The 57,671-nt window shown below is 49.3% G+C and carries 50 protein-coding genes and 1 other RNA gene (1 of these 51 only partly in view); 27 read left to right on the top strand and 24 right to left on the bottom strand.

Annotation, left to right across the window (positions count from 1 at the left end; all coding sequences use genetic code 11):
- The 4 genes from G535_RS12500 to G535_RS0100535 form a co-directional block, all read left to right on the top strand.
- A protein-coding gene (locus G535_RS12500; RefSeq protein ID WP_051206858.1) for an efflux RND transporter periplasmic adaptor subunit crosses the window boundary here: on the top strand, positions 1 to 724 show its 3' portion. 293 nt of this gene lie to the left of the window's left edge; the window shows 724 of its 1,017 coding nt (coding positions 294–1,017); its start codon lies off the left edge, out of view; its stop codon occupies positions 722 to 724.
- Positions 724 to 3,792, top strand: coding sequence for an efflux RND transporter permease subunit (locus tag G535_RS0100525; protein WP_026860283.1), 3,069 nt, complete (start codon positions 724 to 726; stop codon positions 3,790 to 3,792). The genes G535_RS12500 and G535_RS0100525 overlap by 1 nt, the downstream gene beginning before the upstream one ends.
- Positions 3,782 to 4,084 (top strand): DUF3240 family protein, encoded by a 303-nt coding sequence (locus tag G535_RS0100530; protein ID WP_026860284.1) that lies wholly within the window; start codon positions 3,782 to 3,784, stop codon positions 4,082 to 4,084. The genes G535_RS0100525 and G535_RS0100530 overlap by 11 nt, the downstream gene beginning before the upstream one ends.
- A 113-nt stretch (positions 4,085 to 4,197) precedes the next feature.
- Positions 4,198 to 4,539 (top strand): metalloregulator ArsR/SmtB family transcription factor, encoded by a 342-nt coding sequence (locus G535_RS0100535; RefSeq protein ID WP_026860285.1) that lies wholly within the window; start codon positions 4,198 to 4,200, stop codon positions 4,537 to 4,539.
- A 1-nt stretch (position 4,540) separates the two neighbouring features.
- Here the strand turns inward: G535_RS0100535 and G535_RS0100540 are convergent, their stop codons facing one another.
- The 4 genes from G535_RS0100540 to soxR all read right to left on the bottom strand — a co-directional run bounded on the left by G535_RS0100540 (position 4,541) and on the right by soxR (position 9,726).
- Complete coding sequence (locus tag G535_RS0100540; RefSeq protein ID WP_026860286.1) at positions 4,541 to 5,563, bottom strand: toxin-antitoxin system YwqK family antitoxin; 1,023 nt, start codon at positions 5,561 to 5,563, stop codon at positions 4,541 to 4,543.
- A 1-nt stretch (position 5,564) separates the two neighbouring features.
- The gene (locus G535_RS12505) at positions 5,565 to 6,857 is read right to left on the bottom strand and encodes a toxin-antitoxin system YwqK family antitoxin (RefSeq protein WP_051206859.1); all 1,293 of its coding nucleotides are present in this window, start codon (positions 6,855 to 6,857) and stop codon (positions 5,565 to 5,567) included.
- Positions 6,854 to 9,163: a hypothetical protein gene (locus G535_RS0100550; protein ID WP_026860287.1), complete on the bottom strand. Its 2,310-nt coding sequence runs from the start codon at positions 9,161 to 9,163 to the stop codon at positions 6,854 to 6,856. Before G535_RS0100550 ends, G535_RS12505 begins: the two co-directional genes overlap by 4 nt.
- A 113-nt stretch (positions 9,164 to 9,276) precedes the next feature.
- On the bottom strand, positions 9,277 to 9,726 hold the full coding sequence (gene soxR / locus G535_RS0100555) for a redox-sensitive transcriptional activator SoxR (protein WP_034727130.1): 450 nt from the start codon (positions 9,724 to 9,726) through the stop codon (positions 9,277 to 9,279).
- A gap of 156 nt (positions 9,727 to 9,882) precedes the next feature.
- Here soxR and G535_RS12510 point away from each other — a divergent pair, with 156 nt between their 5' ends.
- From G535_RS12510 to G535_RS0100585, 6 genes are all read left to right on the top strand, one after another.
- Positions 9,883 to 11,019: an efflux RND transporter periplasmic adaptor subunit gene (locus G535_RS12510; RefSeq protein WP_051206860.1), complete on the top strand. Its 1,137-nt coding sequence runs from the start codon at positions 9,883 to 9,885 to the stop codon at positions 11,017 to 11,019.
- On the top strand, positions 11,006 to 14,077 hold the full coding sequence (locus G535_RS12515; RefSeq protein ID WP_034727132.1) for an efflux RND transporter permease subunit: 3,072 nt from the start codon (positions 11,006 to 11,008) through the stop codon (positions 14,075 to 14,077). Before G535_RS12510 ends, G535_RS12515 begins: the two co-directional genes overlap by 14 nt.
- 35 nt (positions 14,078 to 14,112) lie before the next feature.
- Positions 14,113 to 14,712 (top strand): superoxide dismutase, encoded by a 600-nt coding sequence (locus G535_RS0100570; protein ID WP_026860289.1) that lies wholly within the window; start codon positions 14,113 to 14,115, stop codon positions 14,710 to 14,712.
- Between the two features lie 143 nt (positions 14,713 to 14,855).
- Positions 14,856 to 15,602 (top strand): SDR family oxidoreductase, encoded by a 747-nt coding sequence (locus G535_RS0100575; RefSeq protein ID WP_026860290.1) that lies wholly within the window; start codon positions 14,856 to 14,858, stop codon positions 15,600 to 15,602.
- A 99-nt stretch (positions 15,603 to 15,701) separates the two neighbouring features.
- Entirely contained in the window at positions 15,702 to 16,625 is a 924-nt protein-coding gene (locus tag G535_RS12520; RefSeq protein WP_034727135.1) for an AraC family transcriptional regulator, read from the top strand.
- A gap of 54 nt (positions 16,626 to 16,679) precedes the next feature.
- The gene (locus G535_RS0100585) at positions 16,680 to 17,204 is read left to right on the top strand and encodes a GNAT family N-acetyltransferase (protein WP_034727137.1); all 525 of its coding nucleotides are present in this window, start codon (positions 16,680 to 16,682) and stop codon (positions 17,202 to 17,204) included.
- Here G535_RS0100585 and G535_RS0100590 read toward each other — a convergent pair.
- Positions 17,179 to 17,487 (bottom strand): monooxygenase, encoded by a 309-nt coding sequence (locus G535_RS0100590; RefSeq protein WP_034727140.1) that lies wholly within the window; start codon positions 17,485 to 17,487, stop codon positions 17,179 to 17,181. The genes G535_RS0100585 and G535_RS0100590 overlap by 26 nt on opposite strands.
- A 123-nt stretch (positions 17,488 to 17,610) precedes the next feature.
- Here G535_RS0100590 and G535_RS13720 point away from each other — a divergent pair, with 123 nt between their 5' ends.
- Both G535_RS13720 and G535_RS12530 read left to right on the top strand, forming a co-directional pair.
- Positions 17,611 to 18,114 (top strand): potassium channel family protein, encoded by a 504-nt coding sequence (locus G535_RS13720; RefSeq protein ID WP_051206861.1) that lies wholly within the window; start codon positions 17,611 to 17,613, stop codon positions 18,112 to 18,114.
- Positions 18,111 to 19,493: a patatin-like phospholipase family protein gene (locus tag G535_RS12530; RefSeq protein ID WP_051206862.1), complete on the top strand. Its 1,383-nt coding sequence runs from the start codon at positions 18,111 to 18,113 to the stop codon at positions 19,491 to 19,493. Before G535_RS13720 ends, G535_RS12530 begins: the two co-directional genes overlap by 4 nt.
- Positions 19,494 to 19,499: 6 nt before the next feature.
- Here G535_RS12530 and G535_RS13725 read toward each other — a convergent pair whose 3' ends face one another.
- On the bottom strand, positions 19,500 to 19,955 hold the full coding sequence (locus tag G535_RS13725; protein ID WP_051206863.1) for a PaaI family thioesterase: 456 nt from the start codon (positions 19,953 to 19,955) through the stop codon (positions 19,500 to 19,502).
- A gap of 282 nt (positions 19,956 to 20,237) precedes the next feature.
- Between G535_RS13725 and G535_RS0100610 the strand changes: the two genes are divergently transcribed.
- Together G535_RS0100610 and G535_RS0100615 are read left to right on the top strand one after the other, a co-directional pair.
- Positions 20,238 to 21,932: a class I adenylate-forming enzyme family protein gene (locus G535_RS0100610; protein ID WP_026860293.1), complete on the top strand. Its 1,695-nt coding sequence runs from the start codon at positions 20,238 to 20,240 to the stop codon at positions 21,930 to 21,932.
- A gap of 1 nt (position 21,933) precedes the next feature.
- Positions 21,934 to 23,169, top strand: a complete 1,236-nt coding sequence (locus G535_RS0100615; RefSeq protein WP_026860294.1) for an acetyl-CoA acetyltransferase — start codon at positions 21,934 to 21,936, stop codon at positions 23,167 to 23,169.
- Positions 23,170 to 23,226: 57 nt separating this feature from the next.
- On the opposite strand, the gene G535_RS0100620 is transcribed toward G535_RS0100615, so the two are convergent.
- The 3 genes from G535_RS0100620 to G535_RS0100630 are packed head-to-tail and all read right to left on the bottom strand — an operon-like array spanning position 23,227 to position 26,300.
- Entirely contained in the window at positions 23,227 to 24,012 is a 786-nt protein-coding gene (locus G535_RS0100620; RefSeq protein ID WP_034727142.1) for an SDR family NAD(P)-dependent oxidoreductase, read from the bottom strand.
- Positions 24,013 to 24,026: 14 nt separating this feature from the next.
- Positions 24,027 to 25,064, bottom strand: a complete 1,038-nt coding sequence (locus tag G535_RS0100625; RefSeq protein ID WP_026860296.1) for a phosphotransferase — start codon at positions 25,062 to 25,064, stop codon at positions 24,027 to 24,029.
- 12 nt (positions 25,065 to 25,076) lie between these two features.
- The gene (locus tag G535_RS0100630) at positions 25,077 to 26,300 is read right to left on the bottom strand and encodes an acyl-CoA dehydrogenase family protein (protein WP_026860297.1); all 1,224 of its coding nucleotides are present in this window, start codon (positions 26,298 to 26,300) and stop codon (positions 25,077 to 25,079) included.
- A gap of 113 nt (positions 26,301 to 26,413) precedes the next feature.
- On the opposite strand from G535_RS0100630, the gene G535_RS0100635 reads away from it, so the two are divergent.
- The 9 genes from G535_RS0100635 to G535_RS0100675 all read left to right on the top strand — a co-directional run bounded on the left by G535_RS0100635 (position 26,414) and on the right by G535_RS0100675 (position 39,207).
- Positions 26,414 to 27,322, top strand: a complete 909-nt coding sequence (locus G535_RS0100635; RefSeq protein WP_026860298.1) for a LysR family transcriptional regulator — start codon at positions 26,414 to 26,416, stop codon at positions 27,320 to 27,322.
- Positions 27,323 to 27,456: 134 nt separating this feature from the next.
- Positions 27,457 to 28,602, top strand: coding sequence for an acetyl-CoA C-acyltransferase (locus G535_RS0100640; RefSeq protein WP_084616736.1), 1,146 nt, complete (start codon positions 27,457 to 27,459; stop codon positions 28,600 to 28,602).
- Between the two features lie 5 nt (positions 28,603 to 28,607).
- Complete coding sequence (gene paaN, locus G535_RS0100645) at positions 28,608 to 30,311, top strand: phenylacetic acid degradation protein PaaN (protein ID WP_026860300.1); 1,704 nt, start codon at positions 28,608 to 28,610, stop codon at positions 30,309 to 30,311.
- Positions 30,308 to 31,525, top strand: coding sequence for a thiolase family protein (locus G535_RS0100650; protein ID WP_026860301.1), 1,218 nt, complete (start codon positions 30,308 to 30,310; stop codon positions 31,523 to 31,525). Before paaN ends, G535_RS0100650 begins: the two co-directional genes overlap by 4 nt.
- A 41-nt stretch (positions 31,526 to 31,566) precedes the next feature.
- On the top strand, positions 31,567 to 33,096 hold the full coding sequence (locus G535_RS0100655; RefSeq protein ID WP_026860302.1) for a tannase/feruloyl esterase family alpha/beta hydrolase: 1,530 nt from the start codon (positions 31,567 to 31,569) through the stop codon (positions 33,094 to 33,096).
- 44 nt (positions 33,097 to 33,140) lie between these two features.
- Positions 33,141 to 34,085: an NAD(P)H-dependent flavin oxidoreductase gene (locus tag G535_RS0100660; protein ID WP_026860303.1), complete on the top strand. Its 945-nt coding sequence runs from the start codon at positions 33,141 to 33,143 to the stop codon at positions 34,083 to 34,085.
- On the top strand, positions 34,078 to 35,262 hold the full coding sequence (locus tag G535_RS0100665) for a CaiB/BaiF CoA transferase family protein (RefSeq protein ID WP_026860304.1): 1,185 nt from the start codon (positions 34,078 to 34,080) through the stop codon (positions 35,260 to 35,262). Before G535_RS0100660 ends, G535_RS0100665 begins: the two co-directional genes overlap by 8 nt.
- Positions 35,263 to 35,491: 229 nt before the next feature.
- Positions 35,492 to 37,711, top strand: a complete 2,220-nt coding sequence (locus G535_RS0100670; protein WP_026860305.1) for a TonB-dependent receptor — start codon at positions 35,492 to 35,494, stop codon at positions 37,709 to 37,711.
- A gap of 23 nt (positions 37,712 to 37,734) precedes the next feature.
- Positions 37,735 to 39,207, top strand: coding sequence for a carotenoid oxygenase family protein (locus tag G535_RS0100675; protein ID WP_026860306.1), 1,473 nt, complete (start codon positions 37,735 to 37,737; stop codon positions 39,205 to 39,207).
- 56 nt (positions 39,208 to 39,263) lie between these two features.
- Here G535_RS0100675 and G535_RS0100680 read toward each other — a convergent pair whose 3' ends face one another.
- The 3 genes from G535_RS0100680 to G535_RS0100690 form a co-directional block, all read right to left on the bottom strand.
- Positions 39,264 to 40,214 (bottom strand): winged helix-turn-helix transcriptional regulator, encoded by a 951-nt coding sequence (locus tag G535_RS0100680; protein WP_026860307.1) that lies wholly within the window; start codon positions 40,212 to 40,214, stop codon positions 39,264 to 39,266.
- A gap of 190 nt (positions 40,215 to 40,404) precedes the next feature.
- Complete coding sequence (locus tag G535_RS0100685) at positions 40,405 to 41,745, bottom strand: MATE family Na+-driven efflux transporter (RefSeq protein ID WP_338053336.1); 1,341 nt, start codon at positions 41,743 to 41,745, stop codon at positions 40,405 to 40,407.
- Between the two features lie 20 nt (positions 41,746 to 41,765).
- Positions 41,766 to 42,533 (bottom strand): hypothetical protein, encoded by a 768-nt coding sequence (locus G535_RS0100690; protein ID WP_026860309.1) that lies wholly within the window; start codon positions 42,531 to 42,533, stop codon positions 41,766 to 41,768.
- A gap of 221 nt (positions 42,534 to 42,754) precedes the next feature.
- Here G535_RS0100690 and G535_RS0100695 point away from each other — a divergent pair, with 221 nt between their 5' ends.
- On the top strand, positions 42,755 to 43,030 hold the full coding sequence (locus G535_RS0100695) for a YebG family protein (protein WP_420834812.1): 276 nt from the start codon (positions 42,755 to 42,757) through the stop codon (positions 43,028 to 43,030).
- 113 nt (positions 43,031 to 43,143) lie between these two features.
- Here G535_RS0100695 and G535_RS0100700 read toward each other — a convergent pair whose 3' ends face one another.
- The 11 genes from G535_RS0100700 to G535_RS13735 all read right to left on the bottom strand — a co-directional run bounded on the left by G535_RS0100700 (position 43,144) and on the right by G535_RS13735 (position 52,361).
- Positions 43,144 to 43,707 (bottom strand): hypothetical protein, encoded by a 564-nt coding sequence (locus G535_RS0100700; RefSeq protein ID WP_026860311.1) that lies wholly within the window; start codon positions 43,705 to 43,707, stop codon positions 43,144 to 43,146.
- Positions 43,704 to 44,576: an HAD family hydrolase gene (locus G535_RS0100705; protein ID WP_198678990.1), complete on the bottom strand. Its 873-nt coding sequence runs from the start codon at positions 44,574 to 44,576 to the stop codon at positions 43,704 to 43,706. Before G535_RS0100705 ends, G535_RS0100700 begins: the two co-directional genes overlap by 4 nt.
- 94 nt (positions 44,577 to 44,670) lie before the next feature.
- Positions 44,671 to 45,744, bottom strand: a complete 1,074-nt coding sequence (locus G535_RS13730) for a tyrosine-type recombinase/integrase (RefSeq protein WP_051206864.1) — start codon at positions 45,742 to 45,744, stop codon at positions 44,671 to 44,673.
- Positions 45,745 to 45,746: 2 nt separating this feature from the next.
- Complete coding sequence (locus G535_RS14140) at positions 45,747 to 45,932, bottom strand: helix-turn-helix transcriptional regulator (protein ID WP_126775181.1); 186 nt, start codon at positions 45,930 to 45,932, stop codon at positions 45,747 to 45,749.
- A 320-nt stretch (positions 45,933 to 46,252) separates the two neighbouring features.
- A complete protein-coding gene (locus G535_RS0100720; protein WP_026860314.1) occupies positions 46,253 to 46,486 on the bottom strand; it encodes a hypothetical protein in 234 nt (77 codons plus the stop codon).
- Between the two features lie 298 nt (positions 46,487 to 46,784).
- The gene (locus G535_RS12550) at positions 46,785 to 48,347 is read right to left on the bottom strand and encodes a replication endonuclease (RefSeq protein ID WP_051206865.1); all 1,563 of its coding nucleotides are present in this window, start codon (positions 48,345 to 48,347) and stop codon (positions 46,785 to 46,787) included.
- A 56-nt stretch (positions 48,348 to 48,403) separates the two neighbouring features.
- Positions 48,404 to 48,763: a transfer-messenger RNA gene (gene ssrA, locus G535_RS13990) on the bottom strand.
- A 97-nt stretch (positions 48,764 to 48,860) separates the two neighbouring features.
- On the bottom strand, positions 48,861 to 49,514 hold the full coding sequence (gene elbB, locus G535_RS0100735; protein WP_026860315.1) for an isoprenoid biosynthesis glyoxalase ElbB: 654 nt from the start codon (positions 49,512 to 49,514) through the stop codon (positions 48,861 to 48,863).
- Positions 49,515 to 49,586: 72 nt separating this feature from the next.
- Positions 49,587 to 49,991: a VOC family protein gene (locus tag G535_RS0100740; protein ID WP_026860316.1), complete on the bottom strand. Its 405-nt coding sequence runs from the start codon at positions 49,989 to 49,991 to the stop codon at positions 49,587 to 49,589.
- Positions 49,975 to 50,784 carry a DUF817 domain-containing protein gene (locus G535_RS12555; RefSeq protein ID WP_051206866.1) on the bottom strand — a complete coding sequence of 270 codons (810 nt, stop codon included), beginning with the start codon at positions 50,782 to 50,784 and terminating at the stop codon, positions 49,975 to 49,977. The genes G535_RS0100740 and G535_RS12555 overlap by 17 nt, the downstream gene beginning before the upstream one ends.
- Positions 50,785 to 50,798: 14 nt before the next feature.
- Complete coding sequence (locus G535_RS13735; RefSeq protein ID WP_051206867.1) at positions 50,799 to 52,361, bottom strand: GGDEF domain-containing protein; 1,563 nt, start codon at positions 52,359 to 52,361, stop codon at positions 50,799 to 50,801.
- A gap of 200 nt (positions 52,362 to 52,561) precedes the next feature.
- Between G535_RS13735 and purM the strand changes: the two genes are divergently transcribed.
- Positions 52,562 to 53,608: a phosphoribosylformylglycinamidine cyclo-ligase gene (purM, locus tag G535_RS0100755; protein ID WP_026860317.1), complete on the top strand. Its 1,047-nt coding sequence runs from the start codon at positions 52,562 to 52,564 to the stop codon at positions 53,606 to 53,608.
- A complete protein-coding gene (gene purN / locus G535_RS0100760) occupies positions 53,605 to 54,243 on the top strand; it encodes a phosphoribosylglycinamide formyltransferase (RefSeq protein ID WP_026860318.1) in 639 nt (212 codons plus the stop codon). The genes purM and purN overlap by 4 nt, the downstream gene beginning before the upstream one ends.
- Here purN and G535_RS0100765 read toward each other — a convergent pair.
- The gene (locus G535_RS0100765; RefSeq protein ID WP_051206868.1) at positions 54,240 to 54,992 is read right to left on the bottom strand and encodes a DUF3108 domain-containing protein; all 753 of its coding nucleotides are present in this window, start codon (positions 54,990 to 54,992) and stop codon (positions 54,240 to 54,242) included. The two genes, purN and G535_RS0100765, sit on opposite strands and share 4 nt — an antisense overlap.
- A 157-nt stretch (positions 54,993 to 55,149) precedes the next feature.
- On the opposite strand from G535_RS0100765, the gene fadE reads away from it, so the two are divergent.
- Entirely contained in the window at positions 55,150 to 57,594 is a 2,445-nt protein-coding gene (gene fadE, locus G535_RS0100770; protein WP_026860320.1) for an acyl-CoA dehydrogenase FadE, read from the top strand.
- Positions 57,595 to 57,671 lie beyond the last annotated feature (77 nt).

The following is a 57,671-nucleotide window of genomic DNA, read 5'->3' on the forward strand; positions in this document are numbered from 1 at the left end:
GCAAGGCCCAGCCGTCGAACACTTTTTTCATCGCTATCAGTTGCTCAGCGAGCAATACAGCGTTGCGCAACGCCAGTATCAAAGCAAGCGCAAGTTGTATGCGCAACAAGCTATTTCGGCAAATGATTGGCAGCAATTTCTCACCGAGTACTTGCGTCTTTCAGATACCATGCACGAGCTTGAGGTGTTACGCCAACAATACCAGCAGGTAAACGATGACACGGCCCATTACTTCGCACCAAACGCCGGTATCTGGCGTATCAGTAACCAAACAGGACAACTAGGTAGTCTCTTGCCGACAAGCCAGCTGCGTCTCGCCATTCAGGTTGCCGCACACGACGCCGAGACCATTGAGGCAATTCAACTCGAGGAGCAGCAATTGCCTATTCTTGCTCGTGATCACGCCAGCACCAATGGCTTAGTCACCCTCTGGAGCGCTGTGCCAAAGAACACAGCCTGGCCCCTGCAACAAACCTTGAACGTACAACCGCTAACGGCTCTCTCAAATAGTTATCGCGTTGCAGCAAGCGCGATCACCACTATCAACGCGCAAACCGTAGTGTTTGAACAGCATGGTGAGCAGCTGCGTGTTGTGCCGGTCACACTCGTGAGCCTTGCCGATAATCACTACTTTGTGACTGCAACAAGCGGCATTCAAGGCCGTATTGCCACAGCCTCAGTCGCAGCGTTAAAGGGCCAATTAGAAAGTGAGGAGCAAGACTAATGATCAAACAGATCATCACCTTTTCACTCAAACACCGGCTGTTTGTATTCATCAGCTTCCTGCTGTTGATTGGCGCGGGGGTGCAGTCGTTACGTGAACTACCGGTCGATGCGTTCCCTGAAATCTCACCGACGCAAGTCAACCTTACGCTGCGTGCACCGGGCATGTCGGCCGAACGCGTCGAACGCCAAGTGACCCATCCCATTGAAACGGAACTGCTAGGTATTCCCAAGCAAACCATCCTGCGCTCAACCACGAAGTATGGGATTGCCTCGATTACGCTCGACTTTGTCGATGGCACCGATATTTACTGGGCGCGCCAGCAAGTCGCTGAAAAGCTTGCCGCGGTACGCGACAGTTTGCCTGCAGGCACGCAAGGTGGTTTGGCGCCAATGAGCACCCCATTAAGTGAAATGTTCATGTTCAGCGTTGAAAACCCTCATTTATCGCTGACCGAAAAGCGTCACCTCCTCGATTGGTTGATCCGGCCGGCGCTACGCACCGTCGCTGGGGTCGCTGATGTCACCAATTTAGGCGGCAAGGTAAGAACCTTTCAGTTTACGCCAGATATGGCGCGCTTAAGTAGCGCCAAGCTGACCTTGACAGACCTTGAACAAGCGCTAGACGACGCTAATCAAATGGGTAATTTAGGCCGCTTAACGGTAGGCACCGAAGCCTTTAGTGCGCGCGTCAGCGGGCAGATCACGAGCCTTGCCGATCTCGCGGCAATACCTGTCAGCAATAGTGCCGGGCAAGTGTACCGCCTCGAGCAACTTGGCCAAGTTCAACTAAGCTATTTGCCACGTTTTGGCGCCATTACCAAAGATGGTGAAGAAGCCGTCGAGGGCTTGGTCGTTGGTTTACGCGGCGCAAACGCTGCCGCCGTGGTGGCTGCGGTTACCGATAAAATTGCGCAATTGCAGCCAAGTCTACCCGCAGGTACCGAGATCAACGTGTTCTACAACCGTAAGGGCCTGATTGATACCGCTATCGAAGCTATTTCTAGCGCCCTCGTACAATCCATCGTACTGGTGGTCGCGGTACTGATATTCTTCTTACGCAACGTACGCGCATCATTGTTGGTGTCCTTGGCCATTCCAATTGCAGCCTTAATCACCTTCATTTGTCTGCGCTTACTCGGCATCTCCGCCAACTTAATGAGTCTTGGTGGTTTGGTCATCGCCATTGGCATGATCGTTGACGCCGCGGTGGTCATCACTGAGAAAATCGAGACAGAACTCAATTCCGCGAAACAATTGCCCTTACTGCACAAAATTTACCGCGCCAGCGTTTCGGTTGCACCTTCCGTGGTCAGTGGCACTGTCATCATTATTTTGGTGTTTTTACCGCTGTTAAGTCTCACCGGGTTAGAAGGTAAACTTTTTTCACCGGTCGCCTCGACCATTGTCATCGCCATCACTGCTGCGCTAGTGACGGCACTCACGCTCGTTCCTGCGTTGGCCTCAATGCTGATGCGCCCCAACCAACGCCCAAATACCATGCTGGAACGCATGCAGCGCGGTTACCGCAGTCTTCTCGAGCGCGCAATGAAGCAAAAGAAAACAGTAATGATTGGCTTTGCCAGTGTCGCGGCCCTCAGTGTCGTAAGTTTCTTATTGGTCGGTAAAACCTTTATGCCGACCATGGATGAAGGCGACATCATTGTGCAGTTGGAGAAGTCGCCGTCGATTTCATTGCAAGAATCCATCGCCATTGATGCCCAAATCGAGAAAGACTTACTCAGCACGCTGCCAGAAATTAAGCAAATCGTGGCGCGTACCGGTTCAGATGAACTCGGCCTTGATCCGATGGGGCTTAATGAAACCGACGTATTTATGGAGCTGCAACCGCAAGAAAGTTGGCGCTTTGAGACGAAACAAGAACTGATTCAAGCAATTCGCGAGGTCATCGCCAACTACCCAGGCATCAACGTGAATGTGACCCAACCGATTCAAATGCGTATTTCTGAAATGCTTACCGGAAGTTCCGGTGCAGTGTCGATTAAAGTGTTTGGCGATGACATGGAAACCTTAGCGCAATTAACCGATGCCATTGTTGCCCAAACCAGCGCGATTGATGGCGCCGTTGACGTGCAAGCCAGTGTGATCACCGGAGCTCGCTTCGTTAGCATTGTGCCCGATCTACAAAAACTCCAGCACTACGGTATTTCGAAAACCGAACTGAGTCAGTTTCTCCATGCCCAACTGACCGGTTACTCGGTCAGTGAAGCCATTGATGGCCGCATTCGTACACCGATTGTGTTTGGTGCGCAACATCCCGAAGGCACCTACCATGCCATCGAAAACCTACAACGCCAAACCATCCTTGGCGCGGATGGCAAGGCTGTGCCCCTAAGCGCCTTGGCGACCATCCACTATGATCATGGCGCTGCTATTATCGAACGGGAAAACGCTAACCGCTATGCACTTATCACCAGCAACGTCGAGAACCGTGACGTGGTCGGTTTTGTTGAAGCGCTAAAAGTCCAGATTGCGACCAGCCTGACTTTACCTTCGGGTTACTATGTTGAGTACGGCGGTGAGTTTGAGAACCAAGCGCGCGCCAGTGCCAATTTGCTCATGGTGATCCCTGTCGCGCTCTTACTTATCGTGATTTTATTGTTTACTTCGATGGGCTCAATGCCACTGACCACCATTGTCTTAACTAACATTCCGTTTGCCTTGAGTGGTGGCGCCATTTCACTTTGGCTCAGCGGTGAATACATGTCGGTGCCCGCCTCGGTCGGTTTCATTGCACTGATGGGCGTTGCGATACTTAACGGCATTGTCATGGTCAGTCATTTTGAACAGAGTAAGGTTCACTTTGCCACTACCGAACAATTAGTGTTGCAAGGCGCCACAGATCGTCTACGTCCGGTACTGATTACTGCGGTAACAGCGATCTTTGGCTTAGTCCCCTTGCTTATCGCCAGTGGCCCAGGTTCTGAGATTCAAAAACCATTAGCAATCGTGGTGATCGGTGGACTTATTACCGCCACCCTCGCGACCCTAGTGCTACTGCCTTTATTGTATTTGCTCACGCAACGGAGAACAGCGCATGGCAACTAAACTCATGAAGCTCTACTTTAGCCAAGCACAGAAAGCGGATGTGGTGGACTGCTTGCTGCAAGTTGACAGCATTTCCGGTTTCAGCATCTATGCCATTGAAGGCTATAGCCGTTCACATGAACGCTATGATCTCGCCGAGCAAATCAGTGGCGCTCGGCGAATGCTTACGGCCGAAATCATCTGCACCGACGCAGCCGTTCCGGCGCTGCAAAAGGCGCTTGCGCAACTGCACTTTAGTGACCCTTTGCGATATACATTGGTGGCGATTGAGGCAAACGGTCACCTGAACTAGCCGTGATGCGTGTGGCATTAAAAAAATGTAACACTTTTTTCAAGTAAAGATGCTTGCATGGGGATCTCGCTTTCGATAATTTACCTGAAGTAACTTAATGTAAGTTGTTGTTTATGCGACCAGAAATTCTATTTAAATGTCTTTCAGACACCCATCGCCTCATCGGCCTGTTGCTGCTTACTCAAGTTGAAGAAAGTTGTATCTGTGATTTAACCACCGCAATGCAGATTGAGCAGGCGAAGTTGCACCGTCATTTGGCTGATTTACGTAAATGCGATCTGATACAATCGCAGCGACGTGGCAAATGGACCTATTACCGCCTCACCCCCGAACTACCTGTTTGGGTGAACGACATTATTCAACGTACGGCGATCGCACATCAACAGCAGCTTGCCGAGGCCCTAATACGACTTCGACAAGCACAACGTGCGGTACACCCGTGCCACTATTGGTAACTCACCTTTGGTTTCCAACCTCACCTAAATAGGTGAGGTTGTTTTGTTCGAGGAAGTACGTCATTTCTGGCGTGGTTAACAGCTGCTCAAGCTCGCCGTAATGGGTTTTGCAGTTGTCCGCTTCAGACGGCTCATAATACAAGAACGCGTCGTCGTTGATGTAACAGCGGTCGTAACGCACTTCACCAGCTGGCGTAAACAAAATGTCAGCGAAACCCGATACTTTTTCAGGCAAGACCGTCACAATGGTGCCGCGCTGTTCGGCATCGAGGCGCCAAGTCGCTTGCACTTTATAGCTGCGCAAAAAGCGCATGGTGCGGTCACCGTAGAGGCGCTCAAACTTCAATTCTGGCGGTGCTTGCACAATTTCAGCATAAGGCCGCACTTCCTCACCCGGCTCATGCCCTTCACTGACCAAACGAACCATGACCTCATCGTCGTAATGATAGGTCGTGCGGGTTTTGAACTCAGCGCCCTCACGGCTTTGCTTGGTCACCAACAAGGTGGGTTTGCCATCAGTGTAGGTGGTTTCATGCGAATAGAGGTTTAAGTAGCCATCACTCTCACTGCGCCAGCGATAGATATGCGGGCTGACGTAGGCGCCGTCCTCGACGGTGAATTCGGTGTAGGAAATCTCGTAGTCATCGCTCGTTTCACGCCAGTAGTTTTTCCCATCCAAGCGGCCGTCTTTGGTGCTCACATAAGCTAAAGTCAAACCGGTATCATCGTAGGCGCGATAGTGCTTAATGACGCCACCTTCGTAAATGGTATCTGAACGCTTAATACGGTTCTCGTGCCACTCGCTATGAGTGCCGACGGGAACCCCTTCATCATACTCCCCCACCACGGCAATATGATCTTCACCGTACCACTTCTCAACTTTCCCGGTGTAGGGCTTGCCGTTCGCCTGATAGGCCTTACCGCCCACATAAGTAAGACTTTCCGGCTCTACCGTGCTTGGACTACAAGCCATTACAGCAACACTCATGCCGACCATGACGGCAACACGTGTTAACGCTTGCATACTACTCTCCTTGTTGCTCCGCCGGTGGCGGGAATTCACTGACATCAAAATCTTCTTCGTAACGCTCATTGAGCAGCTTGCCATGATCGTATTCGGTCAAGAGGTAAGGCTTACCAGCAAGATACGACCACGACTTACCATGGCGTGAACCGTTGCGATATACCGCGATATCACTCAAGGCACCACTTTGATCAAATTCAACCCGTAGACCATGGAGACGGCCTTCATCGTTATAACGCTCAATGAGGCGCAAATAACCATGCTCCGAATACGCGCGCCACTCGCCTACTTGATAGCCGTCACGATAGTCACCGCGCGATACTGGTGGGTAACTGTTACGAAACTCCCATGGTCCTTGGCGTACACCCTTCACATAATCACCGAAGGTGACCAATTTACCGTCGATATATTCTTCGTAACGACCGTGCAACTCGCCATTTTCATAATGCGCCAGCTCTTTCAGTTCGCCGTCCTCATTAAACTCTTTGCGCACGCCATGTAGCTGCCCGTCGGCGTTGTAGAATTCCTCATAGGCGTAGTACGAACGGCTGCTCACCCATTTGCCAACACGTTTGCCGTGATCATACTTGCCTTGCACGAGCACCTCGCCATCAGCGCTGGTCGCCGTATAGTCACCGTCGCGTTTGCCTTTTACGTAACGCACGCGCTCAACTTCATCGCCGTAACGCGAAATATAAAGGCCATGCAAATCATGCTCGAGGTATTCGCGACGTTCAATAACCTCACCCGCCGCGTTGTACGACTCATGTAATTTCCATGCTTCATCGTTCGCTTCCAAGCTTTTTTGCTGCAGCACTCCCTCACTACTGAAGTGCTTGCGCTCGGTCACTAAGCCGCGTTCATTCTGGGTAAGCTCCGTCGACCGCACCAAGGTGCCGTCACTGAGATACTCACGTCGCACCACACGCTCGCCCGCCGCATCGTAAACTTCAAACAGCTCAACGTTACCCTCTTTGTCATACCAAATGCTTTCGCCAACCAAAGTGCCGTGCACATAGGTGCGCTCAAGTCGCAAAGTACCATCATCGTGATACTGTCTCACCGGACCATGAAACTTATCGTTCGCGTAGGTTTGTAATTCAACCAAAACCCCGTCTTGCGTCCAACGTTTCATCTCACCATGGCGCTTACCGTCCACATAAGGCGTTTCTGAGCGTATTTGGTCATTGTCAAAGTAATAACGTTGCACCTTTGTTTCTTGGGCGACCGCCGCTGAACTGCTTAGCAGCGCCGCGGCAATCACTGTGCGTAATACGGTTCTATGTAAGCTCATTGGGCAGCCCCCTCAATCAAGCTAAAGTCCGGCAAGGCACTAAACTGATGCTGCCAGCTTTTCGTCACCGGCTCGCCGGTCGCGATCAAGCGCTCCACGCTGGCAACACGTCCACCAATCCGTAACTGCCCCTCGTCATCAAGGTAATCGCCAAGGGTTGCATCAAAATAACTTTCTGGCTGCTCGCGGTTGCTTGTTGGTAACACCGCTAGCGCACGCTCACGTTGATCAAGAAAACGATACTCACGGAGGAAGTCACTCATTGGCAACTGCTCGGCTTGTTGTTGCCAATCGTCACCAAACAATTGCACCACATCGACCAACCAAGTCTTCTCACCTAAGTCAATGGCGACGTCTTGCCACTGCGGACTGCCTTTACAGTGCATTTCGACCGTCACTTGATGACCGTAAAAATGCACCAGCACGGCATCTTCGGTCATCAGTTGAAAGACCGCTCGGGTTGGCATTTTCGTCGCACTGTAATAACCCACATTATGCAATTGCTTGTTTTCAATCATTTCCAAACGACTGCCTTGCTCCATTGCCCCGCTACTCTCACTTAAGTCGCATAAAAATGCTTGCTCTGGGGTCAACGTCACGAAAAGCTCGTTACTGGCCAATGCAAGCGGCGCAATGTCAGTCAGCGGTGCGGTGACAAAACGCGCGTCCTCTGAGCCATGCGAGCCATAGTTGTCGTCATCAAGAAATAACGTCTCAGTTTCAATCGGTGCCATTGAGGTATTTTGCGAGAGCTCCTCTTCGTCATAAAAACGAACGATTTTTTCACCGAGCTTTTCATCGGTAAACTCAGTAAACAAAAGCTCAATCGTATCCGGCAATTGCTCCGGGAACAGCAAGGTCAAGGTGGTGCTGTAGCTGCCCACCTTGGCAATCTCCAGCAAACGGCTTTGCCCCTTGTTGACCCACTCTGGCGCATCACTATCAAGATTGTAATCCAGCTCGCCACCTTCAATACCACCCACTTGCGTGTTGAAGTACGCTGTCTCTGTTGGTTCGAGGCGTAACTTAAAAATCTGCGGATTGTCTGTCGGCGTTAAGGTTGCAGTTGCTCCCTCGCGCTCTAACGTGGCGCCCTCCGCCTTAATCGGCAAGGTCATCACCTCGTGAATAGCAGCGTAATGTTCAATGCGTGCCTCAAAGCCAGCGAGCTCCTGCAGTTTGGTGTAAGTATCACGCCAACCCAATGGATAAAGTTCAATCGAGCTTTCCGCATCATTACTGTAAAAACCAACATGCGTGAACGCACCATTGGTATGGAAGTCGACATCGAGCGGCTGATCAGCATCGTTCAAGGCTTTAATATCTTTGACTTTGATATGTCCAAGCCCCTCAAAGCTAACGCCCGGGTGGGCATAGCTCAATAACAGCCGATTGTCATAACTTGAGACCGAACCGACGTCATTCAACAACGCTTGCTCACTCACCGCCGGCGGAATGTCATACACGTAGGTTAGATCGGTATCCGTTAATGGCAGTGCGTTACGTTCATTCAAAAAGGCCAGATCGTGACCGTACATCCAATCTTCTGGATAAAGCGACAACACCACTTGCATGGTGCCATCCATACCAACTTCTTTTGGTAAAGGGGTATGGGCTATCAAGGTTTGTCGTACGGGCCAGCCCGTATTGCGCTCCACAATCGAGTAGCCATAGATCCTAGCGCGGCCATCGGCACTTTCACCATGCAACGTTAAGGTCACTGTCGCCGCATCGAAGGCTTTCACCGTTACCTTAATATCAGGAATTTCAGCATCGCCTGGCACGATAATGTGCTCACCTTCCGCAATACGAAGATCGTCCACTAAACCAGGACGACTAAGCTTATCGTTCAGCATCTGCTGAATTGGGTTCACCCCTTGACGTTCAAAGTCATCGGGCTTTTCATGCACCTCAAACTCGAGGGTTTGGTTGGTCGCTTTATCGATGACGAAACTAAAGCCCGCGTCCATCATGGCGCGCATCTCTTTGTCACGGCTGCTGCTAGGTTCATCAAAACTACTAAAATGCCCTTGCGGGTACTTCATGCGCATGAATTCAGGCAGCATATGCATACGATACACATCGCCGTCATCGCTAATTTCATAATTCATCAGCATCATATTGCGCATGGTTTCGGTGTGTTCACGCGACCCCCGTTGCACAGTGATCATCATGTTGGCATGGGTTTGATAGCGACGCGTTTCACCATCTTCAGGATGAAACTCCAAGGTCGTCGCCGGACCAGAATCTGAACACGCAGTCACGAAGAGAACGCAAGCCGCCACTGCTGAAAGGCGCCGTAACATATTTCCCCTACTATTTTTTAACGAGAGTATGAAAAAACGCATACGATAGTGAGTCCAGCGGCTAACCTCAAGCAAAGCTTGAGAATTAACCCTGTCTTTACATAGCTTGCTGGCTAATCTGGTTTCGCTTGAATCAAGATTTGTGCGCCAGGTCCATCTTGCCCCAACACATCGCGCGGATTTCGCAACGGACAGTCAGCCATAGATAAGCAACCACAGCCAATACAGCCGCCCAAATTGTCGCGTAGTTGTGTAAGACTTTTAATACGCTCATTAAGCATTTCATGCCATTCTTGACTAACCTGTTGCCAGTCTTCTCGACTAATCGCTTCTTGCGGCAATCTATCAAGGTGATACTTGATTTCTTTTAATGAAATTCCGGCCTGTTTGGCTATACGAATAATAGCAATCCGCCGCAAAATGCTGCGATCGTAGCGCCGTTGGTTGCTGGCTGTCCGCCAACTTTTAATCAGTTTCTTTTCTTCGTAATAATGGATGGTCGATACCGCCACACCACTGCGTTCAGCGACTTCACCGACCGTCAGCACTTTTCCCGCCACCATAAAAAACCTCTTGACCTCAAGTATACTTGAGGAAATAGTATGCCCGTCGGTTCTATTTCTCAAGCTCAATGCGATGAGCCTTGCTGAGGTTGCCGACACTGCTTGTCGTCTTCCTCATGAGCGCTATCGCCATACTTTTATGAGGTTATCGACACTATGACTACCCCCAACAGCCAGCGGCGCAAGCGGCAAACCGCTTTACTCAGTTTGATCATTACCTTAGCGGTTGTCACTGCGTTACTTTCCGGTTTGTATTACTGGCGCATGCAGAACCAAAGTCAACCTAGCGGCTGGCAACAACAAGCACTGCCAGTAACGGTGATAAAAGTCACGCCACAATCACTGCCCAAGCAATTCGCCGCGGTTGGTGAGCTGACGGCACAACAACAAGTTGAACTTACCGCTGAAACAGCAGGTCGGGTGACTGCCATTCATTTTGAATCGGGCCAAACGGTCGAGGCTGGCGCACCTTTAGTACAATTATTTGACGCGATTGAACAAGCCCAGTTGCGCGACAGTGAAGCGTCACTAGTGCTAGCCAAGCAACAGTTGCAACGCGTGCAAGAACTCACCCCTACTGGTGCAGAGTCAGAAGAAGTTTTAGGACAACGAGAAGCGGCTTATCAACGCGCCCAAGCGCAAGTAGAATCGGTGCAAGCACAACTGCGCATGAAGCGCATTGAAGCCCCTTTCAGTGGCAAAGTAGGTCTGCGTCAGGTGCACCTTGGCGACTACCTAACCTCAGGTACGCCCATCGCCACCTTGACGAACCTTACCCAACTCTACGTCGAGTTTGCCCTACCGCAAGCAGCGCTTGGGCAAATCACCGAGACCGCAACCATTACCTTCACCACCGACGCTTACCCTGGTGAGCATTTTACCGCGTCACTTGCTGCAGTTGAGCCGCAAATCAACCCAGCTACACGAACCGTCCGCGTGCAGGCACAGGTCGACAATAGTGATGGACGTTTGCGTCCAGGACTTTACATCAATGCGATCATGCAACGCCCTGAAGCTGACCGCGTACTAGCGTTACCACTCAGTGCAGTCCAGGCCTCCGCGCAAGGCAACAGCGTGGTGGTGGTAAAAGGTGAGCAACCATTGCAACAAGGCGCAATCGCCGTTCAACCTGTACAAACAGGGCAACGTATTGGCAATGCAATCATTATCACTGCCGGCTTACAAGCTGGAGATGTTGTGGTGGTCGATGGGCAAAACCGTTTACAACCAAACGCCCCGGTAACTGTCGTTGAACAACAACAACCAGAGGAGCTCCAACATGCACTTCACTGATCGTTTTATTCAGCGTCCTACCCTTGCCATCGTCGTCAGCCTTCTGATCTTATTGATCGGTATAAGTGCGGCCATGAACCTGCAAGTGCGTCAATATCCAAAAATGGAAAGTGCGACCATCACCATCACCACTGCCTTTCCTGGCGCGACACAGGAAATGATGCAAGGCTTTGTCACCACGCCAATAGCGCAATCCATCGCAACGGCAAGTGGCATTGCGTACATGACCTCCAACTCGACCCAAGGACGTAGCCAAATTTCGGCAAAATTGGTGCTCAATGCCGACGCTGATCGGGCGATGACGGAGATTTTATCGAAAGTACAATCGATCAAATACCGGCTGCCTGCCGGTGTGACCGATCCGGTGATCACCAAACAAACCGACGGCGCATCAGCAATTCAATATGTGGCTTTTGTCAGTGAACAACTAACGGCCTCGGAGTTGGCAGATTTTGCTACTCGCGTTGCACAACCGCTCATTACGTCGGTCAACGGCGTTGCCTCAGCCAGTATTGACGGCGGTGCGCCACTGGCCATGCGGATCTGGTTAGACCCCAACCAACTCGCCGCGCGGCAATTGACCGCAACGGACGTCGTACAAGCGTTACGGGCCAACAACGTGCAAGCAGCGCCGGGACAGCTGAAAGCTGGTGATACCGCGCTCAGCCTGACTGCAGCAACAGATCTACGCTCGATTGAGGCGTTTCAAACGATCATTGTCAAAGAAACAGCCACTAGCCAAGTAAAATTGCAGGATATCGCCACCATCGAGCTTGGCGGTCAGAATTACGATTCTGCAGCGCTTTCTGGTGGCAGACAATCGGTTACCATTTCAATCACTCCGACACCTGATGGTAATCCGTTGGACATCGTCGCCGACGTGAAAGCCTTAATCCCGGATATTCAAGCGGTGGCACCACCGACCGTTGAAGTCTTTAGTCAGTTCGACGTGGTTCACTTCGTTGAAGCTTCCATCAGTGAGGTTGAAAAGACCTTAATCGAAGCAATACTGATCGTCATCGCGGTGATTTTCCTGTTTCTCGGCACCTTTCGAGCCGTCATTATTCCGATTGTAACCATTCCGCTGTCGTTGCTAGGCACCGCGGTACTCATGCTAGCGTTTGGCTTTTCGTTAAACCTACTTACGCTGCTCGCAATGGTACTTGCGATAGGTCTCGTCGTTGATGATGCGATTGTGGTGGTGGAAAATATTCACCGTCATATCGAAGAAGGACGCACGCCGATTGATGCTGCGCTAATTGGCACCCGAGAAATTATTGGTCCGGTCATAGCCATGACCATTACCTTGGCCGCCGTCTACACTCCGATCGGACTGATGGGCGGCTTAACCGGCGCCCTCTTCAAAGAGTTTGCTTTTACCTTAGCGGGTTCGGTCATCGTCTCCGGTGTGGTGGCATTAACCTTGTCACCAATGATGAGCAGTCGCCTGCTTAATGCCAAGCAAGCAGAGTCGAAGACCGTGCAGAAACTTGAGCACGTCATGCAACGCTTAACCAAGGGGTACACGCGCTTGCTCGACCAAACGCTCGCCCATCGCGCTGCCGTCATTCTGCTTGGCGTCACCCTACTTGGTGGCATTGTCATGCTGTTCTCAGGAGCTCGTAGTGAACTCGCGCCGCAAGAAGACATGGGCTACCTCTTCGTACAAACCAAAGCGCCGCAATATGCCGACAAAGCCTATACGCAACGTTATAGTGAGCACGTTGAAGACCTGTTCCACACCTTTCCAGAATATCAAGGAAGTTGGTTTGCGATTGGTGGCGATATGGGCTCAAACATCGGCTTTGGCGGCATTATTTTGGATGAGTGGGACGAACGCGAGCGTTCAGCTGATGCCATTCAAGCGGAGCTCACAGGTAAACTCGCTGGCGTCACTGGGGTTTACTCCAGCGTCTTTCAAGACAGTCCTTTACCGGCGAGCACAGGTGGTTTGCCAGTGCAGATGGTGCTCCGTTCGTCGGCGTCATTTGCGGATATCTACAGCACCCTGCAACAACTAAAAGGGGCAGCTTGGGGTAGTGGCTTGTTTGCCTTTGTCGATAGTGATCTGGCATTCGATAGTCCGGCTGCACATTTGCAGATCGATCGCGATAAAGCCACGGATCTTGGCATTAGCATGGCGCAAATTGCTGATACCCTCGCCATCTTGGTAGGTGAAAACTACGAAGACCGTTTTAATTGGTTTGATCGTTCCTACGATGTCATCACCCAAGCAAAAACCCAGTACCGACAAACGCCCGAAGACCTCGCACAGTTTTATCTGCGCACTGACAGCGGTGAGCTCGTCCCGCTTAGCAGCGTCGTTCACTTCGAGCAACGTCAACAAGCAAACAGCTTGCCACAGTTCAATCAAATGAACTCTGCTACCCTCTCGGCAGTTTTAATGCCTGGCGTCACCATGGGGCAAGCCGTTGATTTTCTGCAACAACAAGAACTCCCGCAAGGGATGAGTGTTGACTGGATGTCAAACAGCCGCCAATACGTTGAAGAAGGTAATCGTCTGCTCACCTCCTTTGTCTTTGCCATGGTAGTGATTTTTCTTGTCCTCGCCGCACAATTCAATAGCTTCCGCGATCCATTAGTGATTTTGGTCACCGTTCCCTTAGCTATTTTCGGAGCACTCGTGCCGCTGTATTTAGGCTATACCACGCTCAATATCTACACCCAGATTGGGTTGGTAACGCTGATCGGACTTATTTCGAAACATGGCATTTTGATGGTGTCCTTCGCTAACGACATTCAAGCGGAAGAGAACCTTAGCAAAGTTGCCGCAATCCGACGCTCAGCTGCAGTAAGGATGCGTCCGGTATTGATGACCACTGCAGCCATGGTTGCGGGCCTAATTCCACTGATGTTCGCCTCGGGCGCAGGTGCAGAGAGTCGCTTTGCTCTGGGTGTCGTCGTGGTCATGGGCATGTTGATTGGGACCTTCTTTACCTTATTTGTCCTGCCAACAATTTACACCTTTGTCGCCGCGGACCATCGTCCGCACTCATCCCTCGAAACCGATGTGCATCGCACACAAGAAATGTCGTAATGATGCACTATTTTTCATCCCTAAAGGAGTCTACGATGACCTTTGTATTACCCGCACTGCCCTATGCAGAAGATGCGCTAGAACCGCATATTTCTGCAGAAACCCTTGCTTATCATTATGGTAAGCATCACCAAACCTATGTCACGAACCTCAATAAACTGGTGCAAGGCACAGCCCATGCCAGTCAATCGTTAGAGGAAATTGTCGCCAGTGCAACTGGCGGTATTTTCAATAACGCTGCGCAGGTATGGAACCACACCTTTTACTGGCATTGCCTAAGCCCGAATGGCGGACAAAAACCAAGCGGCGCGCTACTTGATCTGATCGTCAAAAAATGGGGTTCTTACGAGAATTTCCAAGATGCGTTCAGTGCTCAAGCGATCGCGAACTTCGGTTCCGGTTGGACCTGGTTGGTGATTGATCAAGCGGGTCAACTCGCGATTATCGACACCAGCAATGCTGACACCCCTATCGCACAAAGCAGCTACTACCCGTTGCTTACGGTGGATGTGTGGGAACATGCGTATTACATTGATTACCGCAATGCGCGACCGAACTACCTCGCCGCGTTTTGGCAACTCGTCAATTGGGACTTTGCCGCGGAAAACTTGAAGAAATACGCTGCTCAATTGTAGATCTTCACCCAGTTGTTGCCTTCTCCTTTTTCCTGACCGTTGCAGGATTAGGCAACAACTCAACAGCTTTGTGTATCCAAAACCTCGTCATTTTTCACAATAATGGACACCGTCAATTAATTAAGATTCGATAGGAGTTCATTATGAGCCAGAACATTCAAGATAAAGTCATCGTTATTACCGGTGCCAGCAGTGGCTTAGGCGAAGCTACAGCACGCTTGTTAAGTGCCGAAGGCGCCAAATTAGTCCTTGGGGCACGCCGCCTGGATCGCTTAACCGCCCTCGTTGAAGAACTTAATGCCAACGGTGGGCAAGCTGTTGCTCAGCAAACCGATGTCACCGCTCGCCAACAAGTTGAAGCCTTAGTGCAAGTAGCAATGGATGCATTTGGTCACGTGGATGTGATGCTTAACAACGCAGGTATCATGCCACAAGCGCCTCTTGCCAGCCTTCCAGTTGAAGACTGGGATCGCCAAATCGACGTCAACATTAAAGGTGTGTTGTATGGTATCGCCGCAGTGTTGCCGCACATGCAAGCACGCAAGTCCGGCCATATCATTAACGTCTCTTCGGTTGCGGGACACAAAGTACTGCCGCCAGGTACCGTATACTGTGCCACCAAACATGCGGTACGCGCCATCTCTGAAGGGCTGCGCATGGAAATGACAGAATCGAACATTCGTAGCACCATCATCTCGCCAGGTGCCGTAGCTACTGAGCTCAATGATTCGATCAACGATGCGCAAGTGCGCGACAGCTTCAACGCTTTCTACGATCAAGTTGCGATTCCTGCTGACTCTTTCGCGCGCGCAGTCGCTTTTGCGATCAGCCAACCGGACGACGTCGACATCAACGAAATCCTATTCCGCCCAACGCGTCAAGAAGTGTAGGATAGGTCAAGTACGGCAGGTGGGACGACTTGAATCGTCCTTGCCTGTCGTCAATAATCAATTAGCTTAGTACGACACAATCACGAAGGCGCGCCAGCTATGGTACAGCAGTATCGAGAGACAATTAGCAGCTTGCTTGACCGACATACCCAAGGTATGGAGGACGTTGTTACCGCCATTGATGGATTTGGTTTGTTTCGTCGTGAACACACCACCGAACCTTGTGATTGCGTCGTCGCACCGAGCATGGTGCTCGTCACGCAAGGTGAGAAACAACTCTTTATAGGTGAGCAAACCTACAGCTACGATGCCAAACGGTTTATCCTTTCGTCACTCGACGTTCCAGCCCGCTCCCAAGTACTGCAAGCCAGCCCTGAGCAGCCATGTTTAGGGATGGCACTGCGTCTCGATATTGCTTTGTTAACTGAACTTATTTCAACCCATCAGTTAACTCCACCGGCAACACATCGACAGACTGAAAGCACCCATATCGGAACCTTGAGCAATGACTTATTAGAGCCTTTTTTACGTTTGTTAAAGCTATTAGACGTACCAGCAGATGCCGCCGTTTTAGCACCGTTGATCCAGCGAGAAATCCATTACCGTCTGCTGCAGAGTGACGTCGCACCTCGTTTGTGGCAGCTGGCCACCATTGGCAGTTCGAGCCAACGTATCGCTCGCGCCATTGATTGGTTAAAACACAACTATGCCAAGCCGTTAGCCATTGATGATTTGGCCAAACATGTGCAGTTGAGCCCTTCAAGTTTGCATCATTCGTTCAAACAAATGACCGCGAAAAGTCCATTACAGTACCAAAAGTGGTTACGCCTGACTGAAGCTCGCCGCTTGATGTTCAATGATGGCTTCGATGCCTCACAAGCCGCATTTCAGGTCGGCTACGAAAGTGCCTCGCAGTTCAGCCGCGAATACAGTCGCCACTTCGGCGCGCCACCAAAACGTGATATTGAGCAACTGCGCACCACCTCGAACATTGCTTCATCACCGACGAAAAATGCTTGGTGATACTTCGCCGGATTTGCTACGTTGTGTGCAGACTCTCATTTCATTGTACAGGCTATGCTAAAACTCATCCGCCCCACCCGCGCCTACGCACAAAGTTACCATGCTTACATTGCCGAGCTCGGCGATGAAGAGCGTTATCCGTTTCCGCTAGATTTTGATGCCACAGATTTTGACGCCATGCTGGCACGTATTGCTGGCTTTGCCGATGGTACGGCGGTGCCTGAAGGTTGGGTGCCGAGCAGCACCTTTTGGTTGATAGAGGGTGACGAAATTATTGGCTGTAGTAACCTGCGCCACGTTTTAAATGATGCCATTGCTCATTGTGGCGGCCATATTGGTCTGGGCATTCGCCCATCCTACCGCGGCAAAGGTTTAGGCATTGAATTATTGCAGCGCACGCTACAACAAGCGCAGCAACGGGGCATCGACCCGGTACATATTCACTGCCATAGTGATAACGCCGCCTCAAACGCGATGATACGCGCCTGCGGCGGCCACTTCGATTCAGCAATACAGGTTGACGGCGAGCATATTCACCGCTACCTGATCAATGCTATTCACCAATCGACCCATGATTGATTTGCGTAAGCTCAGCGTTCACGTCAAAGATTTTGCCGTGGACCTGCGTGACACCCAACTGTTGCAAACGCGCGGTGTGCATCGTTAAATAGGCCTCGGCACTGGCCTCATCTTCGAATAAGTAAATACCACCCGCCTCTTGTGCCGCTGCGTTCTCGGTCCAGATTTTCCAAATCATACCAGGCTCTTCATTGATGGACGCCGCTAAACCTTGCAACTGCTCTGCCATCTCTGCGCCAAACGGGCCCGGAAAAGCAAAATGTACCTGTAGTAGTTTTTTCATCACATCACCTCAGACTCAATGAGACTGCCATTATACGCCCTCCGAAATAGAAGTGGGTATACAGCGCGCTGCGAATTTCGCTAAACTGTCGGTAACTTCGTTATCGAAAGAGACTTCAGCAAGATGCCAAGCACACTCGCGAAATCACTCGACATGATTTGGACTGTGATTATTTTCATCATTGTGCCAATTGTGTATACCGCGCTCCTCTTTATTGAAGAGATTGAAATCAATCTGTGGGTGACTGTGTTCTTTATCTCAACTGTATTTGTGACGTCGCTATGGAACGTCTTTAACGACGTCAACAACGAACACTTCGGTTTTCAGCTCAGTAAAATGGTACTGTCTATCTATGTCACCCTCTTTGCCTTCGCCGCGCTCTACCAACGCGCTGGATTGATGCACTACGGGGAAATCTCGCACGAGCCGATAGATGCCCTTTACTTTTCAATTGTTACTTGGACCACACTTGGCTACGGAGACTTTCATCCGGTTGAAAGCTTACGCTTGTTAGCGGCGTTCCAAGCGTTACTCGGCACCCTATTTATTCCACTTTTAATTGCGGCCCTGCTCTTTTCTGTGCAAGAAAAAGCGCGTGAAAAAATCCGCGCGAGTCATCGTAAATGAGCCATTTTAAGCCTGCTTTCGTAAACACCCTTTGGAAGCAACTTCTTGTTGCCTGTGGCGCCATTTTTGCGAGTGCGTGCAGCACCGTTGGGCAAATTGAAAATGAGCCGATCACCCGTACCGTAACAAATGAAATTCCGAGTATTTTATTTGCTTCGGAGACCATTCCTGAGCCGCAAGAAGTGACCCTCATCTTAGCCTTCTCGGGCGGCGGAACACGCGCTTCAGCGCTGTCCTATGGCGTGCTTGAGGAGTTACGCGACACCATGATCACGGTCGACGGCAAACCTGTACGCTTGCTTGATGAAGTCGACTTTATTTCATCAGTATCTGGTGGCAGCATCACCGCGGCCTATTATGGATTGTTCCGTGAACAAGTTTTCTCCGACTTCAAAAAGGATTTTTTAACACGCAACTTACGCGATGAAATTTTGGCGACATTGTTCAATCCTGTTCGCTGGTTCTCCAGCCTAGGCATCACCGACCATGCCACGCGTATTTATGCCCAAGCAGGCTTTGGTGATCATACCTTCGCGGATATGTTTGCTAACGGCCCACCCTACGTCGCTATTAATGCGACCGATTTATCGCAAGGCACCCGTTTTTCGTTTGTGCAGGACTATTTTAACTTGCTGTGCTCGGACATTTCCTCATTTCCGGTCGCTCGCGCTGTTGCGGCTTCAGCAGCCATGCCCATCGTATTTGACCCCGTCGTGCTAAAGAATTACGACACCTGTGACGTCTCGGAAGCCATCGATTTTCTTGCTAAGCAGAGTGAAAAAGGTCGCAAAGGCCTAAGAACCTCGGCGTTTGGCGCCTTGTCGTACACCAATAAAAAAGCGCGCCCATACGTCCATTTGGTCGACGGTGGTGTGTCTGACAATTTAGGGTTACGCGTGATCAGTGAGCCGATTGAACTCACTGGAGGCCTGATTAACTATCTGAAATTAAAGCACGGTGACGATAACTTTGCGGTGCCAGGCCATTTTGTGATTATCTCAGTGGATGCTTCAGTAAAAGCCAATGACGCCATCGACACGACCTCTGCGCCACCGTCCGTGACCCAAGTCGTCAACGCTGTAACCGACACCCAAATTCACTTATACAACGAAGCCTCGATCGAGCTGCTAAAACAGCGCCTGGATGATTGGAGTGAAGAAACGAAAGCATCTCAGCGTCCCGTGCGTACCCACTTCATTGAAGTGCAAATCGACGCGGTGGCTTCGACACCAATCAAGCGCCGTTTGAACCTGATCCCGACCACCCTCGGGTTGCCAGAGAAAGAAGTCGACTTGCTGATTGAAACAGGCCGTAACCTATTGCGAGAAAACCCACAGTTCCAAGAGTTGCTCGGCAGTCTCGCGCTGGATAATCTTTGAGTTAGTTTAACAACGATCCTTTTTCAAACGAATCGCATTGGCCATCGCCCGTGCGACGATTTTCCCTTCACTATTAAGAATAACGCTATTGGTGGCAAACATCCGTTTACCAGCATGGTCGACTCGGCCTTCAATAGTCAATGTTTCATCAAGGGCAAAAACCGCTCGTATAAACTTAATCGATAAATCAGTCATCGTGATCCACTCGTTAGGGGGTAATGTCGTTAACGCGGCGGCTGCCATAGCACTATCGGCCAACGTAGCAGCAATGCCACCATGTAACGAACCAATATGGTTCACATGTCGAGCCTTTAACTGATAATGATAAGTAACTTTGCCGGGTTCAGCCGAGTCAAGAATGAGCCCAAGATTTTCAACCATTCCCGAATGCTGGCAACTTGCTTCAATAGCTGCGAGGCGTTCCATTCCAGGCAAATGCAACATCATATCTGGTTGATTCATTATGACTTTCCCCCCTCCCATAAAAAGAACACCTTATATAAGTATGATTAAAAAAGCTATCTGAGATTTAAAAGATGATAACAGCACCACACAAAGCAAACAAAAATAGATATAAACATTTAAAATCAAAGACTTATAAAGTCTAAAAAATAAGCAGTGACAGTATTGCAAATGTAACATCTATTTAATAGGATTAATAACGATTACGAAAGTTTATCGATGCGGGAAGCACTTTTTATAACAACAATCCCGATAACTACATGAACAAAAGCAGAACAAACTATGAAAACATCCAGCCAGACAAGAATTGCGGCTATGACCAGTAAAGGTTGGTGGGGTACAGATACCCTACATGGACTTTTGGCCAAAGCCGTTGCCAGTTCACCAAATAAAATAGCTGTTGCCGATCAGCCCAACCGAGAGGAACTTACCGGTAGTACTCCTCGTCGCTTAACCTACGTTGAACTCGATCAAGCCTCCGACCGCTTAGCCCAGCAACTACTCAGCAATGGTGTGACCGCTGATGATATTCTAATTGTGCAGCTACCTAATATTACTGAGCTTGTCGTAACTTACCACGCTGCAAGTAAAATAGGCGCAATTCTCTCACCCATCCCAGTACAATTTGCTCGCCATGAGCTAAGTACTATTGCCACTGTGCTGGACAGCAAACTATTTATTACCACCAGCCATTTCAAAGGACAGCCTTTAGCCACTGAGGCGCTGAACAATGGCGCCACCGTGTTTTGCTTTGGAGAGGAACCTCCAACAGGAGCAATTCCGCTGAGCATCGATAATGCGGTCCATTGTGAAATGCTCAACAACTACCGAGCTGAACATGCTGATGTTATCGATGATGCGAACCGCATCATTACTATTTGTTGGACATCAGGAACAACAGGCACGCCAAAAGGTGTGCCTCGGTCTCATAATATGTGGTTAGCCACAGTCAAAGCAGAAATTGGTCCCTGTGATTATCAGCCCGGTGATAACTTTTTAAACCCCTTTCCACTGGTTAATATGGCGGCAGTAGGTGGTTTCCTTTTTCCATGCGTGTTAATGGCCGGTTCGCTCTTTTTACATCATCCACTAGAGCCAAATATCTATCTACAACAGTTACAAGACGAACAAATCAACTTTACCATCGCCCCACCAACCTTACTCAATTTGCTCGCCAAATCGGAAGATATGTGGAACCAGTTCGATTTCAGTGCGCTACGCCGTGTTGGTTCCGGTTCTGCTCCACTGGCTCCTTGGATGATTGAGATTTTTTCTAAAAAATATGGCAAAGAAGTCACCAACTTTTATGGTTCTAACGAAGGTATTTGCCTGCTTTCTAACGTCGAAACAGCAGCAGACCCTGAGCAGCGTGCCCTTATGTTCCCTCGTTTGGGCTATGAGCATTTGCCTTGGAAAACCGACGCCAACACCTTCACAAAAACCAAAGTTGTTGATCTGACAACAGGCGAAGAAATTACTGAAGCCGGTCATAAAGGCGAGCTCCTCATTGCTGGACCAACCATTTTTGATGCGTACTTTACCCGCCCCGGACAACCAGCGGTAAACGCTGATGCCTTTACCGAAGATGGCTTCTATCGTACTGGCGATTTAGTTGAAATCTGTGGTGACCCCGCCTACTACTACAAGATCGTTGGTCGCTGTAAAGATGTTATCAACCGTGGGGGAATGAAAATATCACCCGTCGAGATCGATCTATTACTTGAGTCGATGGAGACGTTGCAAGACGTCGCTGTATGCGCGTATCCGGATGAGCGTCTCGGTGAACGTATTTGCGCTTGCGTGGTTCCCAAGGCAGATGTTGCCCCTCCCTCCCTTGAGGATATCTGTGCGCATCTGAATAAAGCTGGTATTGCCAAGTTTAAATTACCAGAACGCATCGAAATTTTTGAGCGTTTACCGCGCAACGCGATGGGTAAAGTGCTTCGATATCAGTTGGTCGAACAAGTGAGCGTTTAACATGCAGCCACAAAGTAAAGTCTATATTTTAGGCGGCACCCAAACCGACTTCGCTCGCAACTGGACCCGTGAAGGTTTAGGGTTATTTGACATTTTTAAAGAGGTTCTTACCGACGCCGTCACGCAAGTAGGAATCGAACCTGCTCAGATTGAAGTGGGTCACGTTGGCAACTTTGTCGGCGAACTCTTTGCTCACCAAGGTTTACTTGGTGGCTACTTCGGCCACGTTTATCCTGAATTAGCGAATCTGCCGACATCGCGTCATGAAGCGGCTTGTGCTTCGGGCTCTATGGCTCTGCTCGCGGCGATGTCGGACCTGCAAGCCGGTCACTACGGTCTTGCCTGCGTGCTTGGTTTAGAGCTCATGCGTAATGTTCCCGGACAAGTGGGTGCCGAACATTTGGGGGCTGCGACCTGGTATGGTGAAGAAGCACAAAACTGTACATATCCTTGGCCCCATATGTTCGATCTTTTAGCGCAAGAATATGACCGCCGCTATGGGATGGATTATGAAAGTTTGAACACCATTGCTCGCATTAATTACGACAATGCACGCTTAAACCCAAATGCACAATCACGCCAGTGGTCATTTACCCCGGAGAGCTTCACTGCCAATGACACGTACAACCCGATCATTGAGGGGAAGCTGCGTAAATCAGACTGCGGACAAATCACCGATGGCGCAGCCTGTGTATTTCTAGCGAACGAAAAAATCGCAAAAGAGTACGCTGTCAAACACGGTTTGTCGCTGCGCGACATTCCTTATATTAAAGGTTGGGGTCACCGTTCAGCACCGTTATTGTTCGCCGAGAAGTTGCGCCTCAGTGCACAACACCCGCTGATCTTCCCGCATATTCAACAAATGGTACAAGATACGCTCCGCAGAGCTGGTATGCAGTCCGTCTTTGAGCTCGATGGCTTAGAAACCCACGACTGTTTCACCGTTACTGAATATATGGCGATTGATCACTGGGGTCTCACTGCACCAGGCAAGAGCTGGCAAGCTATCGCTGATGGGCATATCACCAAAGACGGGGCTTTCCCTATCAATCCAAGTGGTGGCCTGATTGGCCTCGGTCACCCAGTCGGAGCAACGGGTATCCGCATGTTGTTAGATTGCTTTAAGCAAGTTTCTGGTCAAGCAGGCGCGAGCCAACTACGTAAAGTCGATAATATGGCAACCTTCAATGTGGGCGGGAGTGCAACCACTTGCGCTAGTTTTATTGTTGGACGCTAACTACAAAAAAAGTGCCACGATTGTGGCACTTTTTTTTTGCTTCCACAGGACATAATATTACAACGAACTGATCATATGGCCACCATCTACAGGCAACGCAACACCATTGATAAACGAACCCGCATCGCTGCATAACAATAATAATGGACCATCTAGCTCGGACATATTTCCTAAACGCTGCGCAGGTGTCTGCTGAATATACTGTTGACCTTTTTCTGTATCGAAATAATCACGATTCATTTCAGTCTCAAAATACCCCGGACACAGCGCATTGACGCGAATACCTTTGCGCGCCAACTCTAGCGCCATTGCTTTGGTTAACTGAACCACGCCAGCTTTAGAGACTGCGTAAGCGCTTGCTCCGAAACCAACCCGCAACCCCAGAATCGACGCGGTGTTGACAATACTCCCCGAAACCCCGTGCGCCAGCATCTGAGCCGTGACAGCCCGCGCCACACGCCACGCTCCCGTTAAATTGGTCTCGAGCACAAACTGCCAGTCTTCTTCATTAATCTCAGTAAAACGCTTAGAAGCTGCCACGCCGGCATTATTCACTAAACAATCAATGGGACCATAGATTCTCAGCGCCGCATTCACTGCCCGCTCAACACTTTCATGATCAGCAACATCAAGCGCAACCGCCGTCGCTTCACCACCTGCTTCATTAATTTGCGCCACCAGCTCTTCTAACCGCTGTACCCGACGAGCAGCAACGATCACACGTGCTCCAGCCGCTGCCAACACCCTAGCAAAGTGGGCTCCAAGTCCGCTAGACGCTCCAGTTACTAAGACCACTTTGTCGGCCATCGCTTGCGCATTAAAGAGCGGAGTTTTTATAGTCATAGGTCGTATACCTTTTATTGTTGAGGTTCATCTAACAAGCTGACTGCAAGTTGCACTAGGGGTTTGATCTGCTCACCCATTTGGTGCGCATTCTTATTTGACGAGTTCCCCTCAATGGCGCGTTTCTTTACACCTTGTAGTATCGAAGCTAAGCGAAAAAAACTGAAGGCCAGATAATAATTCCAATGCGGAATATGCGAAATGTTCATGCGCTGACAATACTCAGCCACGTATTCTTCCTCGGATGGAATGCCCAATGCCGCGCGATCCAAACCACCTAATCCAGACAGCAGACCACCATGCGGCATTCGTAGCTGCATACATTGATAAGCTAAATCTGCAAAAGGGTGTCCTAACGTAGAAAGTTCCCAATCCAACAATGCAACGACCTGCAAACTCTCTTTATCAAACATCATGTTATCTAAACGAAAATCACCGTGTGCAATCGCGACCCGACCGTCATCTTCGGGTAAATTTTGCGGTAACCAATCAATGAGCGCTTCCATCTCAGGAATAACTTCAGTTTCAGCGGCACGATACTGTCGAGTCCAACGAGCCACCTGACGCTCAAAATAGTTGCTCGGACGACCGTAATCACTCAACTGAACAGCGTCGATATCAACGCTATGCAACGCTGCCAAAACACGGTTCATTTCATGGTAGACCGCGCGACGCTGATGATTATCAAGAGTGGCTAAGGACGGGTCCCAAAACACTTGAGCATCGATAAACTCCATCACATAAAAAATGTTACCGATTACCGTAGCGTCTAGGCATAAATGATAAGTTTTGGCTACAGGTACGGCTGTTTTACCTAACGCTGAAATCACCCGATACTCGCGATCAACCGCATGCGCTGATTTTAATAGCTCTCCAGGCGGCTGACGGCGCAATACATATCTCGCGTTCGAGGACTTAATTAAGTAGGTCGGATTCGATTGCCCATCAGCAAACTTTTCACTCGAAATGGGACCTTTAAAGCCATCAATATGCTGTTCTAAATAGCTCGCTAAACGCGCATTATCGAGTTCTAAATGGTTCGCACTTGTCATCTCAACTCCTTTTTATCCCGCCTGATAATGCTCAATTACGCGCTTGCCCAGCGCCATCTGGTGCACTTGATCAGGACCATCAGCGATGCGACAGTAGCGAGCATAGTTAAAGGCTTCGGCCATACAATAGTCATCAGTCAAACCACCTGCGCCATGAAGTTGAATACACCGATCGATAATGTTTTGTACCATCAGCGGCACGCTCGTCTTGCTCGCAGCAATTAACTTAAGCGACGCTTCAATACCCCGCGTGTCGATACTCCAGCAGGTTTTTAACACCAGCAAACGCGCCATTTCAATTTCTGCATACATTCGTGAAATATCTTCACGTACCGATTGGTGCTTCGCCAGCGGACGACCAAAAGTGGTTCGCTGTGTTGCGCGTTGGCACGCGAGTTCCAATGCTCTCTGGCCGGCCCCTATCAAGCGCATACAATGATGCATCCGCCCTGGCGCTAAGCGGCTTTGCGCAATTTCAAAACCACGTCCCTCGCCAAGTAATACATTCTCCAACGGTACACGAACATTATTGAACACCACTTCAGCATGGCCAATCGGTGCATCATCGTAACCGAAGGTAGTTAGAGGACGAATGATGGTGACCCCAGGCGTATCTTTAGGGACTAAAATTTGCGTTTGTTGTAAATGACGATCAGCATGCTCTGGCGCTGATTTCCCCATGACGATAAAAATACGGCAATCGTCGTGCATCGCACCGGTGATAAACCATTTGCGACCATTCAACAGCCAGTGTTCGCCGTCTTTAGTGATCGCCAACTCAATATTCGTGGCATCACTCGAGGCAACTTGCGGCTCGGTCATTGCATACGAAGAGTGAATTTCGCCATTCAATAAAGGTACCAGCCATTGCTGCTTCTGAGCTGGTGTCGCAAAGTTCATTAACACTTCCATATTGCCGGTATCTGGCGCATTACAATTAAATACTTCCGCAGCCCACATCACCCGCCCCATGACCTCTGCAAGTGGCGCGTAATCGCTGAACGACAAGCCTCCGTGTTGAGAGTATTCCGCATGATTTGGAGGCACAAAGAGGTTCCAAAGCCCCTCTTGCTTGGCCTGTTCTCGCAATTGTGCCATCAAAGGCAAGGTGGCAAAGCGATGCTTCGCATTCTGGAGCTGCTCGCGGTACACCACTTCATTTGGGTAAATGTGCTGATCCATAAAGTCACATAAACGCCGCTGTAACTGCTTCGCATGATCACTTTGCTCAAACATAGATAAGTCCTTTGTGTTGATGGTGAGTCGACTATAGTGCTATAAGAAAATCATTCAAATTTATTTTAAAAATGATTTGTTATTCATTTAATTAATAACACTGGAGCTCTGCTATGCGCTTGGATCGCGTCGACCTCAATCTATTTATCGTTTTTGAAGCCATTTATCGCGAGCAAAGTATCTCTAAGGTTGCGGCGCTACTTAACCTCACTCAGCCAGCCATTAGTAATGCTTTGGCACGTTTACGTCGTACCTTTAATGACCCGCTTTTCGTCCGCTCGCCGCAAGGAATGTTACCTACTGCGGTTGCCGACAATATTATTGGTGACGTGCGCCAAGCACTAACCTTACTTCAACAGAGCGTCGGCACCACAGGTGACTTTCAACCTCAGTTGTCGAAAAAAACCTTTAAACTTGGCATGAATGATCTGACCGAATACCTCACGCTCACCGAATTGATGAAAACACTACAAACGGAGGCTCCTAACGCCCTCCTTACCTGCTATTACATTGATCGCAAAAAGGCGACTGAAGATTTAAAGTCGGGTGCCTTAGATATCCTTGTCGACGCAGCCAGTTACAACGTTGAAGAACTCCATCAGAGTTCGCTTGGCAAACTTAATTACGTGGTTGCCTACGGCGATCACCACCCCCTCAATAACCAATCGCTGTCACTCGAAGACTACTTAACACAGGAACACATTCATGTGTCTAGTCGCCGCGGCGGCAAAGGCCAAATGGACATCGCCTTGCAAGCACTTGGACATTTACGCCACATCAAAATGCGCGTTCAAAACTATCAAGTCGCCGCTAAGGTGGTGCAACAAACCCAGTTGCTCCTAACGGTCCCACGCTTATTTGCGCAAGCCAAAGGGCTAAGGTATTGCGAACTCCCTTTTACAGTCGAACCTATGCCGATAAATCTGTATTGGCATCGCAGTACGACGGATGATCCAGCCAACCTATGGATGCGTGAAAAAATACGTAACATACTCTCATTGCTTGTTGATAAGGACACCTAACGGCTCATTCAACAAAGTCAACAAACACAACCAAAAGCAAAAGACTTGCTTAACCATACCCTCCTGTGTGATAGTGCTTTTCAAACACAATGATGACTTTGCCAATTGGCAAAGCGACATGAATGAGGAGCACCATGACATACATATTTGATGCGGTTCGGACACCGCGTGGGAAAGGAAAACCTGAAGGTGCGCTGGCGGCAATGAAGCCGGATGAGCTGGTTGCGACCTTAGTAACGGCGCTACAACAACGCGTCCCGACGGCGACTCCACCAGATGCACTTATTTTAGGGTGTGTCGGTCAAATTGGCGCACAAGGAAGTAATATCGCTTTAGTTTCGAAGTTTCGTTCGGAACTACCTGATGCAACTGCCTCATTCTCAATTAATAACTTTTGTACCTCCGGCTTAACTGCCATTAATCAAGGTGCAGCTCTCATCGCTGCCAACCAAGCAACAACAGTTTTAGCTGGTGGCGTTGAAATGATGTCACGCGTCGGCTTTATGGCTGACAAGGCAAGTTACTACAGTGATACGTCCCTGCCCTTGCGCACTCGCTATCTGCTCGTCGCCTTAGCCGCCGATCGACTCGCCGACGACCTGAATATTACGCGCCAAGAGCTTGATCATTTAGCACTACTATCGCAGCAACGTACGCAAGCAGCGGAAGGAACAGCTCTCGTTGCGTCACGAATTGCCGTCAATGGTTATAACGCCGAAGAATGCTTACGGGTCGGTAACCTTGCCTCACTTGCTGCGCTCGAACCTGCATTTGCGGAATTAGGGGCCGCACATATCGAACAGCTTGGTCGCCCTATCGATCACCGTCACACCATTGCACATGCGCCAGGAATTTGTGACGGCGCGGCACTCGCACTGATTGGACAACGCGATGCCATTGACGCCCCACCTCGAGCGCGGATTGTCGCCAGTGCTGATGTTGGCGGTGATCCTGAGCAATCACTGACCGCCGGTTTTGCGGCCATGGAGCTGGCCTTGCAACGAGCAGGATTAACCCTTGCCGACATGGATCGCATTGAGTTCATGGAATCGTTTGCGGTCACCATGGCGAAGTTCATCCGTGACTACCAACCTAACCTCGACAAAGTCAATGTGTCTGGTGGACACCTCGCAAAAGGACATCCTCTCGGAGCTTCTGGCGCCATTTTACTTTCCACCCTGTTAGATACTCTCGATGTCGCCAAAGGTCGCTTTGGACTGGTCGTCGCTACCGGCGCTTCAGGCACCGGCAGCGCCATGATTGTCGAACGAATGGAGTGATCAAAATGTCAGAACAACTCAAGCAACTCATCAATAAACATCAAACGACCTTGTCTGCCGCAATTGAGGCGATTCGTACGCGTCATAACTGGAGTCCTTTTCAAGACTCACCGTCATCAAAGTTCCACGGCGAAGAGAAACCCAAAGCAGGTAAGGCTGCGTTTGTGGCACGTTGCCACCGGCCTTTTGATCTTAAACTACCCGGTATCAACGACTGGGTCGGAGGCGAAGTCTCGCCGTTCACACAAGAACCTTTAGGCATTACCTATCCAGCATGTGACCCGCAAGCTATCATTGCAGCTGCCAAAGCAGCTGCCCCCCAATGGGCCAAGACCACGGCAGAAACACGTCTGGCAGTCTGCGTCGAAATGACCGAGCAATTGTATGCGCGCAATTTTGAAATGGCGCATGCCATCATGCACGTGGCTGGACAGAGCTACACCCAAGCTTTCAGTGGCTCTGGTCCGAATGCTTTGGATCGCGGTCTCGAAGCGCTTGCCTATGCCGCCGAAGCAATGCGCCATGTACCAGCTTCAGCAACCTATTCGCGTAACTTCGCTGGTGAGCAGGTTTTATTGACGAAAACCTACAACCTTATCCCGCGCGGTATTGGCTTAGTCATTTGTTGTGCCTCGTTTCCAACATGGAATGCCTATCCTTCGATGTTTGCCAGTTTAGCGACGGGCAACCCAGTCATTATCAAGCCGCACCCCAATGCCATTTTGCCTATGGCTATTGCCGTCGAGATCTGTCGTGAAGTACTAGAAAAATTTGGGTTTGATGCAAACCTCATCACCTTAGCTGTCGATACGCCAAGCAAACCCATCGCTATGACCTATATCGAAAATCCGGCAGTACAAATCATCGATTTTACTGGCAGTCCTCGGTTTGGCAGCTACCTTGAGTCGACTGTGAAAGATAAATTGCTGTTTACCGAAACTGCGGGCGTTAATAGCGTTGTGGTTGCCTCGGTCGACAACCTGCAAGAATCGATGCGTGCTATAGCTCGCGGCACCAGCTTGTTCTCGGCGCAAATGTGCACCAGTCCACAAGTGGTCTATGTACCCAAAGATGGTATAGCGACGGGAACTGGAACGGTGAGCTTCGAAGAGGTCGCGCAAACACTCGTTAATGAAATCGAAGCGATCGCCAGCAACGCAAAAATGGCAGCAGCGATTATGGGAGCTATTCAAGGCCAAGTGAGTTTGAACGTTGTTGCAAGCGCCCACGAACAAGCACAAGCTAAAGGTTTACGCATTTTACGCGAGGCTTCGCCATATCAGCACCCCGACTTCCCGAACGCACGCACCCTCAGCCCTTTAGTTATCGCGACCACACCAGAACATCAAGAAATGTACGCGCAAGAATGCTTCGGTCCAGTGCTCTTTATCGTCGCTACAGAAGATGCCGATGCGGCAGCGTATGAAGCCACCGAGCTAGCCCGAACCAAAGGCACCATCTCTTGCTACATGTACGCTACTGACGATGCTTACGTCGATCGTTGGTTAGATGCTTACGCGCAAGCTGGAGCCAACCTCACATTAAACTTGACCGGCCCAATGTGGATCAACTTCGCTGCTGCGTACAGTGATTATCATGTCACGGGATTGAATCCTGCAGGTAATGCCTGCTTGGCAGACTTAGCATTTGTCAGTGCACGCTTTCGTATTGTCCAACACCGTCGTCCCACCACTGGAGCTGCATCGTGAGCGAAAAGATCTATATCGTTGGTGCTGGCATGACGCGTTTTGGTAAGCATCTGGATGAATCGGTTAAAACGCTTACGCGACAATCGGTGGCAGCTGCACTCAATGATGCTGGCGTGCAATCGCAAGCGATACAAGCAGCATGGTTCTCAAATACACGCCAGCAAATGCTTGAAGGACAAAACACCATTCGCGGACAAATTGCACTGCGCGCTGCTGGTATCGAAGGTATTCCCATTATCAACGTTGAGAACGCATGTGCTTCAGGAGCCACCGCTGTACACCAAGCAATGACAGCGATCCGCGCCCAAATGGTTGATCTTGCGTTGGTCGTAGGGACCGAAAAAATGGTCTATCCCGACCGCCCCGAGCGGGTCGCAGCGGCGTTTGCGGGAGGAACTGATGTGCACGATCGGCAAAGTGTTTTAGATTACATCGCTTCAATAGGAGGTACTCCCCCTGGGCCGGACCGAAGCCTCTTTATGGATTTGTATGCCGCTCAAGCGCGTGTGCATATGAATCGTTTTGGAACAAAAGTAGAAGATTTAGCGCGCCTCGCAGCTAACACTCATTGCCATGGTCACCACAACAGCAAAGCACAGTACCGTACACCTTTTACTGTGACGCAGGTACTAGCTGATAAACCGATCGTATTTCCATTTACGCGCGCCATGTGTGCACCAGTTAGCGATGGCTCGGCGGCGCTAATAATATGCAATGAAAAAATGGCCCGCCAATTGGGGAAAGCGCGTGCCGTTGAATTAAATACGGTCGCACTGTTAAGCACTATAAGCCGTGATAAAAACGATTATGAAAATCATATTGGCCGACGCGCAGCTATACAAGCCTATAACGATGCAGGCGTGAACCCAGCAGATATCGACCTGATTGAAGTTCACGACGCCACAGCCTTTTCCACTCTACAGCAAATTGAGAACCTCCAATTGTGCGCCGCCGGTACCGTTGGCGCTCAGCTACGCAAGGGAGATTTTGCCATCGGAGGTCGTACCCCAGTGAACCCATCAGGAGGTCTGCTGGCCAAGGGACACCCAGTTGGCGCAACAGGTATTGCGCAGTTATACGAATTGGTTACCCAACTACGCGGCGAAGCTGGCCGAAGACAAGTTGCCGATGCGCGGCTTGCAGTAGCCGAAAATGGTGGTGGCTTTCTCGGCGTGGAAGAAGGTGTTACCGCGGTCACCGTGTTGAACAAATGAATTACCCCATTCGAAAACGAATCACCACGAGGATAATCACAATGGGATATTTAGCTTTAGGGTTGCTCTCCACTGCGACCAGCCTTGCCGCTACTTCAGTTGATGCTGATACCCTACTTCAATGTAGCAACATTGCGCCACCGAACAACGTGCAATTCGAGCAGCCTCCGCAATGGCAAACCACCGAAACGTTGCCACGCTACTGCCAAGTGCGTGGCACTATTTCCGAACGGATTCGCTTTGAAATGCGTTTACCTGCTCAGTGGAATGGTCGTTTTATGATGGCCGGTTGCGGTGGTTTTTGCGGTGAACTTCTGCCGGACAAACCAGGCTATTCCAATACCATTAACGAAGCTTTGAAGCGCGGGTATGCGGCCATTAGTCATGATGCAGGACACCAAGCCAAAAGCTGGCAAGTGAGCTGGGCCTATGATGATCCGGAAGCGCTAGAGATCTGGGCACATAAAGTGATCCCTTTAGTGCATGCTGCTGGTCTCGCCTTAGTCGACAACCTCTATCAGCAAGCCCCGAACTATAGCTACTTCTCGGGTTGCTCGAACGGTGGCCGACTTGGGTTGATCGCCGCCCAACGCTATCCCGATTTGTTTGACGGCATTGCCGCCGGTGGACCTATTCTTAACCTAAGTGAAACCGCAGGGCTTTGGGGAAACTGGGTATTGCAACACGCTGGCTCGGCAGATGCTCCGCGGCTCGAAAAAAGCGAAGTACAATGGGTGAAAAAAGCCGTTATGCAGCATTGCGATGCGACAGACGGCCAACGTGACGGCGTCATCAGTGCCCCACGCAGCTGTTCATTTGACTTTAATCGCTTGCGCTGTCCGGCCGACCAAGCGGATCACACAAATTGCTTAAGCAACGCGCAAGCAACGATGTTGAACACACTCTACGACGGCGTCAAAACTAGCGATGGAACGCGCGTAGCTGCGACCATGGAATACGGTTCCGAACACTACGCGGACATTTGGATTTTTGGCTCACGTAAACAACCAGCATGGGGTGCAGCCGCATCTCAAGGTTATCGGCAGCTGTTGTCAATGGAACTACTTGGTAAAGAAACAGCGACCGCGATCAGCACACAACAGATGTTGGATTGGATTGCTAATGCCAACCTACCAGCACTCACTGACGCAGTGAATCCTAACTTGAGTGCACTTAAACAACACGACACCAAACTAATGATTTACCAAGGTTGGGCTGATCCGCTGATCATTCCACAGCCCGTGATTAACTATTACCAGCAAGCTATCGCTGCTACCGGTGACCTCGAACAACTGCAACAGAACGCGCGACTGTTTATGCTGCCAGGTTGGGGACATTGCTGGGAGCGACCTGCTGAAGCGCCGGATCAGTTCGATCCGCTACATGTCCTCGAGCAATGGGTTGAACAGGACCAAGCACCTGATGCGGTAATTGCTACGCAACGTAATGGCGAAGCAATTGAACGCTCACGCCCTATTTGCGCCTATCCAAAGGTCGCACAACTCATACCGGACAGTGACCCTAAGGTTGCCAGCAGTTATCAATGTGTCTCTTCTGAAGCCCCTGAGTAGACACGTATTAACCAACTAAAAATAATAATTCAAAAGGCTATGCTATGCAGAACAATCCATTACAACTTAAGTTACCCATTTTTTGCGCGCCGATGTTTTTGGTATCTAGTCCAGAATTGGTCATTTCTGCGTGTAAAGCAGGCATTGCTGGGGCATTTCCAGTAACCAACGCACGTAGTATTGAAGAGCTGGAACAGTGGATGGCGACAATTTCAGATGCGCTTAACGAGAACGATGCACCTTGGGTAATGAACTTGATTACGCACTCGACCTATCCACGCTTAGAAGAAGAGCTCAAACTGGTTGCGAAGTATAAACCCAAAGTAGTCATTACTGCGTTAGGCTCCCCTAAGCCAGTTATGGAAACCGTCAAATCCTATGGTGGCATGGTGTTTGCCGATGTTGTCGATCTAAAACTCGCGAAAAAGGCTGCTGCCGCAGGCGTCGATGGCCTTGCCTGTATTTGCGCCGGCGCTGGTGGCCATACAGGACAACTCAATCCATTCGCCTTCGTCTCTGCGGTGCGCGAGTTTTTTGATGGTTATATTGCGGTCGGTGGCGGTATTTCAGATGGTGCCGCCGTGGCCGGTGCTATCGCCGCAGGTGCCGATTATGTGTATATGGGCACGCGCTTTTTGCCAACCGAAGAAAGTATGGCCTTCCCCGACTACAAAGCCATGGTGGTGGAAGCGACGTCTGATGATCTTGTGGTTTCCGACGCTATCACTGGTACCAAAGCTTCATGGCTAAAACCAAGTCTTGTACGCGCAGGTCTAGACCCTGAGAACTTAGGTGAATCAGTACAACGCGACTACTCCGGCGCTGGCGGAACCAAACGCTGGAAAGACATTTGGGCTGCAGGACAAGGCGTTGGCAGAACCCGCGCGATTGAACCGGTTGCCACCATCGTGGCTGATATAGAGCGAGAGTACCTCGAAGCGATCCAACGTTTCAACCAACGCGTTAGTGCGAGTACAAGCAATGCATAAGTTACTCGCAGGTATTCGGGTACTCGACTTTGGCCGGTACATCGCCGGCCCCTTTTGCGCTACGTTGTTGGCTGACTTAGGTGCTGATGTCATCCGGATCGAGAAACCCAGTGGTGGCGAAGACCGTTACACCGTTCCTGTCACTTCACAGGGTGAAGGCGCGTACTATTTACAACTCGGCAGAAATAAACGCGGTATTACCTTGAATCCAACCAGCACCGAGGGGCGTGAAGTGGTGCGTAAGCTGGTTGCTAGCGCAGATGTAGTGGTAGCCAATCTCCCCACGCCAGCGTTAAAAAAGCTCGGGTTAGATTATGAAAGTTTACGCGCCATCAAAGCTGACATCATTCTTACGACCGGATCAGCATTTGGTGCCACCGGACCTTATGCTGCTCGCGGTGGCTTTGATACTGTTGCGCAAGCCATGTCAGGGGCAATGTACTTAAGTGGCGATAACAATCAACCGGCAAAGTCATTCGCTCCTTATTGTGACTTTGGCACCGCTTCACTCAGTGCATTCGGGACGCTCGCGGCACTCATGCACCGCCAACAAACGGGCGAAGGACAAGTTGTAGAGGGCAGCTTACTGAGTACTGCACTTACCTTTAACAACGCGGCGCTAATGGAACAGGCATTGATCGGCATCAACCGGCAAGGTAGTGGCACACAAGGGCAGTACAACGCTCCAACGGATACCTTTAAGACACGCGATGGCTACATCACCGTACAAGTTGTTGGGGCAGGAATATTCAAACGCTGGGCCAATCTAATGGGTGAGCGAGAGTGGCTCGATAATCCACGCTTTGATACCGACCAGAAGCGTGGCGATCATGCCAATGAAATTAATCAGCGTATGGCCCGTTGGTGTCGTGAGAGAGACACTCAACAAGCCTTAGATGACCTTGCGAATGCAGGTATTCCAAGTGGAGAAATGCTAAAGCCAGACGCTGTACTGACGCATGAACACATCCAGCAAGCGCGAATGTTTCAATGGCTTACGTACCCCGATATGACTGCAGAAGCACCTATCGCTGAACACCCTATACGCTATTCAAGAACAAGTGTGCCGCCCTTTCGACGTGCTCCCAGTCTAGGTGAACATACCGATGAGGTGCTCGAAGAAATTGGATATAACGCTGAACAAATTCGCCAACTGCGCCGCAGCGGAATTATTTAACGTAGGTTCAACTATAAAAGTGATGAAATACATAATCTACGTAAATAATAACTATTGACAGCATAAATTACATACAATAAGGTTTTGTTATGCAAGTTGTTTAAGGCTGTCTACTTGCAGATAGCGCTGAGCGCCCTTTGACTAAGGACGCTCTAAAACGGCAACTGCCACCTAATAATAAGAATAAACACAGAACAGCTAGCATAAGAAATAGCTGCAAGGAACACACATGAAATACAATCTGCTGTACAAAAGCATGGTCTGTGCATTGTTTCTAAGCACTCCTTATCACTCGGTCATCGCACAAGAAGCTACCGAGGCAGACGAAGAAAAGAAAAAGTCACTGGAAGTCATTATGGTGACGGCTGAGCGCCGCTCAGAGTCGATACAAGAGACGCCAATGTCCATTACCGCATTCAATGAAGAAATGATTGAAGAAGGTGGCATTACCACAATTGATAACATTGCGCAGCAAACGCCAAACCTAAAAATCAATACGTTCAATATTTCAGAGCCACAGCTCTACATTCGCGGTATCGGCACCACTAACGATTCGGCCGGCTCTGATCCTGCTGTCGCTGTATTTATTGATGATGTTTATATTGGCCGACCAAGTGGCGCGTCGATGGATCTCTATGACCTTGAACGCATCGAGGTTCTGCGCGGCCCACAAGGCACCTTATACGGCCGCAACTCAGCGGGTGGCGCCATCAATCTCTTCACTAAGAAACCTCATGCCTACTACGACGCAAAATTCGGTGTCAGCATTGGCAATGAGGAGCTCTGGAATCTACGTGGCTACGTGAATGGCGCTATCACCGATAACGTGTTTGGCAAACTGACCACTAATATTCGCCAACGCGGTGGCTTTGCTGAAAACGTTACAACGGGCCAAGAGTTGGAAGATGAAGATACCAAAAGTGTTCGAGGACAGTTGTTGATCGAAGCAAGTTCAGACGTCGAAGTCTTACTCGGTTTTGATTATACCGACACCTCCGGCAATGGCAGCAACCGCTACCTCACCCGCTTTGACGTTGACCCGATTTTCCCAGTGCAAAGCATTATTGATGCGCAGCTTGCCTCGAACGCCAGTATTGGCAACGATCCTCGTAAGAGCAATAGCAATCTTGTGCAATCTACCAGTAAAGAGATCTTTGGTTTGCAGGCGCGCGTCGAAGCACAACTAGATTGGGCACGTTTCACGTCAATTTCTGCCTATCGTGAAAGTGAATCCTCTTGGTTACAACCACTGGTGCCAATGTTGATGATTCAAGATGGCGGAACCGGGCTGTATGAAATTAACAACGGAGCGGATCAAAAGGCTGATCAGCTCTCACAAGAATTTCGTTTAAACGCTGAAACAGATACCTTGAAATGGGTCGCTGGCTTATTTTTCTTCAAAGAAAACATAGAGCGTGATGAAACCTTCCAAACCTATTTTATTCCTGGTCTTTTACCGCCAGCTATTTCAGAGGGCGATGTAAGTTTCTTCCAAGACGCCACAAGTGAAAGTGCCGCCGCATTCGGTCAAATCACCTGGGATGCAACGGATGATCTTGCGCTAACCCTCGGTGCCCGCTATACCGACGACAAAAAGAGCATTGATAACATTGCCGTCAATAATCGCGACACTGCGATTGGGGGCATCCCACTCAATGGTCCAGGCTACAGTGTGGAAGCTAGCGAGTCATGGTCAGATACGACCTACCGCGCAACCGTTGATTACAACCTAACGGACAATCATTTGCTTTATTTTACCTACTCTGAGGGTTTCAAAAGCGGTTCGTTTACTGGACAACAAAGCAGCCCAATTATCGCGGCGACACCAATTCTGCCTGAAACTTCAACGAACTATGAAATTGGTGCCAAAACCGAGTGGTTTGATAATCGTTTACGCTTGAACGTCACCTACTTCCAGTTAGATTACGAAGACCTACAAACCTTCACGCTCGTTGATGGCACGACCCTTGTGGCCGATAACTCCAATGCTGAAGTTTCCGGGTTTGAAGCTGATTTCGCCCTTTTGGTTACTGAAAACTTAAAACTAACTGGTACCTACGCTGCGCTCGACGGAGAGTTTGTTGATGGTCAACACCAAGGTAATGAAACCCCACGGAGTCCCGGTACGAGTTGGTCGTTAACGCCGACCTACACGATGCCATTTGGCAGCGACGGCTGGCTCGATTTCGCTGTGAACTTCTCGTATACCGACGAGTACTATATCGATACAGCCAATGACCCACGTGGCTTACAAGACGATGTTTTACTTATGGACGCCTCAATCAAATACAGTCCAGAAGCCGGTGACTGGGATCTATCTTTATGGGCTAAAAATATCCAAGACGAGTTGTATACCGTGCATAGCATTAACGGCAACCTAGGTGGCGCCAGCGAAATCTATGCGCCACCGCGGACGTTTGGAATCACCTTTAACTATTACTGGTTTTAACCACAGTTTCCCAGGAGAACGCTATGAGCAGTACTATTGTTGACAACCAAGCGCCCTTTGGTGAAAAACACGGGCCTTTCGTAATGGGCGCATATGCGCCCGTTGCAGAAGAACTTGTCCTTACTGACTTGCCGGTTGAGGGTTCCATTCCAACAGACCTTAACGGGGTCTATTTACGCAATGGGCCGAACCCAATGTTTGCGCCTAAAGGGTCGTACCATATCTTCGATGGCGACGGCATGATTCATGCGGGCCTGTTCCACAATGGCCGCTTTACCTACCGCAACAAATATGTGCAAACAGCTGACTTAGAGAAGAAAAAAGCCGCCGGTGAAGACTTATTTTGGAGTGTCACCACGTCGGTCAAAGACAGCAGCGATAAACCTATGGCTGATGCTGCAAACACCGATATTATCGGTTTTGCAGGAAATGCCGTAGCGACTTGGTACTTGGCTGGTATTCCGCACATTATTGACCCTATCTCGCTCGATACCATTAAAGCTGCTCCAGAATACGTTAGCGGCTTAGGCAAGGGAATGTCGGCACATTGTAAAGTGGATGAAGTCACCGGTGAGTTGCTCTACTTCGACTACTATACACAAAAGCCACATATGAGCTACGGCGTTGTCAGTCCAGAGGGTCAACTTATTCATCATGTACCGGTAGAGTTACCGGGGGATCGTTTAATGCACGATATGGCGATTACCGAGCACTACTCGATATTGCATGATGTCCCGTTGTACCATGACACTGCAGCGTTGAAAGCAGGTCGTCATAAAATCATTTTTAATTCACAGTTACCAATGCGCTTTGGCGTGATCCCTCGCATGGGAAGCTCAGACAGCGTGCAATGGTTCAATTTCTCTCCCTGTTTCATCTACCACGTTGTCAACGCTTGGGAAGAAGGCGATGAAATTGTCATGGTCGCGTGCCGTTATATGCCTGCAAAACACGACGACGGTAGTATCGACGAACAACGCACCGCAAAAATGATCGCGACCCTTGCTATGGACGCCCGCTTGTGGCGCTACCGTATGAACGTGAAAACAGGTGAAACCCACGAAGAATGTCTCAACGACGAACACAATGTGGAGTTCCCAGGGTACAACAGTGCTATGACAGGGCGTAAAACTCAGTGGGCTTATCTCGTTGATCATCATCCCAATACGCTACGTTGGACCGGCATTCGCAAAATGAACACCGATACAGGTGAGAGCTGCGGCGCCTGGTCAGATGACCATGACCATTGCTGGTACAGTGAACCATGGTTTGCGCCTGCGGATAACGCGCAAAGTGAAGACCATGGTTATGTGGTTACCTTCTGCTGGAACGACAAAACTTGCATTCAACAACTGCAAATTTTTGATGCGCAAAATGTTGGCCAAGGGCCGATTGCACGTATTACCTTGCCGCAGCGTATTCCCGCTGGATTCCATGCGTGCTGGATGAAACCAAACCAGATTGCGACCTGGCATCAACTCGACAACTCGTTTTAGAATCAAGGTTCTCCCCAAAGTTAAAACGCCCAACCAGTATTACTGATTGGGCGTTTTTATTTGGCTGAACTTTTACTTATTTGCAGGGTGTAGCTGACCTCTGTCGGCTGCACTGGTTGTTGACATTCGGAGCAGAGCATCTCAAAGGCTAAAGGCTGTCCGCAGGTTGTGTGCGTAAGTAATAAGGGCGGTCCTTCTGGCGAAGGCAACCACTTATCACCCCACTTTAATAACGCCACAATAATCGGATAAATCGCCAAACCTTTCGGTGTCAGTTTGTATTCAATACGCCGCGAATCCGTCGGCACCTGATTGGTTGTAAGTACGCCCTCTTCAACCAATTCAGACAGTCGACCGGCGAGGATATTGGTTGCAATCGCCGTTTCTTTAAGGATTTCTTGGTATTGATTCACTCCGGTAAAAATAGAGCGTAAGATCAACATTGACCAGCGGTCACCAATGATCTGAATAATTTCGTCATGCAAGACAGTATTACCACTCGACTTGGTCGACTTACGCCGACGCGCACTGTAGGTGGCTTCCATTAGACCTACACCTGGCCCTTTTTCCCAAGCCATATCACGCGGGCTGATCTCACCTTTACAGGCATTGCACGCTGGGTAAGGTTGTGTAACTTTGCCACAATTTTTGTGCGTAAGAACCACTTCGAGTTTACCAGGTTTAATACTCCACTTGCGCTCCCAATAAAGCATAGCAAGCGCCAAAGGAAAAAAGTCTAAAAAGCGCTCCGTCGCCCGGTATTCATAACGTTTCGGTCGACTGCTGTATTCAACCCGCGTCAAACAGTCGTTATTGATAAGACGCTTTAAACGATCACTCACGACCGGCTTGAGTAAGCCTGTTTGGCGGCAAAACTCATCAAAGCGACGCGCACCCAACCAGTAGCTTTGGATCACCAAAAGAGTTGGCGCATCGCCAACAACTTCAAGCGCGCGCCAAATGGAGCAGGTTTGAATGAGTTTTACATTACTTGGGGTGGTCGACAATTGACTAAAATCCACATTGATAGAGGGCGGTGATTCACTGGGCTAATGCCCTTTAAATCAAGCGTTCGTTTACTAAATCGATACCGGATATTATCCGAAAAAGTGCCCAGTAATGCAAGGAACTGCCGGCTCTGATGCTTGATAGCTAGTGTTGCGCGTTACTCGTCACAACATCGGTGGGAAAAGACCATCAAATGGTTTGCAAAAGCGTTTTTCTGCGCAGACCTAGGTAGAGCGTCCAGGTGATCAGAGCATCGATCGTCATACCTATTCCAAACATCAGCGTAATGCGCTCCAAAGTAGGAACGAAAACGCCAAACTGGTAGAGAATAAATGCGCTACCGTAGAACAGAATGTTCACAATCAGCGACTGGTACAACATCAAGTCCGTTCGTCCCAGCCCATAAAAATAACTATCAACCACATTATTGAGGGTAAATATCGCGTAGAAGCCTACCATTAACCAAACAACATTCGTCACAGGTAGTGATGGTTGCACGCCCATAACGTTGCTAATAAAACCCTCCCAAGTCGATGCACTCACAAGCCAAATCAGAACAATGCCGAGACTCAGCCATAAGTAACTGCGCAGGCGCTCTTCCGTAAGTCCATTACTGGTCGCGGTGTCTCGCTTAATCAACTGTCCTAACGCAAGCACAGGCAGCAACAACCATCCCCAAATAAACTGATTCGCGACCCAAAAGTTGCCGGCTTGTCGAACCTCGTTGATGAGCTGCAATATCATGATCACGAAGGCAGCATTTCTAACGAAAGACTCTAGACCGGACTTCCAACCAATTAGCCACCACTCGCGCAACCAGTTATGACTGATCCAACCAGAATAACTTCTTTGCAGCACAATACCGCAGCGCGATAGATAAACGAGAGCGATGAGCGCAAGTACTCCATTAACCACGAGGTTACTCACGGCGATACCCATCACGCCTAGCTGCAATGAGTAAGCATGTTGGCTCACCAAAAAACTGTCACAAAGTATCGTTAGCAAGGATTGCGTAATCAGAAACCAATACAGATGTCTTTGCCGATTTTTCAGAAGCAGCACTAACGACACAAACGCATAAACACTCGAAAGTAAAATCGCGATAGATTCCAAGCGAATATACTGCGCAGTCTGCAGCCAAAGCCCCTCTTGTTGCTTGACCGCTTGCACGAATTCAGGCGCGAACACAAGTACAATGAAGGTCAGCCCTGCGTAGCTCATTAGAGTCACCAGCAGCGCAACGCCCGCTCTGGCGCGAAACTCCTCTGTATGTTTGATAACGCTGCCAAGAATAAAAGCTAGTGGCACCAATAGCGCCTCTTTTAGAACTTCATAGCCGACGTTTAACCAGGTCACTTGTGCGGCAATGGTAAAAGCTGAGGCGCTTGGCAGCGCGCCCAAAAAATGAACGCGTGTGGTGGCATAGATTAACGGAATAAATTGGGTCAGGATTAACGCCAACCACAAACGATAATTAATCGCTTTGAATGCTTCGAAATGCAACCCGTTAGTCCTACGCCACCTAACCAAACTTCTGTTTCAACGTGCGGTTATTTTGACAGTTGCACGCGCACAAACCGTGCAGGTTTGATATCCATCACCAACCCAGAAGTTAAGGTTGCGGCCTCATGTCCCACCCATAGCGGCCCTTGTTGATACAGGTGTAAATTCATCATTCCCTGCGCACCTTTTAGAATAATGCCATTACTGGTGTCAGGCATGGACTGTTTTTCATGAGGGATAGCAACCAACTTGCCGAAACTGTAATTTTCAACATCGACGCGACCATCAGGGTACTCCAACAACGCAACGATACTGCTCGTTGCCGCATGACCGACAATTCCCAAGTACAGTGTCGGAGTTTCTGCGGCATCGTGCGCTTGTGTTGATCTCAAGAGCTCCGCGTGACGCGCCGTAAAGCGGTCCGCAGCAGGCAGATCCTGCACTGGTTGCAGGTGATACGAGTCAGTCAACAGGTGCTGTTCTGACGCATCGTGATGCAATTCCAACACCCGCAATCCATTCCCAGGATCAGGCGCTAAGATCAGTTGCGCGTCAGCAAACGTTACCGTGCATTTAAGTGCGTCACACTTGAGCGGAGCGGGCTTGGTTGTTTGCCGTTTCATTTGCAAAAAACCGCTCGACAGCGATGAACTAATAAATGCAGCCTCACCATTCTCTGACACCATCAGCAAGTTGTAAGTAAAGCTTGTACGCTCAACCCCCTCATAGACGCCACTGGCGATCTCGAGCTTTGCCGGCGCTGCAATCGCAGGTAAATTCAAAAGTGCAAAAACACCCAAAAGTATCCGTTTCATAGTGAGTTACATCCATCCATAGCGAAAGTGAATCTGATTGATATTAACATTTTAGAAACATAACAGAATTACCCTAGAGATAAAATGGGGTTGCGGCCAATTTCATAAAACTGTATAACTACTTAACTGTACAAACATACAGTATTAATTCTGAATGCTCATGAGGACAAATAATGGCAGTTGTGACGCAATACGTTGTAGTTCGAAACGGAGAGGAAAAAATGACATTTACCAGCAAAGCTGAAGCCGACGCCCATGACAAAATGCTGGATATGGTCGATGAACTCCTCCCGTTACTGGAACGCAGTGAAGCTGTAAACGACGAACAAAAATTAGAAGACCTCGCCTTCTTCCTTGCCCGCGAACGCGAGCAAGTACTGATCGCCCTCGGCGCGAAAAAGCCAGCCAAGAAAAAAGCTCCCAAGCCGGCGGCAAAAGTCGAGCCTGAAGCCGAGAAAGCTGACGCCACAGCAGAAGCTGCGAGCGACGCGGCGTAATCTTACTGACGAGCAGGCACAAAAAAGCCGCTCATTGAGCGGCTTTTTATTGAATGTGGTGGAGCTGGCGGGAGTTGAACCCATAGTAAACCCTTTTTTATTAAACAGTTAAACTACTTGTGCGACTCATCGCAACTATCTGTACATTGAGTTTCGTTTGTTAAATCTACCGAAACCGTTTCAATATTGTTGAAACAGGCCAAGAGCACCGACATTCCTGACAGCAACAAAAACATGAATGTATGGAATAATGGTGCACGCCTCGAACTAGATAGCTGTATCCCCAATATCGAGCTATCGGCACTCGCCTTTTTTATATGCTGCGTAAGTTGCACCTCTGTCATTCTTCTATTTATCTCAGACTCGACTAGTAGGCCTGCCTTCACGCTACCCAGCAAAAACGGCGTATACCATTTCACGTCTAGAAACCAGATTACAACCCAAAACAGTGCACCAAACATCAATAATGCCGAAGCTACTGGTATACTAAAACCCGCATCTGTTAGGGTCATCTCATACCCTGAGCGAAAAGTCAAACCTGCGGCGCCCACCAACGCAGCTACAAGAATAAAGCCTAAATGCCGAACTTTCATAGCAACATCGTTAAAATGGCGCTGAGTCTCAACAATCTCTTTCCAAACTGTGATCTGATTTTCGAGAATATCTTTATCGTTCATGCTTTTTTTTTTCTAAAGTTGATTATTTCCAAAAGCTGATCAAACCGATCTATGGTGTAATCTGGCTTCAAATGCTTACTATTCCTTTTGATTTCCTGCTCTCGCTCAACATCTGCATCGGTCCAATGAGTAACGGCTTGCAGTAGTTCATATCTTCTATCATCCCCTTCGAAGTGGCCCGTACCATATTTCGCGAAAACAGCTGTAACGCCTGCTTGGAGGGCCATTTCTACGTCTTTCATTTCACTATCACCCACATACACGCATTCCTCGGGCGTAGCGCCTATCTCTTTTATAATATCGAGTAATAATCGTGGATTTGGCTTTAATTCACCTTCGGGCGTATGTTTTGATTTCATAAAATCAAAGGTAATTTCGGTTCGTTGCTCTTCCTCAATCGGAACACTATGATCTGAGGGTGAATATAATATTTCAATAAAATAATCTAGGCCTAGGCGTTTGAGACGGTTCTTGGTGTACCATTCCTTTGATTCAGTATAAGCAATAACCCTTACTCGTCGAGATTTAAGTTCAGCCAAGGTGTCGTAAACACCTTTATATAACTTTAGATGGGTCATCCTCTCACTGCGGTAAGCATGAATAGCCTCACTCAGTTCGTCATTAATTCTTTGTCTTGAGCCATATTTTTTTTGTAAAGACGGTAGTTTTTCGAGTACAAACGCATATTCCGCAGTGCCGTGCTCTCTGTGTACTGGACGAATTTCTTTTATTAATTGCTCTTTTGAAATACCGGAGATTTCGACCACACGTTCGAGCATCGCATTAAACGAGCTGTACCAGATTTCAAACCAGTCATATAAAGTATTGTCTAAATCGGTAATGAGAACTGACTTACTAGGTTTATACACTTGATAAAACTCCATTTATTTTTTTATGAGTGTAACCCATGTTATGCGCGGGATAAATCCGATAAGGATTAACACTGTTTAGCATAGTGTTAGTTTAATTCCTAATCCAACGACCATAAACTTTCCAAATCATCGCACAATCTTTGTGCCCAAGTTGCTGAGCAACCCAAAGCGGGTTGCACCCCACAGACAAAAGTGAGGACGCATAGGTATGCCTACACGCATACGGCTTTCTATATTCGACGCCGGATATTCTCACTGCGGGCACCCAGTATCGATCACGCGGAATACTATCATTCCCCCAACGTTTGTGGGTTTTAGGATCTCGGAACACGTACCCAGTATATTCTCGTAACCTATTCAAAACTCCCAAAGCTTTTGGGTGAAGCTCATGTGTTCGGTTACTCCCTGCGGTTTTCGTACCTGCCTTGCGCCCTTTTACAATTGATTCACGAATGAAAATCACTCCACGTTCCATATCAACGTTTTCCCATCTCAAGCCGATTTGCTCTCCTGTTCTCAACCCTGTCCAGAATGCAAATTCATAAAAGTCTCGAACGTACCCCTGTGGCAATGCTGCTAAAATTCTCTCACGTTCATCGTTGTTAAAGGGCTCTACTTCTTCGCGTTCGGTTTTTAGGCGCTTAACACTTTTCATAGGATTTCGTATGAGGATGTCATCATAAAGCAAATAATCAAACGCTTGGCTTAGTAGACTTTGTACCTCGTTAGCTGTTTTGGGGTTAAGTTTGGTTTTACGCTGCCACTCGCGAAAGTGAGATGGTTTAAAATCGCAAACACGAATATGCCCGAAGTTTGGCAATATGTGGTTATCCATGCGGCCACTGTTCGTTTTGAGCGTACTGTAAGCCCAATTTTTGTGACTTTGCTTGAACCATTCTTCGCACATTTCAGCAATAGTAAGAAGTGCAGCTTTATTATCGGAAAATTCGAATGCCAGCTTACTCTCTGGAAATTCACTCGCGTAGTCGAACTCACCAAAATCAATCTTCATTTGAACTCGATCACGCTTGCGTTTAACGAGTTTAAGGTTCTCGGGTGTGGGTTCGACGCGCACCGTTTCACGACAGCGACGACCTTTGAAGATAAATTCCATGCGAATCGAGTGTTTGCCAACACTGATGCCAGGATATTGAGATGCTTTCATAGTTAGCCCCTCTCAACCCAGCGTTCGTACTCCACGATATTAATGAAGTAGCGACGATTGCGAATTGTGAAATGTTTAGCGACCATCCAGCGGCCGTTACGGATCAGCGCGTAAACTGATTTACGAGTGAAGCCTGTTTCCTCACAGAATTTGTCGAGCTTCACCCATTTGGTAGAAGTAGTATTCATTTGCAGTACCAATAGCCTCGTGGCTATCTTTGATAGCCAGATTAGTCCTAATGCAGCACGGCAAATAGCCGAGCGCATATCGCGAGTGAGACTGCCATTGGTAGTAAAATGAATTGTATAAAAACAATAAAGGATTTGCGTTTTAGGACTATGGGGGCCGTTTAGGTTATCGTATCGTTCAAGCGGTTTAAGTCTATCGGACCGAGTTTTAGGTGCTGCCCCTGCATGGCACTGTGTATTTTTCCAAATATGTCTTTGAGTCTGCAATGTGTCGTTTTCTGACAGTCTCGAAGCAAACATAATCCAACCTCAACAATCTGTCAACACTCTATCGTAAACTTTGTAAAGAGTTCGAGTTTGGTGAATTGCTTGACGCATGACTGAAATTTCACAATCACTTCTACCTCATGATTCATATCTAACACCCCGACGATGACACCAATATCTTTGATCTGATGCGTGTGATTGTTGTTTGGGTGTACCGCATGATTAATGAGCGATACCGCTTCATCATGCGTGAATATGGTGGTATCTCGGTCTACTTGATGTGTCATTTGGGGTTGTCCTATTTTTACCGTACAGTTATTTACACAAGTCCAAGGGCCACTTCAGCAATTCACCCGACCTGCGGTCGGCTGAACCGCTTCAGCGGCTCAGCCTAAAACCCGATTGGCTTCATTTTTTGACTCGCATTTGTCATTTGAGCTTTTTTGAGGTCATTTGACTTCTTTTCTTCATAAAAACCATCATTTGAACCCTTCATTGAATGAGGCCTCATTCGTGTTTCTGAATCCGCAATGTTGCAGACAGGGCGAAATCTCTTGCTTTGCAAGATACTCCTAAATCAGCGCTCTAATACAGCATGCCCACTCCGTCTCTGGGTTGTGGTGATTTCGACATCCAATACCATTTCTTATAACGCGTAAGCACGCCAAACAACGCGTTTCGTAAGCCAATTACTCGTGGTCGGCGAGGCTCACCATATTGGTTCAAATTGGCTAACTCATGCGCTTGCTCGTCGATGGAAGATGAAGAGTAGACGGGATGAATATCTCGCTTCGAAGTTCCACCGAAACCACCCATAGCTATACAAAATGCTGCCCAATTTGACGAATCTGCCGCGAGACGCAATTCTTCTAGTGTTTCATCTTTGACGCTATGCGAGAGTCTACGCAACTCTCTCCAAACGGTTACACTTGGCCCACCTATTTGTGCAAACTTACGAATACCATGTGCTGACGCCCAAGCGCGGGTGCGACGCGCGGCTGAACGCCTACCCGCGTCGCCCTCCCTCGCGCCCTTTATGCCGTTAATGTTTTTTGCAATGTACTTCGCCAGATACCCAGCTGCGGAGCCGCGTTCTCGGTCTATATCAACAAAGTGTGTTCTATATTTGGTTGCTCCTTTTTCATTGGGGCTATCCTGCATTGCATAGCGCTTCACGATACGTTTTAGGTGTTTAAGCTTGTCGGGTTCAACGAAAAGCAGTATATGCCAGTGCGGCGTACCATCATGATTCGGTTCGGCAACGCGCATGCCGTAGGGAGCAATTTCAGAACGTGAGAACTTAGCGCGAATAAGCTGCCATACATGGTTTAGGTACTCGTTAGCCTGTTTGGGTGATGTGCCATCGAATTTTGGATTAGGTTTACCGCTTGCCTTGAGGATAGGATGCATGCGTGACGGTGTACTAAGTGTGATCATTACACCCACATGCCCCTGATAGTCCGCAACTTGCTCGAATCCACGAATACGCACCATCCATTCTGCGAATAACACATCTGGATTCGCAATGGTATGTTCACTGACCTCTGCTAAATTAACGCTCTCACCGTCAGCGCTAACTAGTAGCGTGCGTTCAAGAAACTCTTGGCTCTTGAGTAGCGATTCTTCGAAATTCTCAAAAGTTTTGTCGCCACAATAAAGACCGCGACGAGAACTGACGAGATGCAAAGCACGCTCGGTTTCAGCTAATGCCTCATTACTTTTATGTCGAAGCCGACGCTGCCAAAATCGCTCGTCGCTTAATCGTTTCAGTATTTCATAATCGGTAAACTGCAACTCACCTAACTCATAATGTGCAAAGAGTTGGCGACACTTACCGACTGCCATAAATGGGGGATAATCGCTTCGGTATCTACGGCATTCGTTCGCTTGGCGTTTTGCAAATGCGCGATGCGTTGAATGATCGAATAAGTCGAGATCGTCGATTTGTGCGAATGACTTTATGTTTTCAAGTAACGCAGCGGCTTTGTTCGCATCGTAATGTTCGTAGTCGCGTAAAACACGATTGAGCAGCGAATGTGCTACCGAAAAGTTGGCATGAGACGTACGTAAAGGGGGTGTTTTTTGGCTATTTAGGGGGTATTCAAGGGTACTCGCGCGAACTTCGTCGACTTGGCGAAAGAGTTGCAACGCCTTGTTATTGCTTGGAAAGATAGAGCCAGCGCGCGATGCGCTGACTCTGGTATTGGTGGAGCTGGCGGGAGTTGAACCCGCGTCCGTAATACCTACATCCTCGGTCCTACATGCTTAGTCAGTCTTTTAGTTAATCACCAAGTCGCCGACTGACAGGCTACTTAAGGTGACGATCCCGATTGAGTTTAACGCTTTGGCTACGGGCGAAGCCTCCACGCGAGTCTGCTTTGGGGTGAACCGACTGATCCTAGTCTCACAGACAAAGCGCTAGGGGTCGGACTCAGCGGGTTATTAAGCCGCTAAAGCGTAGTTGTCGTCGTTTGCAACTATTAGTTTGAGGCTTTTTACGAGGCCAGCCTCACCTCGGCATGCACCTTGGGTTTCGTGTATTCCGTCGAATCCAGATCAGCCCCAGGGGTTTTGTTAAAGCTTGCGTACTATACCTAAGACACTTGTAAAGCGCTAGAAGTTCCGTACGCAAGCGGTGGTCTTTTAACCAACGTCGGTCTATTACGCCGACCAGTTCACTACTTTTTCTACTAACTTGCTGATGCCCTGCTCGGCTTGCACCAAGTTCTCAGCCAACATATACGCAGGTGTGGTCACCAAACGGTGTGCTTCATCCACCACAATATCGTCCACGTTGCAGTTCACGTGCGTGCCGCCCATGGCTTCAAACGCTTGTGCCATATCAGCGTCAGTACCTAAGGTACCATGCACGCCCGCGCCATATACATGCGGCGTTAACACTGGCGCAATACAGATGTAGCCTGCCGGTTTACCAGCGGCAGCAAAGGCTTTGCCAATGGCAACCACGTCAGCATTGGCGGTCATATCTGCGCCTTTCACCGCAAAATCGCAGAAGTTCTTCGCTACGCCAAAGCCACCTGGCAACAGCAAGGCATCAAAGTCATCAACATTGAGTGCGCTCAGAGGTTGTACTTCGCCGCGCGCAATTCGTGCGGACTCGGTAAGGACGTTGCGGCTTTCTTCTGTCGCTTCACCACTGGCGTGATCCACCACGTGCATTTGCGCGATATCGGGCGCAAAACACTGGTAGCTCGCACCTTGCTTGGTCACGTGCAACAAGGTCAGTACCGCTTCGTTAATTTCGGCACCATCCATAAAACCTGAACCTGATAAAAGTACTGCTACGTTTGTCATTGTTTAATCCTTTATCCCTTTGGGTTTACCCATACTATGGTGACGCCCCCTAAGGTTTTCAAGCCTTCACCATTACGCTGCAGGGTTATGCACCAATTCCCACAAATGTCCGTCGGGGTCTTGGAACACCGCGCCATAGCCGCCCCACGGCAAGGCTCGCGGCGCGCGCACCTGTGCAGACGTTGGCAATGCCTGATACAGCGCATCGACGTCGGCGGCACTCGGTACATTATGCGACAACATCAGGCTAGGTATTGCTGCCGGTGCTAATGCAACGCCAGTAAATTTCGCCAAGCTGTCGTGTTGCCAAAGCGCCAGCGTCATGCCATTTTCCAATTTGAAAAACGCCACCTCACCGTAGTCACTGCCCGCGCCGACCAAGCCCTTGCTCGGCCAGCCCAATACCTCATGATAAAACCTCTGCGCCCGCGCGACATCTGCCACGCCAAGGGTAAGGTAACTAACGCTCGCCTGCATCGCTGGTCTCCTTTTCCTGATGACGATCAGAATGAATGGTGCGCACCAAACTAACCAAGACAAAGCTCAGTAGCATCAATAAGAACCACGAACTAAGCTTCGCCCAAGGAACCATTTCCCAACCGTCATGTTGATTCGGATAAATCCAGATATTGGCAAAGGTGGCAATGTTCTCAGCAAACCAAATAAACAGCGCCACCAAAAACCAGCCCAGAAGCAGCGGCATCTGGCGATGCTTTTCAATAATGCGGTAGTAAATGGTGGTGCGATAAAACATCAGCACCGTCGCAGCAACCAGGAGCCAGCGGATATCCCAAATATAATGATGGGTGAAGAAGTTCAGGTACACCAAGGTTACCAGCACGACCGTGGTCCACTTCGGTGGATAATACGAATAGCGAAAGTCAAACAAGCGCCACACCCGAGCAATGTAGCTACCAACAGCGCTGTACATAAAGCCGGTAAATAGCGGTACATTGGCAATGCCAAACACATAGGCTTCGGGATAGACCCAGGAACCAATGGCATCGGAGGTTTTAAACAGCTCCATCACCGTTGCGACCACATGAAACACAATAATGACAAGGGCTTCGCGCAAGGTTTCTAGCTTGAACACCAGCAACAACACCTGAAAAGCAATTGCCGCGAGGAAGATGAAATCATAGCGGTGCAGGCTTTCCAACGGGTACCAATAATGGGTGATGATCATCACTGCCAATAAGAACCCACCGAAAAGACAGGCATTGGCTTGCTTTAGACCAAACCGCCAAAACTCCAACACAAACTGTTTCATTTCCCTCGTCCTTGTTATAGCTCGTGCCAGCCGAGCACTTTATTCCGTCCGGTTTGTTTGGCGCGGTATAAGGCTTTGTCAGCGCGCTCAATCACTGCGTCAATGTTGTGATCATCGCGCTGGTACTGTGCCACACCGATACTAATGGTGATGCGCCCCACCACCTCGAACTTATGTGCGGCCACTTGCCGACGAATTTTATCCGCCACCCGTAGCCCTTGCGGCTCATTGGTTTCAGGGAGTAAACAAACAAACTCTTCGCCGCCCCAGCGTGCCACAGTATCGGTACCTTTAAGGTGACGGCGGATCAGTAAACTCAGTTCGCGCAGCACTTCATCGCCAACGTTGTGGCCATACGTGTCGTTTACACGCTTGAAATGGTCAATATCAATCATCGCCACAACGAGGTTTTCATCGTTGCGTTGACACTTTTGGCTCTCGCGTGAAAACACGTGAATGAAGCGATTACGATTGCTCAGCTTGGTTAAGGTATCCGTTGCGGCCAGTAGCTTTAACCGCCGCCGGTTGCGTTCTTGTACCGCAAGGATCAAAAACACCAGTAAGGTCACCAACACAATTAAGCCAATCACGCCGGTATAGGCATTGGAAATCACATCGAGGTTATTGCTCTGCTCCACCGACACTAAATACGCCACTTGCTCGTCAAGGTGGTTGGTAATAGCAAAAAACAAGAAGCGATAGGTTTTGCCTTCAAGGGTCGCAAAGTGACCAAAGTTACTACCGCTCGCCAGTTGCGGTGCTATTGCATCAAGCACGTGTGCATGTTGATGCAGCAAATACGGATACTTGATCAGCGGCATGGCATCGCCATACACCTCATTGTCAAACAGGTAGTCTGTGGCGATAAAGCTTTGGGAGTAATTGCTGAGTTCGTCATCAAATAGCTTTTCTTGGACCACATCTTTGCGGATCATAAAGTACAAGTCAGCGTCGTGATAAATCTCCAACAGCGACCGCACCAAGGTTGCCATTGAGATGGATACTTCCACGGTGGCTAACAGCTCGCCATCATCTAAAATCGGATACACGAAGCGATAGCCGTTGAAAATACGCCCCTCTTCAAAACCTTCAATGAAACGCCGCTCGGTACTTGCGCGTCGTACGGTTTCACGTACATCAAATAAATAATCGCCGAACTTATCGGGGCGGTGAAAACGCAAAAAGCTCTCGCCATTTGGCAGGTGAAAATGCAGTTGCCGAAAATCATGCTGCTGCAAACGTTCAAAGGTCGGTTGTAGCTTTAGGTAGAGCTGTTCGCGTAATGCCTGTTGCGCTGCGGTATCAGCGTCTTTGGCTTGACGCAAGAGCGCCACAACTGGTTCGGTGTGAATGGTCTCGACATAAACAAAATGTGAAAAAATACGGTAGGTGTCGACGCGAGAGGTTATTTTTGCGCCTAAACTAGCAAGTCCAGCGTCGATATCACGCTGTTTTTCTTGCTCAAATTCACGAATAACTGAGGTGGTGATGGTGCCCACTAACGCGGTTAACACCAGTGCAAACAGGATCACCCCTTTGGCCAGCAGGCGGCCACTGTTTCTCGCATATCGCTCCATCCAATCCCCTAATCTTTTGACGCACTTACGCGAGAAGCTGTTAAATTTTAGACAGTTTAAATGACCTTTGTGGCCCTGCCAAGTTGCAAATTTTCCGACGTAATTTGCGTTCCTTGCGTATCGCAGTCTGACAGGAAAAGTGTTAAACTGGCGCGCAAAATTTGCACCTACTTTTTCGCACTTAAGAAAGGATCGTTCCCGTGAGTGAGCAAAAAACCTCATTGAGTTACAAAGACGCTGGCGTTGATATTGATGCTGGTAATGCCTTAGTTGACCGTATTAAAGGTGTTACCAAGCGCACCGCACGCCCCGAAGTGATGGGTTCCATCGGTGGTTTTGGCGCACTCTGTGAACTTCCTACCAAGTACAAGCAGCCGGTATTGGTGTCAGGTACTGACGGTGTCGGCACCAAGTTACGCTTGGCGATTGACCTTGGCAAACACGACTCGGTCGGTATCGACTTGGTTGCCATGTGTGTGAACGACTTAATCGTCCAAGGTGCCGAGCCACTGTTCTTCCTTGACTACTACGCCACTGGCAAACTCGACGTTGACGTTGCCGCAGACGTGGTTACAGGTATCGGTGAAGGCTGTGTGCAAGCAGGCTGTGCGCTTATCGGTGGTGAAACCGCTGAAATGCCAGGCATGTATGAGCACGGCGACTACGATATTGCCGGTTTCTGTGTGGGCGTGGTCGAAAAAGAAGACATTATCGACGGTACTAAAGTTGCTCCTGGTGATGCCTTGATCGCACTTGCTTCAAGTGGCCCACACTCAAACGGTTACTCACTGATCCGCAAGATCATCGAAGTCAGTGGCGCTGATGTTGCCAATGAAGAGCTCGACGGTAAGCCATTAGCGGAGCATTTAATGGCACCAACACGCATTTACGTGAAGTCCGTACTGAAAGCGCTTGAGCACTATCACGTGCACGCGATTTCACACATTACTGGTGGTGGTTTCTGGGAAAACATCCCACGCGTGTTACCCAACGACGCCAAAGCCGTCATCAATGACAGTAGCTGGGAATGGCCTGCCATCTTTAACTGGTTACAGCACAACGGCAACGTCACCACCAAAGAAATGTTCCGTACCTTTAACTGTGGTGTTGGCTTGATCATGGCAGTGCGCCAGTCAGAAGCGGACGCTATTGTTGAACTATTACGTGAAGAAGGTGAAGATGCTTGGGTGATCGGCTCAGTTGCAGCCCGCCAAGATGACGAAGCACAGGTAGAAATTATTGCATGAAGCGAATTGTCGTTCTAATTAGTGGATCAGGTACAAACATGCAGGCCATCGTTGAGGCCTGCCAAGCACAGCATATTGAAGGCAACGTGGTTGCCGTGATCAGTAACAAGGCCGGCGTCGCTGGCCTTGAGAAAGCTGCCGCAGCTGATATTCCCACCGCCGTGTTATCCCACAAAGATTTTGAAACCCGTGAAGCTTACGATGCTGAACTGCAACAATTGGTTGATAGTTATCAACCTGATGTGGTGGTGCTGGCTGGCTTTATGCGGATTTTGACCGCAGAATTCACCCAACATTATCACGGCCGTATGCTTAATATTCATCCGTCGCTGTTACCGAAATACCGTGGCATCAACACCCATCAACGGGCGTTGGACAATGGCGATATTGAACATGGTGTGTCAGTACACTTTGTGACGGAAGAATTGGATGGCGGTCCGGTGATTTTGCAAGCACGGGTACCTGTATTCGAGAACGACAGTGCTGACGATCTACAGCAACGGGTCCATTCGCAAGAACACCGCATCTACCCATTGGTCGTGCAATGGCTTTGTTCTGAGCGCTTAAAATTAACCGCGAAAGGCGCCACACTCGATGGCACCCTGCTCGGCCCACAAGGTTACGCAGCCGATTAATCGAGCTGCTCTAGCAACAGGGTGGCAACCTCGTCACCCTCTTTGCGTTGCTGCATCTTCACCAACACATAATTCATTTCTGGCGCAAACCAATAGGTTGTCTCTCGGCGTGAGTTTTCGCGAATTCGCTCCACCCGCAAGCCTTTCACTTCGCCATAAGGCACCGTAAAGGTTTCCACCTCGCCACGCACGAACTTCTGCTTATCGTACTCACCTTTATCGTCCACCAAGTGGTAGCTGAACTCTTTTGCCTCACTGTGCTGTAAATCGTAACGCAATTGCTCGAGCATACTTGCTTCGTCCATGAGTGCTTCATGCCACTTCACCGGCAAAGCAACATCGGCTTCAGCGTCTTTTACTTGCTTCGTTTTACTATCAAAGCTGACATGAATGCCTTTATTCCGGCCAGTACCACTGCGCTTGAAATGAAACTCAAGCGGTTCCACCTGGCCTTTGGCAAAAGCAAAGCGACTGTCGTAACGACGCACGTCAGACAAGAACAAAAACGAGATCTGCGTTTCGTTCAGTAAACGGTACTGCCCCTCGCCAATGCTCTCAAGCTTGCGCATTGCTTCACCATAGTCGGACCCACCACGCTGCACTTCATAAATCGCATGGTAATTGTTCAGGGCTGCTTGACCTGATGCCGCCTTTTCGCTCGCGAGAGCTTCACCGGCGAATACCAGACTGCTCCCGGTCATACTCATCGCAACCAGTGGAACCGCCAGCCAATGCCGTACTACTTTCATAACTTCTCCTTCACGAGGGTAACGAGCAATTCAGGCTCTATTAAAGCATCAGACCGCGACGACTTCAAAAAGTGCTATGAGGCTTGAAAAGCACAGGTAAATTAGCTAATCTCGAACACTTACTGGTCTGACCTCTAACAAATTACGGAGTCTCATTATGAGTGTCGCCTTATGGATCATTGCCACCCTCCTCGTGTTGGGCGGCTTACTGTATTACCGCACCTCGTTGCTTGTCGCGAGCCTTGGTATGGTAGCTATGTTTGCTATTGGTAGCTTAATGGACGTTGTCGGTATCGTGCTGTGGGTACTGTTGGCGTTGGTGTTGTTGCCGTTGAACATCACGGCCTTCCGTCGTGGCGTACTCAGTAAGTCACTACTGGGCATGTACCGTAAAGTGATGCCGGAAATTTCCGAAACGGAAAAAGACGCCATCGACGCCGGTACCACTTGGTGGGAAAGCGAATTGTTCCGCGGCGCGCCAGACTGGAAAAACCTTCACAGCATTCAAAAAGCTGAACTGTCAGCTGAAGAGCAAGCCTTCTTAGACGGTCCGGTCGAAGAAGTCTGCAAAATGATGAATGACTGGGAAGCGACCCACGAGCTGGCTGACATGCCGGAAGAAGTGTGGAACTACCTGAAAGACAACAAATTCTTCGCCATGATCATCAAGAAGCAATACGGTGGTCTAGAGTTCTCGGCCTATGCGCAATCACGCGTTTTACAAAAACTTGCGGGTGTGAGCACCATTTTGGCCAGTACGGTCGGCGTACCAAACTCGTTAGGTCCGGGCGAGTTGTTGCAACACTATGGTACTGAAGAGCAAAAAGATTACTACTTACCGCGCTTGGCGGTGGGTAAAGAAGTGCCCTGTTTCGCCCTTACCAGCCCAGAAGCGGGTTCTGATGCCGGTTCAATTCCAGACACCGGTGTGGTCTGTAAAGGTGAATGGGAAGGCAAAGAAGTTGTCGGTATCCGTTTGAACTTCAACAAACGCTACATCACCCTCGCACCAGTTGCGACCGTGCTTGGTTTAGCGTTTAAACTTTATGACCCAGAGCACCTGCTCGGTGACAAAGAGTCATTAGGTATTACTGCTGCCTTGATCCCACGCGATACGAAAGGCGTTGAAATTGGCCGTCGTCATTTCCCATTGAACGTGCCGTTCCAGAACGGTCCTATTCGTGGTGAAGACGTGTTTGTCCCGCTTGATTTCATTATTGGTGGCGCGGAAATGGCCGGTAAAGGCTGGCGTATGCTGGTTGAGTGTTTATCTGTCGGTCGTGCGATCACCTTGCCATCGAACAGTGCTGGTGGCGTGAAGTCGATTGCCTTAGCCACCGGAGCCTACGCTTACATTCGCCGTCAGTTCAAGCTGCCGGTCGGTAAAATGGAAGGCGTGCAAGAAGCCTTGGCGCGGATTGGTGGTAACGCCTATTTGATGGATGCCGTGACTAGCCTCTCAACCAAAGGTATCGATCTTGGTGAGAAGCCATCAGTCATCTCAGCCATCGCCAAATACCACATGACCGAGAAACTCCGCGCCTGTATGGACGATGCGATGGATATTCACGGTGGTAAAGGCATCTGCTTAGGTCCAAACAACTACTTAGGTCGTGGTTATCAGGGCGTACCTGTTGCCATTACCGTAGAAGGTGCGAACATTCTTACCCGTAGTTTGATGATCTACGGTCAGGGCGCCATTCGCTGCCATCCGTACGTACTCGAAGAGATGCTCGCCTCTGCAGAGCATAGCGAAGAAGGCCTGAAACGTTTTGATAAAGCCATCTTTGGTCACATTGGCTTTGGTGCTAGCAACTTCGTCCGTTCACTTGCGCTCGGAGTTGGCGGTTATCGCTTGAGCTCAGCACCAGTGAAAGACAGCACTAAAATTTATTATCAGCAAATGAACCGTTTCAGTGCCAACCTTGCCCTTCTCTCTGACGTGGCGATGGGGGTACTTGGTGGCTCGTTGAAGCGTAAGCAGCGCATCTCAGCGCGTCTCGGTGACATGTTGAGTTACCTCTACCTTGGCTCCGCGACGCTCAAACGTTTTGCCGACGAAGGTCGCCAGCATGACGACTTGCCGTTAGTGCACTGGGCCATGCAAGACACCTTGTACAAGCTACAAGAATCACAACTTGAGTTGCTCGATAACTTTGGTTTTGTCGGCAAAGCCATGCGTGTGTTGATGTACCCGTTCGGTCGTTTCGTGAAACGTCCATCGGATCGTCTTGATAGCAAAGTCGCTAAAATCTTGCTCAAACCAAGTGCGAGCCGTTCACGTTTAGGTCAAGGTCAGTTCCTTGCCCCTGAAGGTCAGTTTGGCTACCTCGAGCAAACCTTACGTGACATTATCGAAGCAGAACCGTTGCATGACCGCATTCAGCGCGCCGCGAACGAGCGCATGCCGTTTATGTTCTTGGATAAAGTCGCAGCCAAAGGTAAGGAGTTGGGTGTCATTAGTGATGATGACGTCGCACTCCTTGAGCGCGCCGAACAAGGTCGCTTACGCGTCATCAATGTCGATGACTTCGCTCACGAAGACCTCATGGCAGGCAAAGCTGCACGTGAATGGGCTTTGGCGCAACAAGACAACGCGTAACGGCTATCCGCTTAACTTACACAACAAAGTAAAAGGGCCGCATCACATTTGCGGCCCTTTTTATTGCTCTGGTCAGA

The sequence above is a fragment of the Pseudidiomarina sediminum DSM 21906 genome (assembly GCF_000423165.1).
GTDB classification, from domain to species: Bacteria; Pseudomonadota; Gammaproteobacteria; order Enterobacterales; family Alteromonadaceae; genus Pseudidiomarina; species Pseudidiomarina sediminum.

Coding starts and splice junctions, on each gene's coding strand:
- G535_RS0100525 (WP_026860283.1), top strand. CDS start 724: ATGATCAAACAGATCATCACCTTTTCACTCAAACACCGGCTGTTTGTA.
- G535_RS0100655 (WP_026860302.1), top strand. CDS start 31,567: ATGGGATATTTAGCTTTAGGGTTGCTCTCCACTGCGACCAGCCTTGCC.
- G535_RS12520 (WP_034727135.1), top strand. CDS start 15,702: ATGGTACAGCAGTATCGAGAGACAATTAGCAGCTTGCTTGACCGACAT.
- paaN (WP_026860300.1), top strand. CDS start 28,608: ATGTCAGAACAACTCAAGCAACTCATCAATAAACATCAAACGACCTTG.
- G535_RS13725 (WP_051206863.1), bottom strand. CDS start 19,955: ATGAATCAACCAGATATGATGTTGCATTTGCCTGGAATGGAACGCCTC.
- G535_RS0100670 (WP_026860305.1), top strand. CDS start 35,492: ATGAAATACAATCTGCTGTACAAAAGCATGGTCTGTGCATTGTTTCTA.
- G535_RS0100530 (WP_026860284.1), top strand. CDS start 3,782: ATGGCAACTAAACTCATGAAGCTCTACTTTAGCCAAGCACAGAAAGCG.
- G535_RS0100570 (WP_026860289.1), top strand. CDS start 14,113: ATGACCTTTGTATTACCCGCACTGCCCTATGCAGAAGATGCGCTAGAA.
- G535_RS0100620 (WP_034727142.1), bottom strand. CDS start 24,012: ATGACTATAAAAACTCCGCTCTTTAATGCGCAAGCGATGGCCGACAAA.
- G535_RS12510 (WP_051206860.1), top strand. CDS start 9,883: ATGACTACCCCCAACAGCCAGCGGCGCAAGCGGCAAACCGCTTTACTC.
- G535_RS13730 (WP_051206864.1), bottom strand. CDS start 45,744: ATGAAAGCATCTCAATATCCTGGCATCAGTGTTGGCAAACACTCGATT.
- G535_RS0100660 (WP_026860303.1), top strand. CDS start 33,141: ATGCAGAACAATCCATTACAACTTAAGTTACCCATTTTTTGCGCGCCG.
- G535_RS0100740 (WP_026860316.1), bottom strand. CDS start 49,991: ATGCAGGCGAGCGTTAGTTACCTTACCCTTGGCGTGGCAGATGTCGCG.
- G535_RS0100665 (WP_026860304.1), top strand. CDS start 34,078: ATGCATAAGTTACTCGCAGGTATTCGGGTACTCGACTTTGGCCGGTAC.
- G535_RS0100640 (WP_084616736.1), top strand. CDS start 27,457: ATGACATACATATTTGATGCGGTTCGGACACCGCGTGGGAAAGGAAAA.
- G535_RS0100590 (WP_034727140.1), bottom strand. CDS start 17,487: ATGAAAAAACTACTACAGGTACATTTTGCTTTTCCGGGCCCGTTTGGC.
- G535_RS0100535 (WP_026860285.1), top strand. CDS start 4,198: ATGCGACCAGAAATTCTATTTAAATGTCTTTCAGACACCCATCGCCTC.
- G535_RS12530 (WP_051206862.1), top strand. CDS start 18,111: ATGAGCCATTTTAAGCCTGCTTTCGTAAACACCCTTTGGAAGCAACTT.
- G535_RS0100690 (WP_026860309.1), bottom strand. CDS start 42,533: ATGAAACGGATACTTTTGGGTGTTTTTGCACTTTTGAATTTACCTGCG.
- G535_RS0100625 (WP_026860296.1), bottom strand. CDS start 25,064: ATGACAAGTGCGAACCATTTAGAACTCGATAATGCGCGTTTAGCGAGC.
- G535_RS13735 (WP_051206867.1), bottom strand. CDS start 52,361: ATGGAGCGATATGCGAGAAACAGTGGCCGCCTGCTGGCCAAAGGGGTG.
- G535_RS0100550 (WP_026860287.1), bottom strand. CDS start 9,163: ATGTTACGGCGCCTTTCAGCAGTGGCGGCTTGCGTTCTCTTCGTGACT.
- G535_RS14140 (WP_126775181.1), bottom strand. CDS start 45,932: ATGAATACTACTTCTACCAAATGGGTGAAGCTCGACAAATTCTGTGAG.
- G535_RS0100630 (WP_026860297.1), bottom strand. CDS start 26,300: ATGTTTGAGCAAAGTGATCATGCGAAGCAGTTACAGCGGCGTTTATGT.
- G535_RS0100695 (WP_420834812.1), top strand. CDS start 42,755: ATGACATTTACCAGCAAAGCTGAAGCCGACGCCCATGACAAAATGCTG.
- G535_RS12505 (WP_051206859.1), bottom strand. CDS start 6,857: ATGAGCTTACATAGAACCGTATTACGCACAGTGATTGCCGCGGCGCTG.
- G535_RS0100635 (WP_026860298.1), top strand. CDS start 26,414: ATGCGCTTGGATCGCGTCGACCTCAATCTATTTATCGTTTTTGAAGCC.
- fadE (WP_026860320.1), top strand. CDS start 55,150: ATGAGTGTCGCCTTATGGATCATTGCCACCCTCCTCGTGTTGGGCGGC.
- G535_RS0100700 (WP_026860311.1), bottom strand. CDS start 43,707: ATGAACGATAAAGATATTCTCGAAAATCAGATCACAGTTTGGAAAGAG.
- soxR (WP_034727130.1), bottom strand. CDS start 9,726: ATGGTGGCGGGAAAAGTGCTGACGGTCGGTGAAGTCGCTGAACGCAGT.
- G535_RS0100610 (WP_026860293.1), top strand. CDS start 20,238: ATGAAAACATCCAGCCAGACAAGAATTGCGGCTATGACCAGTAAAGGT.
- purN (WP_026860318.1), top strand. CDS start 53,605: ATGAAGCGAATTGTCGTTCTAATTAGTGGATCAGGTACAAACATGCAG.
- G535_RS0100720 (WP_026860314.1), bottom strand. CDS start 46,486: ATGACACATCAAGTAGACCGAGATACCACCATATTCACGCATGATGAA.
- G535_RS0100585 (WP_034727137.1), top strand. CDS start 16,680: ATGCTAAAACTCATCCGCCCCACCCGCGCCTACGCACAAAGTTACCAT.
- G535_RS0100540 (WP_026860286.1), bottom strand. CDS start 5,563: ATGCAAGCGTTAACACGTGTTGCCGTCATGGTCGGCATGAGTGTTGCT.
- G535_RS0100765 (WP_051206868.1), bottom strand. CDS start 54,992: ATGAAAGTAGTACGGCATTGGCTGGCGGTTCCACTGGTTGCGATGAGT.
- G535_RS12555 (WP_051206866.1), bottom strand. CDS start 50,784: ATGAAACAGTTTGTGTTGGAGTTTTGGCGGTTTGGTCTAAAGCAAGCC.
- G535_RS13720 (WP_051206861.1), top strand. CDS start 17,611: ATGCCAAGCACACTCGCGAAATCACTCGACATGATTTGGACTGTGATT.
- G535_RS0100615 (WP_026860294.1), top strand. CDS start 21,934: ATGCAGCCACAAAGTAAAGTCTATATTTTAGGCGGCACCCAAACCGAC.
- G535_RS0100575 (WP_026860290.1), top strand. CDS start 14,856: ATGAGCCAGAACATTCAAGATAAAGTCATCGTTATTACCGGTGCCAGC.
- elbB (WP_026860315.1), bottom strand. CDS start 49,514: ATGACAAACGTAGCAGTACTTTTATCAGGTTCAGGTTTTATGGATGGT.
- G535_RS0100675 (WP_026860306.1), top strand. CDS start 37,735: ATGAGCAGTACTATTGTTGACAACCAAGCGCCCTTTGGTGAAAAACAC.
- G535_RS12515 (WP_034727132.1), top strand. CDS start 11,006: ATGCACTTCACTGATCGTTTTATTCAGCGTCCTACCCTTGCCATCGTC.